This is a genomic window from Cupriavidus sp. 01T418, from assembly GCF_056398885.1.
Genome location: NZ_JBFTQG010000001.1, coordinates 1 through 55867, shown reverse-complemented (window position 1 = coordinate 55867; position 55867 = coordinate 1). Strand labels below are relative to the sequence as shown.

Here is a 55867-nt window from a genome sequence, read left to right as displayed (position 1 = left end):
CGAGGTCCTCGAAGATGCCGATCTTGAGCGGCACCTTGGGCGCAGGATTCTTCGCAGAGGTCTGCAGGAAGCACTTTTGCAGCTTCGCGATGGCCTGCATTCGCCGACGGCAGTGCGAGGAAGCTCCGCGCCACCGGATCGCGACACGTTAGCCAGTCATACCTCTCCGGCCGCGGCACCCTCACAAATCATCCGTTTCCGTGCCCAGGGTATGGAATCGACTTATCGGTGGCGGCATGTTCTCCACTACCCTTTAGGGAGACCATTCAGTATTGACGGGGCTGCAACGCACTCCGATCATCCTTCTCGCCCACTGCTTCCCCACCCATCCAGACGTCCGCAACACTCAGGTAGCGGCCTTTCGCATCAATCTCTCCTGTGAACCGCATAGAAGTCGTCAGAAGCGAGAGACCTGAAACGCGTTCACCGGTCCACGGCGAATTGCGGACCGGGCGGTCTACGCCCTTCGCGTGGTACACGCGCCCCATGTTGCCGTTCGTCTGCCGCACGGCGGCGCCGAGCGTGACGGCGACTTCCAGCGTCGGGCAGGCGCTTTGGGCGACGTACTGCGTCATCGGATGCGCAGCGTCGTTCGGGGCCGTGGCGCGGCCGAATCACCACGACGCAATCAGTCGGCGGTCGCCCCGGCCACCTTTGCCACCTGGGTCCAACGCTCCGTCTCCTTGCGAATGAACTCGGCGAGTTGCGCAGGAGTCATGTCGCCAGCCGTCACGCCCTGCTCTTCGAAGCGCTTCAGCACGTCCGCTTGCTTCAGGGCCTTCGACAGCTCCGCGCCCAGCCGCTGCGCCACCGCGGCAGGCGTGCCCCGGGGCGCCATCAGTGCGTACCAGGTGGTCACCTCGTAGCCTTTGATGCCGCTTTCGTCCAGCGTTGGCACGCCGGGATAGGCGGAGGAACGCTTCGCCGTGGTGATCGCCAGCGCCTTGACCTTGCCCGAGCGGACGTGCGGGGCGGCCGACGGACTGGTCTCCACCGCCATCTGGATCTGCCCGGCGATCAGGTCGGTCATCATCGGCGCGCCGCCCTTGTACGGGACATGAACGATATCGGTGCCCGTCATCGACCGGAACAGTTCGCCCGAAAGATGCTCCGTGCTGCCGGGCCCGGCCGATCCGTAGTTCACCTTGCCCGGATGCGACTTGATATAGGCGATCAGTTCCGCCACCGACCTGACCGGCATCGACGGGCTCACCAGCAGCACGTTGGGTGTCAGCGCCACCAGACCGACGGGCACCAGGTCCCGCGTGAACTCGTACGGCAGCTTCTTGTAGATGCCGGGCGCCATGGTGTGCGCCACGGTGGCCAGCAGCAGCGTGTAGCCGTCCGGCGTGGCGCGCGCCACATTGCCCGCCCCGAGAGTACCGCCGGCGCCCGGGCGATTGTCCACCACCACCGGCTGGTGCAACGACTCGCCCATCTTCATGCCGATGGTGCGGGCGATGATGTCGGTGGTGCCGCCGGAAGCAAACGGTACCACGAGGGTGATGGGCTTCTCCGGCCAGTCTTGCGCGGCGGCTGGGGCGATGCCACCGAGTGCGAGGCTCGCGCCCACCAGGCAGGCAATGGCGGTGCGACGGGTGATGTCGGTCATGGAACGGTCTCCTTGGGGATCGATGATTTTTATCGACGTTGCGGGGCTGCGGGCCCGGTGCTTCGGTGCTTCAGTCGGAACCGAGCTGCAACGCGTTGGGCTGGCGCTTCTCGATGGCGGACTTCAACAGGGCCGCGCAACGGTAGATGCCGTGGGCGAACTTGCCGAACGGCAGCGTGGCGAACAGCGCCATCACCACGCCGAGGTGGACGGCCAGCAGGATGGCCATGGCTCCCGTATCGCGGCCGGCCAGCAAGCCAAGACCGGTCACCGCGGTGAGCAGCAGCAGCGCGATAAACCCACGATCCATGGGACGCTGCGCAGGATCGCCCCGCCTGGGATCGCGCCGAAGGTTCAGCCACAGCAGGCCGGCCGGACCGGCCAGAAGCGCGATGCCGCCGGCCGTGCCGAGGAGCACCGGCAGACTCGTCACCGGATATGGCGCGTGCAACCCCATCAGGTAGTGGTACAGCGTCGCCACGCCGGTGGAAGCGAAGCAGGCCATGAAGCCGTAGAACGTCAGATGATGGAAGCGGCGACGCGCCAGCGTGAAGCGGTCGTCCTGCTCGTTGCATCCCTGGCCGTGACCGCCGTCGAGGTAGGTGAGCGTGAGCGCGTCACGCGCGGCCTCTCTCAAGGCTGGCGGCGTGGCACGGCCGGGCGACACGTCGCGCCAGAACGTCCGTACGCCGATACCCAGCGACAGCACCGCGAAGCCGAACACTGCTCCGAACATGGCAGCCATCATGTTGTGCGGGAAAATCGCGTAGAAATTGCCTGCCAGTGGCGCATGCCACAAGGTGCCCTGCCGGGATATGGCCAGCAACAGGAACAGTGACAGGCCAAACGCAAGGGCCAGCGCTACGGTGAGTCCATTGCGGTGGTACAGCGCCCCCAGCGGTGCCGGCCACGCATACTCGGCATATGTCTCGCCGCGTACCCGGGCCATGGCCTGCGGTACATTCACCGCGAATTCGTGCGGCGGCGCGTACTGGCAGGCGTGGTAGCAGGCGCCGCAGTTGTGGCACAGGTTGGCCAGGTAGTTCACGTCTGCCTTGCCGAAGGACAGCCGCCGCGTCATTGCCGGGAACACCGCGCAGAAGCCCTCGCAGTAGCGGCAGGCATTGCAGATCTGCATCTGGCGGGCCACCTCGGCCTCGTTGCCGGTCAGCGGCAACACTCCAATGGGAATGGTTCTGCGACTGTCCGATGGCCGGACATCGCCCGCGGCCGTTTCACCGGCCTCGCGCACCAGGGCTTCAAGCTGCTTCACGTTGCGCTCCTTTCGATTGTGCGGCCGCGCGTGCGGCCCGGGTGCCGGCAATGCGGCCGAACGCTGTGCCGATCGACATGCCGACGCCCGCCGTATAGCCCTTGCCCAGCACGTTGCCGGCCATCATCTCGCCGGCAACGAACAGGTTGTCGCTGGGCTGTCCGCCGAAATGCACGGCGGAGTTCTCGTCGACCTTGAGGCCGAGGTAGGTAAAGGTGATGCCGGGACGCAGCGCGTAGCCGTAGAAAGGCGCGGTGTCGATAGGACGCGCCCAGTGCGTTTTTGGCGGCGTCAGCCCATCGGTGCGGCAGTCGTCAAGAGTCGTGTGATCGAACGTGCCCGTGCGGCAAGCGGCGTTGTAGTCGGTCACGCTCTTCACGAACGCCTGCTCGGCCAGGCCCAGTTTGCGCGCCAGTTCGGGCAACGTATCGGCCACCGTGCCGGGGAAGACGGGCGGCATGAAGCGCCCGATCGCCTTGGCGTCAATGATGGAGTAGGCGATCTGGCCAGGCTGCTGGGCGACCAGGCGACCCCAGATGGCGTAACGCTTCGGCCAGAAGTCCTCGCCCTCGTCGTAGAAGCGTTCCGCCTCGCGGTTGACCACGACGCCGAGCGACACGCAATCGATGCGCGTGCAGATGCCGCCGTCATAGACCGGCGCGCGTGCGTCGATGGCCACGCAGTGCGATTGCGAGGGATCGCCGATGGCGTCCGCCCCCGCCTCGATCATGTACTTTAGCAACACGCCCATGTTGAAGCGGGTGCCGCGGATCAGGAAGTTGTCGGCCGGCCATTCGCCGCGGTCGTTGCGGCCCCATGCTTCACGCAGCCATTCGCGGTTCGATTCGAAGCCGCCCGCAGCCAACACGCAGGCGCGGGCCTCGAAGCGCTGCGCGCCGCTGCGCGCGGCCACGAAGCGGCTGCCGTCCAGTTCGATCGAATCGACCGGCGTTTCGTAGCGGACCTCCACGCCGAGGGCTTCGGCGCTGCGGTAGTAGGCATTCACCAGCGCCTTGCCACCGCCCATGAAAAACGCATTGGTGCGTGCCACGTGCAGCGCCCCGGATAGTGGCGGCTGGAAATGCACGCCATGGCGGCGCATCCAGGGGCGGCACGTCGAAGACGCGCGGATCACCAGGCGCGCCAGCGCCTCATTGGTGATGCCACCGGTGACCTTGAGCAGGTCTTGCCAGTACTCCTCCTCCGGGTAGCTGTCGACCAGCACGTCCTGCGGCGCATCGTGCATGCAGCGGAGGTTCCGGGTGTGCTGGGAATTGCCGCCGCGCCAGGCCTTGGGGGCAGCTTCCAGCAACAGCACGCTGGCGCCCGCCTCGCGCGCCATGAGCGCGGCGCACAGCGCCGCGTTGCCGCCCCCGACTATGAGTACGTCCCACATGAGTACAGTCTCCCTTGTTGGGCGCGACTATACTGAGCGGGGCTGACGCCCGCCAGACGGGAACCGGCAACGGGTGTTTACGAATCCTGAAGGGTCGCCCCCGGCCATCGGCCGGCCCGCACCAGCTCACGCGTAACGGAAGCCAGCGTGCCGCGCGCAGCCAGGCCGGCCGGCGACAGCTCGTCGTCCGACAGGCTGGCCAGCAGGTTGGGGCGACGGGCCCCGGCGTCCGAGATGGCGATCATGGCCAGCGGCTCCCCGCCGATGCGCGCGACTGCCGCGCCCGGCTGCACCGTCGCCCCAAGGCCGGCGCGCACGGCATCCATCAGCATCGCCAGCCCGTCGATCTCGGCCACGACGTTCGGCTGGTAACGGCCTCTGGCAAACGCCACGTCGAGCACGGACCGCAGCCCGTGCGGGCTGCTCGGCAGGATCAATGGCAAGTCGCGCAACTGTGCCAGCCTCACGGTCTTGGCCATGGGCAATGCGGGCATGTCACGTCGGGCGATGAGGAAGAGGCGCTCCGTGAGCAGGGGCGCCAGGCTCCAGCGATGGTGGCCGTCCGCGTGGAACAGGACAGCCAGGTCGAGCTGGCGGGTATCGATCATGGTCGCCAAGTTGCCCGACAGGCTTTCCACCAGATGGAGCCGTATATCGGGATATCGCTCCCGCATGGCCCGCATGAACGGCAGGCCCAGCACCGAGATCGTACTGGGCGCCATGCCGACGCTCACGTGGCCGGACAATCTCGCAAGCTGGGCGGCACGGACGGCGTCGTCAGCATGACGGATCGCCAGTTGCGCCTGCCGCCAGAATGCCGCGCCAGCATCTGTGGGCACCACGCCGGCTGACGTGCGCTGCAACAGGCGCGTGGAAAGCTCTCCTTCCAGACGGCTGATTTGCTGGCTGAGCGCCGACGTGCCTACGCCCAGCTTCTGCGCTGCCTTTCCCATGCTGCCAAGTTCGACGACCTGCAGGAAATACCGCAACTGCCGGAGCTCCATTAGCTTCCCTCCCTAAGAACCAAGCGTAAGACTCCCCATTAGTGTAATGGGTGTCTGCCTGCCAGGGGATTCAAGGGGCCGCTCCGCTGAGTATTGCCGGACAACACAGCAGCGCGGATGACCGTTGGTCTTTCGAAAGCGGCCATTGAAGTCGCTGGGATCCAGTGGCAGGCTTCGGGTCGGAAGCAGTCATCGCACTTTTCCGAGCGCTCTTGAAGGCCAGGGTTGGCAGAAAAGGGGGGATAGCTGCTTCCTACACTAGCATGTTCAAGAAATCGGCGTATCTGCCCCGACCTCGTTGGTCCCATCAAACCCTTGACGCCTAGAACTTGTGACGGATGCCGACTGCTACGCCCAGCATTTGATTCTTGTCGTTGCCAAGGAAATAGCCGTTCGCAAAGCTGATCGCGGCGCTGTCCATGTTCAGCGCCGCATTCCGAGTGTACGCGGCGGTAAGATAGGCATCGGTCCGCTTCGAAAAGCTGTAGTCCGCAATCAACAAGACCTGCCACGGATTGGGAGCGTTCGCGCCCGCTACGCTTTTGGCGTCGTCGTAATAGTAGGCCACTGTTAGCGCAAGTGCAGGCGTGGCCTGATAGTTGAGGCCAAGCCAGTAATAGTCGTCGCGCAACAGCGTGGCGCTGTTCGGGCCCGTGCTTTTGCCCCAGCGATATCCGGCCATCACCTTGGCGGTGCCGATCGTGTAGCTGGCTGCCGCGGCAGCCTTCCTGACCGTTCCCGTATCGCCCGCCGCAGTGAGCGTCGGGGCGTACTGGTCGTACGCGGCCGTGACCCCAAAAGAACCTGTGCCGTAGACCAGACCGGCGCCATAGCCGGAGTCCCGCCGGAACTGTCCCGGCACTTCGCCGCCTCCTGCAACACCATTGCCGAAGGTCCAGTGAGTGATTGCAGTGAGACCGCCGAACTGGCCTGTGTACTTGGCCACATTGTCGGACCGGAAGTTCAGGCCCGTGGCCAATATCAGTGGTTCATACTGTAGCCCGAATCCTGTCGGCGAGAAGTTGGTGAGGGCATCGAAGAGGGACGTGTACTGCCGCCCGAACGTGAACTTTCCAGCGACCGCATGTTCGACCCCGACAAACGCTTGACGGCCGAAGAGACGTCCTCCCTGCTGCATCTTGCCGTCGTCGACCCCGAAGCCGCTTTCCATCACGAATAGCGCCTTGAGTCCATCGCCAAGCTCCTCCGATCCTCTCAGGCCCCAACGCGAGCCGGACAGCCCGCCCGAGTTCATGCGCACCACGTCCTTGCCTGGGCCAAGTGCGAAACCATTCGCCGCATTGGGCGTCACCGTCGACATGTTCGTCACGTACTCGACGTTGGTGTCCAGCACGCCATAGAGCGTCACGTTGGTCTGCGCCTGCGCTACGCAGGCGGCCATCGCCAGCGGCGTGGCCACGATCCAGGCGCTCCCCTTATTGCGCGGCTTGAACGGTTCACGCGATTCGGTCGACTGCATTCATCTCCTCCTTACGATGTAGAAATATCTCAACTGCAAACCAAGGATGGTTTGAGTGGACACCCGCAAATGGCTCTTATGGGGTGTCGCCAGATCGCTTCACTTACTCGACGACGATCTTGCGGTCCTTGATGAGCGTCGACAGCCGCTTGCTCTCGTCGGCCAGCAATTCCCGGAATGCTGTCTGGTCCATCGCCACCGATTCGGCGCCGAGTTGTCCGAACCGCTGCTTGAGCGTCGGTGATGCCAGGACCTTCTTCAGCGCGGCCGAGAACCGCTCTGTAATGTTGGCCGGGACCTTGTTCGGCGCCCAGGCGCCGAACCAGATGTCCAGGCTTGCATTTCGAATGCCCAGTTCCGCGTAGCTAGGCGCATCCGGGAAGAAGACCGACTTCCTTTCACTGGCAACAGCCAGCAGCTTGACCTTGCCGCTCTTGATATGCGGGAAGCCGATACCGGGATCGAAGACGACGTCGGCCTGGCCGGCCATCACGTCTTGCAGGGCGGGCGCGGAGCCTTTGTAAGGTACGTGCGTAATGGAGGTGCCGTTGCTCTGGTTGAACAACTCCGCGGCGAGATGCGGTGCCGTACCTGTGCCGGACGACGCGATGGTCAGCTTGCCGGGCTGAGCCTTGGCCGACGCGATGAACTGTTTTACGTCCTTGGCTTCCAGCGTGGGGCGGGCAACGAGATACATCTGGGCGCGTCCGACCGCCATCACCGGAGTGAGGTCGCGAGAGGGCAGCAGATTGGACTTGAACAGATAGGGGTTGGCAGTTTCAACCGAGGTTGGCGCGATGAGAAACGTGTAGCCGTCGGGCGACGCCCTGACCACCTCTCCAACCGCTATGTTGCCGCTGGCACCGGGCTTGTTGTCGACGATCACGGTCTGTCCCAGCGCTTCGGTGAGCAACTGTCCGATCGCGCGCGCCATAACGTCCGTCCCGCCACCCGGGGCGAAACCCACCACCAGGCGAATGGGCTTCGACGGCCACGGCGCGGTCTGGCTTGCCGCTGGAAAGGCTGCACCAGCCAGCATCACGGCCGCAAGAGCCATCGCCGAGCGGCGTGACAGGGAATGAACGATGGGATTGGACTTGGGATTCATGGGTGTGTCTCCTCGTGAGGGAATGGGTGGGCGCGTCATCGATGCACTGCTGGCGTCGCCCGTCCGAGTCTGAGTTGCGTTCAGCGCTTGTTCGTCTCCCCGCCGAAGCCAGGAAAGGACAAGTCACCGAAACATAGACTGCCGCGATGGTGTTGTAAATAGGGTATATCGGTTATCTGTAAGATAATTTCGCGCGGCACCCTCGAAGGGCCGGTCTGATCATTATGGCTAAAAATGCCTTATAATTATCATAATAGCTCCGGAAATTATCCTATGGATAATTATGTAACCCTATTTACAAAGTCGCGGCAATGTTCTACCTTTCGATCAACAGCAGTTTCCTGGCACCGTTCTGCGCTGCATCGCGCAGCAGCCGTCCCAAAGCCGCTTCTGTTCCGCAACCGAGGATTGAGAGACAACGTGCTTGATAAAAGACTTTTTTATATCGATGGGAAGTGGGTCACACCTGAGACGGCCCGCGAGCTGGTGGTGATCAATCCCTCGACCGAACAGCCCTGCGCTGTCATTTCCATCGGCGATGTGGCCGACACCGACCGCGCAGTGAACGCTGCGCGGCAGGCGTTCGGGATCTGGTCCCGGACCAGCCCCGCCGAACGCCTCCGGCTGGTCGAGCGACTTCTTGAAATCTACGAACGACGCGCCCCCGAGATGGCGCTGGCGATCAGTCTGGAGATGGGCGCGCCGATCGACATGGCGCTCTCCGATCACGTTGGCGCCGGCGCTTACCACACCCGGACCTTCATCACGGCGTTTCGCGAGTTTTCGTTCGAGCGGCCGCTCGGCCCACATGCGCCCGGAGATCGCATCCTCATGGAGCCGATCGGCGTGGCGGGCTTGATCACGCCGTGGAACTGGCCCATGAATCAGGTAGCGCTCAAGGTGGTGCCGGCATTGCTGGCGGGATGCACGACGGTGCTGAAGCCCTCGGAAATCGCGCCGCTTTCGTCGATGCTCTTTGCCGAGTACATCGATGAAGCGGGTTTCCCGAAGGGCGTCTTCAATCTCGTCAACGGTGACGGCGCCGGGGTCGGCACGCGTCTGTGTTCTCATCCCGATGTCGACATGATCAGCTTTACGGGCTCCACGCGCGCGGGCATCGCCATCTCCAAGTCAGCCGCCGATACGCTCAAGCGCGTGGTGCTTGAGCTTGGTGGCAAGGGGGCAAACCTCATATTCGCGGACGCGGATGCCAACGCGGTGAAGCGCGGCGTGCTTCATTGCTTCAAGAACACCGGGCAAAGCTGCAACGCACCCACGCGCATGCTGGTCGAGCGCGCCATCTATGAGCGGGTGGTCGAAGAGGTCCGGGTGATCGCGGAGGGCGTTGCAGTCGATGCGGCGCACGCGGCTGGCAAGCATATCGGTCCGCTCGCCTCGGATGCGCAGTTCCAGAGGGTCCAGGAAATGATCGAGAAAGGCATCGGCGAGGGGGCGCGTCTCATCGCCGGCGGCCTCGGCCGCCCGAGCGGACATGAGACCGGCTACTTCGTCCGGCCGACCGTATTCGCAGATGTAAACAACCAGATGGCCCTCGCTCGCGAGGAGATTTTCGGACCGGTGCTCTCGATCATGCCGTTCGACAGTGAGGAAGAGGCGATCGCCATCGCAAACGACACGCCTTATGGGCTTGCAAACTACGTGCAGTCGACCGATGGCGAGAAGCGCAACCGTGTGGCTGGCCGGCTGCGATCCGGCATGGTCGAGATGAACGGCAAGCCTCGCGCTCCGGGATCGCCTTTTGGCGGCATCAAGGCATCCGGCCGGGCCCGCGAAGGCGGTGTTTGGGGCATCGAAGAGTTTCTCGAGGTCAAAGCGGTGTCGGGTTGGGCCGATCGGCCGGACGCACCGCAGTAGAGCAGGCCCCCGAGGCCACGGCGGCCCCCACAATTGAATGACATGGATCTGACGTGAGGGATATGCCCCAAAGCGATACCCGGAGTTGTTCCGTGTACTCGCCTTGTCGCCACCCGATCCGCAGATTGTTGAACCGGAGAAGTACAGAATGAACGGCGCTGAAAGTCTAGTCACTACCCTGCTGGAGTCGGGCATCGATACCTGCTTCGCCAATCCTGGAACCAGTGAGATGCACTTTGTCGCGGCCCTGGACCAGATTCCCGGCATGCGCTGCGTGCTGGGTCTTCAGGAAAACGTCGTCACCGGCATGGCCGATGGCTACTATCGCATGGCCCGCAAACCCGCCAGCACGCTGTTGCATTGCGCGCCGGGACTCGCGAATGGCTGGGCCAACCTGCATAACGCGCGGCGGGCGAACAGCGGGATCGTGAATATCGTGGGCGACCAGGCAACCTATCACCAACCCTACGACGCACCGCTCACTGCCGACACGGCTGGTCTCGCCGGCGCCGTTTCCGCGTGGGTACGCACCACCCGGCAAGCGGCTGATGTCGGGCGCGACGCCGCCGCCGCAGTGTCCGCAGCCCGTACCGCTCCTGGCCAGATTGCCACGCTGATCCTGCCCTCAGACACTTCCTGGGACGCGGGTGGCGCGGCCGCCCACGCGCTGCCAGTGCCCGCGGCGCCGCCAATCGATCCGTTCGCCGTCGACAACGCAGCGCGCATACTGCGTCAGAACAAGAACGTACTGATTCTTCTCGGCGGAGGCGCCGCGCTTCCCAAAGCCCAGGTCCTCGCCTGGCGCATTGCCAGCGCAACCGGCGCGACCTTGAGGTACGAATACGTCATCGGACGGGTCGCGCGTGGACGCGGTCGTCTTCCAATTGAACGGGTGCCGTACAGCACCGATCAAGCGATCAAGGTGCTGGCGTCGTTTCAGCACATCATCCTGGTCAATGCGAAGCCGCCAGTCGGGTTTTTCGCTTATCCCGGGAAGCCCTCCATCCAGCATTCGGCCAGCGCGCAGTTGCACTATCTGTCGCGGGTCGATCAAGACCCCGAAGCCGCGCTGCTGGCCCTGGCCGAAGCCCTGAATGCCCCGGTCGTCGATATGCCGGGTTGCGGGCCATGCCCCGAGGCAGGTAGCGGCGTGCCGACGCCCGAAGGCCTGGCTCAGACACTGGCGGCCTTGATGCCGGAGAACGCCATCATCTCGGATGAAAGCATCTCTTTTGGCCGTGGCTTCTACCGGTTCACGCATGGCGCGGCACCGCATGACTGGCTGCCACTGACCGGCGGCGCCATTGGCGACGGCCTTCCCGTAGCAACCGGCGCCGCTGTGGCCTGTGGCCGGTCCAGGCGCGTGATCAGTCTGCAAGCAGACGGCTCGGCCATGTACTCGCTGCAATCCTTGTGGACCCAAGGTCGCGAGAAGCTTCCTTGCACGACGATCCTGCTCAGTAACCGCAAGTACAACATTCTGATTGGTGAATACGAGAACGTTGGCGCCGTCCCCGGGCCAACGGCCATGGGCATGCTCGATTTGTCGAATCCGGATCTCGACTGGGTCAAGCTTGCAAATGGCATGGGCGTGGAGGCGGCGCGCGCCACGACGCTGGAGGGATGCGCCGACCTGATGAAGCAGAGCTTTCGTCAGGATGGCCCGTTCCTGATCGAATTGCTGATCTGACAGGGGTTGTCGTGGCGTGCCCGTGCAGGCCCGTCAAATGACAGACAACATGAGTACCGGGCTGGGATCGCTGTCATGCCCTCAGTCCGAGCAAAACATTGGAGACATACGAATGCGCGACATAGAACACGTTGGATTTCTTGGCCTTGGGAACATGGGCGCCGCAATGGCCACGCGCCTTGTTCATCCGGAGTCGAAACTGCATGTCTTCGACCCGGATCCGGAGGCCGTTTCGCAACTCGTTGAGCTGGGCGCGGTTGCCCATGCGAGCCCTCGCTCGGTTGCGGATGCCGCTTCTGTCGTCTTCGCTTGCCTGCCGAGCAGTGCAGTTTGCGAGACGGCGATCTTCGGGCCGGAGGGCGTTGCGGGTGGCAAGACCGTGCGCACCTACGTCGAGATGTCGACGATAGGACCGACTGCCGTCTCATCGATTGCGCAGAGGCTCTCCCACAACAATATCGCCACGGTCGATGCGCCCGTCAGTGGCGGCCCCTCGGCCGCGCGCACCGGCAAGCTTTCGATCATGTTGTCCGGGGACAGCAACGACATTGCACATGCCATGCCGTGGATCAGGCAGATCGCCGGGACGATTCACAAGCTGGGCGATCAAGCGGGTCAGGCGCAGGCAATGAAGCTGGTCAACAACATCATGCTGGCCGCCAACATGGCGGTTGCATCGGAAGCGCTGACGATGGGCGCCAAGGCCGGGTTGAATGCAGACGCCATGATCGAAGTGATCAAATCCAGTACAGGGCAGAGCGCAGCGGCGGACATCCTGGCCCGGTTTGCCATTCCCGGAACATTCGATTTCGGCGCGCATATTGCCATCGTCGCGAAGGACGTGGAACTTGCCATTGCCGAGGCGCGCGCCCTGGAGGTGTCCGTTCCCGTGCTTGACCAGGCCAGAGGCGTCTGGAAGTCGGCAATGGAACAAGGCCGCGGCAGCGACGATTTCACTTCGATTCTCATGAGCGTGGAAGAACGCGTCAACGTGCTGGTACGTGGCGCGCCGCGACGGTGATCTGCCCATCGGCATTCATCCACGCCAGGCAATTTCAGACCCTTACGGAGAAGACCATGGATTCATCCAACGAGAACAGCCATTCGACCACCAACCCTGATGACGTCGCCGTGCTTGCCGGAAAGCTCGCATATGCCACGCTTGAGACTGCGCCACTTGTGCCGGGACGCCGAACGTTCTTCAAGTACCGCGACCTCGGCGTCACGGACGCTACCGCTGGGCGCATGCGAGCCCAGATCACGATAGCAACGGGAGAAATGCAGCAGACTGGCTGGCACTATCATCTCTGCGAATCACAGTTCATCTTTACGCTGCGCGGCTGGGTCGATCTGGTGTTCGAAGACGGCAGCCAGATTCGGGTGAATGCAGGAGAGTCGCTCCATATTCCGGGCGGACTCAAGCATAACGAACTTGCGATCTCTGAAGACCTCGAGCTTCTCGAGGTGTCGGTTCCGGCGAAGATGGGTACGGTAGCTTGCGACGCGCCGCCGAACCTTGTCGCGCAGGGCTGATGGCACTCCCCAATCCAATGAGAAACAAAATGACTAAAGGTTATATCTTCGCCGAAGTGGACATTCATTCGCCCGGAGCGGAATGGGACGAATACAGCAGCAAGGTCCAGCCTACGCTGGACGCTTATGGTGGCGTGTTCGTGATTCGGGGCGGTACCCCAAACGTGCTGGAAGGCAAGGGCGAAGCCGGCACGATCGTGGTGCTCGAGTTTGAGAGCCCGCAGAAGGCCGAGGCGTGGTATGCATCGGAGGACTATCAGAAAATCCTGCCGCTTCGGCTGCGCAATGCCGAGGCGAGAGTGATTTGTCTGCCGGGCGCAGAGTAAGTTATTGAGAAGCCACGGCGTCACTGGATTCTTGCGTTCCAATGACGTCCCGCGCGTTGTCCTTTCAGGCTGGCCTCAGAAGTCATTCGCTCCGCCGTTGAAACAGCCCCGTGCTAAACTCGACCGCCGTTTAGGTGCCCTGCGAGTCGAGGCTTCCGCTTAAGTGGCGCATGCTCGGGAAGAACACGCAAACTGGTTTGCGGCCCGAGCCCTTTTGAGGAGGATCGACGGTTTTGACAGAAGCAAAGAAAACAGTCGCAAAACGATCCGCGGTGACGGAGGACGACGCACCTTCGGCTCCTGCAGGCAATGCTGGAGGGCGGCGCCGCATACAGTCGGCTGACAAGGCAACGGAAGTCCTCCTCGCGCTTGTCGAGGCAGGAAAGGCGACGCCCCTGCGTGACCTGGCGCGCGCCATCGGCATGCCAAATAGTCTCGCGCACCGCTATCTGGCGAGTCTGATGGCGAGTGGCCTGGCGGTTCAGAACGAAACCACCGGTCTTTATGACTTGGGACCTACCGCGGTTCGCATAGGAGCTTCGGCGCTGGCGCGTGTCGATCATCTGCGCCTTGCAGGCGAAGCCATGCCGCAACTGGTAGCCAGTACGGGACTTCCTGCACTGCTCAACGTCCTGGGGGATCGCGGCCCGACCATCGTTCGATGGGAGCGCAGTTTTGTTCCGTTTATCACCACGCTGTCGGTAGGCTCGACATTTCAGCTGACTAATTCAGCGACCGGACGCGTATTGCTGGCATTCACACCCGAGAAGGTCAGGGATGATCTGATCAAGTTGGCTGTCTCCCGTAATCTCGAACAGCCCCCGGCGAATCTGCTCGAGCGTCTTGAGCAGATCCGGAAGCGAGGATACGACGAAGCCGAATCGGTCCTGATTCCAGGCCTGTCAGCGATCAGTGCTCCGATACTCGATGTTCAAAACGAGGCGGCTGCCTGTCTGACGTTGATCGGCGCCATTCCTGATGTGCAGCGTATCAAGGCCAAGGCTATCTCGTGTCTGGTAGAGACAAGTACACGTATCTCGCAAATTTGTGGGAGCAACTTGTCGTTCGCTTGATAGTTTGACCCGTGGCAGCCTAAACTCGAATATCGCACGGACCCATACCTCGGGATCGCGCAACAGGCGATGCCGCTTCCGGCTTGCATTCAACCTTCGGCAACGGCGGTCTTCGTCCACCTCGCCGCGCCGTGGCTCGTTGGCGGACAACGTTTCGATCAAGGGGCGAGAAGCCTCGTTGCCATTGGCCTGTGCCAGTTTCCCGATTTTCGGTATTAGGTAACTGCCGGCGCATAGCCTGCGCGCTCGAAGATAGGTTGCATTGTCGGTGGCACGATCACTTCGTGGTCTGTCATGCGATATTTCCATTGGTGCGTGGAAGCGGTCATTGGCCATCTCCCGCATTCTGGCAATCGCTCCGTGCCCTCATTCCAGTTGAATGTTGGCGTGCCTGATCACCTCGGTCCAACGCTTGCTGTCCGCGGCGATCACCTTGTTAAGGTCTTCCCCGGCGCCATAGTACGGCTGTGCACCCTGGGCCGTGAGCTGCCCGACGATTGCGGGTTCCGTTGCGACGGATCTTACGGTGTCTTGCAGCTTCCTGATGATCTCCGGGCTGGTTCCGGCGGGCGCCATCAGGGCCGACCATGATTCCGTTTCCGCGTCCTTGATGCCAAGCTCCGCGAACGTCGGCACATCGGGGATCGCCGCATTCCTTTGCCGGCTGGCCACGCCGAGCAGCCGGACCTTGCCCGACTTCACATACGGTTGCAGGCCGGGCAGATTCGCAAAGAGAACCTGGATCTGGCCGCCAAGGAGATCGGCCGTTGCAGGCCCCGCACCCTTGTATGGCACGTGCGTGAACCTGACGCCGGTGCGCAGCATGAACAGCTCGCCGATCATGTGGTTGACGGACCCTTGGCCCGCAGACCCCATGTTGAGCTTTCCGGGATTCGCCTTGGCGTACCGGATCAGTTCGGCCATGTTCTTCGCTGGCGTGTTTGCCGAGACGGCCAGCACGTTCGGTACCGTAGCGAAGAGCGCGATCGGCGTAAAGTCCTTCGATGGGGAAGGCGGCAGGCTCTTCGCTAACAGCGGCTGGATGACCTGACTGCCCATCGTCGCGTACAGAAGCGTGTACCCATCGGCCCGCGCCCTGGCGACGAACGCCGCGCCGATGGCACCGCCAGCGCCGGGCTTGTTATCGACGAGGACGGGTTGCCCCAGCACCTGGGACATGCGCGTCGCCAGCAGCCGCGCGGTAAGGTTCACGGTTCCGCCCGGTGCAAAGGGCACGACGAGGTCGACCGGCTTGTCGGGATACCCTTGCGCCCCGGCGACGGAGCAGCACCCGATGGCGGCAACCAGCACTGCGGTGAACTTGAACATGGTTGTCTCCTCTCAAACGTCAGATTGCCTGCGCCGGGACGCGCGGCGCGTGGTCGGGCGTGACAAGTGCCCGGGTACGCTGCTCCAGCAATGCGGAGGCCTCGCGAATCCGGCTGTCGGTGGCCTCCAGCGCGTCGACGCGCAGGCCGAGTGCGAGCCGCTGTGCATCAAGCCGCTCGAGCACGCCTTGCGGAGCGGGCGCGCCGTATGACTGGCGGCCATTCACATTGCAGATCGGGTCCAGGCATTTTGCAACGTCTTCGGCCAAAAGGGCTGCCGGTCGTCCGACTTGCTGTTCTGCCGCTGCATCGATCATTGCCACCGTGATGGCGGTGGCTGGCAGGCCATCGTCGAGCGCACGCCGCACCACGGCGCCGATGATGTGATGGGCATCGCGGAACGAAAGGTCGGCTTTCCGGACAAGCAGGTCGGCCAGATCGGTCACTGTGGAGAAATCGCCCGCCGCATGAGCGGCCATGCGCTCGCGATCGGGCTGCACGTCCTGCACAAGCAGCTTCATCAATGCGAGACATTTCAGCGCTTCTTCGCAGCTCTCCCAGCAGGTTCGCGTGCTTTCGCGGCTGCTGTCGCCGGAATGCGTGAAGTGTGTGGACTTCACCGTTGTCAGCGCAGCCGACGTGAGCCCGATCAGGTGTGCGGTCTTGCCGCGCAGGTATTCGAGCACGACCGGATTCTTCTTTTGCGGCATGATGCTCGACGTCCCAGCGATGCTGTCCGGAAATACCAGGAAGCCGAATTCGGGCGTCGACCAGATATAGAAATCCTGCACCATCCGGCTGCACGTGATCATCATGATCGAGAGCGTTGCGCTCAACTCCAATGCAAAGTCTCGTGACGCTACGCTGTCCAGTGCGTTGCCGAGCGGCCGGCTGAAGCCGAGCAGGGTGCTGGTCAGGGTGCGGTCGATCGGGAACGACGTTCCGGCGAGTGCACACGCCCCCATTGGGCAGCCGTCGAGGGTTTCCAGTACATGCAACAACCGGTCGATATCCCGGGACCACGCCTCGACCAGCGCCGAGAGGTAATAGCCATACGTCATCGGCTGGGCGGCCTGCATGTGGGTATAGCCAGGCATGACATGGCTGGTGTACCGGGCCGCCTGGTTCAGCGCGGCGTCGCATAACTCCACCAGCGCCGCACAGATCCGGATCACAAAGCCGCGAGCGCGAATCCGGTCGTTGGTCGCGCCAATATCGTTGCGGCTGCGTGCCGTGTGCAGGCGGCCACCGAGATTCTGGCCGACAAGCCGGATCAGGTGGGCTTCGTAATTGAAATAGGCATCTTCTCTTGCCGCATCGAGTTCAACTACCTCGGGGCCCTCGTGCCGCATTTTCAATAACGCATCGGCAAGGACCGCCGTGGTGGTCTTGTCGAGAATATCCTGCTGATCCAGCATGACCAGGTGGGCGAGATTGATCTGGGTAAGTACCTCGAAATTCTTTGCGAAAAATTCCCGCGTGGTGCGGGACTGGAAAATGTATTCGATAACCTCCTTCGCAGGAGGTTGCTTGAGTCGGCGGCTGACTTTGGATTCCATTGGTCACACTCTGTTGAAAACAAACCTGAATCGAGTTTGGTGTCCAGCCGTCCATACGTCAAATCAGCTAATCGCATCTTTCTATACAATTTTGATATAGGATGACAAGCCTCCGGCGCGCGTGCATGGCGTGTCACAATCCACCCCCTCCCGGAGCCCGAACCATGAACTTCAAGCAGATAGAAGCGTTTCGTGCGGTGATGATGTCGCGGTCCATGACCACGGCGGCAGGGCTGCTGCATACGTCGCAACCCAATATCAGTCGCTGGATCGCGTTGCTGGAGCGCAAGGTGGGCTTTGAGCTATTCCAGCGCGTCGGGACCAAGCTCATTCCCACTGCCGAAGCGGAAGCGTTTTACGCGGACGTCGAACGTGCCTTTATCGGCTTGGAGTCACTCGACGAAAGCGCGAATTCCATCCGGCACAGAGGTACCGGATTACTCCGCGTCGGTGCAGTGGGCTCCATTGCAGAAAGCGTATTGCCGGACGCCATCGCGATTTTCCGGCAGGATTTTCCCGATATTCCGGTTCTCCTGAACATGGGCCGCTCGGACGTAGTGGCAAAATGGACGGCGACCGGGTTCTGCGATATTGGATTCTGTTCGGTGCCTACCGAGTTGCCCAGTCTGCAGTATGAAGAGATCCATGCCGCGCACGGGATATGCATTGTTCCCCGTTCCCATCGGCTTGCGACAAGATCCGTTCTGGAACCAGCCGATTTCGAAGGCGAGCATTTCATATCGCTGCCGACAGAAAGCGCGAACCGGCGCGAGATCGACCGGCACTTCCCGACAGGATCGAGGGTACTTGCGATCGAAACGCCCTATGCCACGACCATCTGCAAAATGGTCGGCAAAGGACTGGGTGTGTCGATCGTGAGTCCGATCGTGAGCCGTGCGGAGGGTCTCGCTGACGTGTGCGAGATTCCGTTTTCGGGCGAGGTGATGTTCCGCAGCTTCGCCGTTACGTCGAATCACTTCCCGCTCAATTTCCTGGCAAGCCGGATCGCGGAACGCGTACGCAATACTTTTGATGCGTTCAGTTCACGAGCCAGTGGGTAGATGAGCGTGCCGGACGGCCTGGCCTTCGTGAAGGACTGCTTTGCCGCCTTCGACCCGGAGCAGATCACGTTTGCAAGATGAGGCGGGAGCACCAGCGGCGGGCTCGCACCTCCGTCGTGCTACGATCCGCGCCTATTACGGAGAATGAAGATGTTTTTTACTTGCCAGAACCAGTCGTGCCAGACGCGTTGGGACCCCAAGGACGTGACGGTCAAGGACGAAGGCCAGGGCCCGCTGTTCCGCTGCCCGGTGTGCAATTCCCGCAACCCGGTCGTGCCCCAGCGCAAGGCCGACGGCAGCATCGTTTACAAGCAGCGCACCAGGTAAGCGTCCTCTTCGGCACCTCCGGCCTCTTCGGCCTCCTGGCCACTCCGGGCCCGTGCGCAAGCCGGCCAGCGGCGCACGCTCCCCGCTCAGCCGCCGCTCCGTTTCACGGTCATGCCGCGCTGGCGGAGTTTTTCCATCACCGTGTCGCAGTGGTCACCCTGGATCTCGATCACGCCGTCCTTGACGGTGCCGCCCGAGCCGCAGGCGGTCTTCAGTTCCCTGCCCAGTTGCGCCAGCGCCAGTGCATCCAGCGCCACACCACGCACCAGCGTGACCCCTTTGCCCTTGCGCCCCTTGGTTTCCCGCGAAACCCGTGCGATGCCGTCGCCCTGCGCGACCGGGCGGGCCTTGCCGCAAGTGCATGCCGCCAGCGCATTGCCGCAGCCGGGGCATATCCTGCCGTGTTCGGTGGAGTAGACCAGCGAGCTGGCGGGTTTGTGCTGTGACATGAGTAGCTTCCGCGTTCCGGGTTGCGGGCTGGCGCAGCCCGGGGCCGGCAGCGTACGGCAAGCGCGACCGCCCTGCAAGGGGGCGAAGCCGCCGGATCTGCCGGCATTTCCGATGTGCTGGCTCATGCACCGGCAGGCAACGCGCATGCCGTCCCCGGTTCACTTATTCACCGGGAAGCACTCGGGCAGGCACACGGCCCACAGGATCGGGATGGCTGAAGTCCGGGCGGTGGCGGATGGCAACCGCCCGTGGCTTCGCGTCCGGGCCGGCTAGCGGCCGGCAGGACTGCCGTAAAACGCGCCGGTACGGGGGTTGGACACGATATAGGTATGGCGCCTGGCCCAGGTCTGGGCAGCCATGAAGACTTCCGGTTCGCGCTGGCTCCAGTCACTCGCCATCAGTGGCGCGGCTTCCTGCTCCGTGGTCGCGTACACAAGCGCTTTGTGCAGGGCGGCCCGGCCTTTGCCTCCCGGAATCGTAATGGTGCGAATCGTCACGCGCATCGTCAGCGGCCTCAACGTGTTTGGAATGCAAATTATCGCTGCGTTCAAACGACACTATTGTGACAAGTAGTGTCCGGGCGGCAGCGTCAATGTGGTGCTACGCGAAGCCGCGGCAATGGGGTTTGCGGCGTCGCAGTTGACCTGGAGCAACTATTCACGATCATACGCCGCAAGTCCTTGCCGAGCCAATGGCCTCTGTTGCGGCGTTTCTACAGGTACCGGGACAGGTACCGGGAGGCTATCGCAGCCGGTGCTTTTACAGTCCGGGCTTGTCCAGCGGTATCCCCAATTCGCCAGCCATGCGCTCGACCAATGCCTCGAGCCGCGCCACCTTCCCGGCCAGTTCCTTCTGCTCGACCTTGAGTGCCTCGAACTCCGAAGGCGGGATCGACTCGTCGGCGGTGCCGCGATCGGGCATCTCTTCCAGGCTGACTGCGCCGCACAGCAGATGCATCCAGCGATGCTCGCGTCCCCCGGGCGCCCGCGGCAGCTTCACCGCAAACGGTGGCTCGGCAGAGGCGAGCTCTTCCAGGAACACATCGACCGACGAGATATCGGCAAAGGCGTGCAGGCGCGCGGAGTTCAGCCGCAACTCCGCCGCCGTCTGCGGGCCTCGCAGGAGCAGCGTGGTGAGCAGCGCGACCGACTGGCTTGGAATAGCCAGCACGCGCTTCATGTTCTGCTCGAAGCGCGGCACGCGGCTGCTGCTGCCTTCCATCACCAGGCTCAGGCGTTTCAAGCCATCGATGGCGGTAAGGATCTCGGCTTCGGTGGCATTCATCACCGGGGCGCGCGCGGTTTTCTGGTTGCAGCCCGAAGCCAGTGCATTGAGCGACAGCGGGTAGGTGTCCGGCACCGTCTGCTGCTTTTCGACCAGCACGGCCAGCACGCGACCCTCAAGCTGGGTCAGGGAACGAATGGCTGGGCGCGCGGGGGTGTCGGATTCGGAGGTCATGTGTGGCATCGCTAGGTGAAGCTACTTGCCCGGGCCCGATCGTGAATCGGCCAGGAGCGCTTTGTTTGGTGGCCATATGATATCCGGCCCGAGGCGAGCGCCTGGATCCGTGGAAACGGAGAGGCTGCCGGCTGTGCCCCTATCCTGCGCATATTCCACAATGCAAGATCGTCGGCTATGCCGCTGGCATCGCATTGACCTGTTTACCTACACTCCGCTAACCAACTATCCAAGTCACTTAGAGTCACTTAGAGCCACTTAGAACCACCAAGAGCCACCAAAAGTCACCAAGTCAGAAGACGGGCTCAGACCAACGACACTGGGGGGATCCAAGATGCGTTTGAGGATGCAGAGGGCGGGCTTTGCGGCCCTGGCGTGTTTCGGGTTGAGCGCGGCGGGCGTATTCGCGCAATCGGCGGCTTTTTGCGGCGGGGGCGGTTGCAGCGGCGGCAATAGTAGCGGCTACAGTAGCCGCGGCCAACTACTGGATCAAAAGACCACGCTACGCCTGAGCGCAGCCGCGCTCACCGGGCTCCTGAACACAAGCGACTCAGGCCGCCAGCTACTGCAAATCGCCGGCGCCCCGATCTGCGACCTCGAGATTGTCTACTTCCGCTACCGCACCATCGGCGGCGCCCGTGAAGCCACCAACGCCAGCGGCGCCCTGATGATCCCCGGCGGCCGCGCATGCAGCGGACCCCGCCCGACCTTGATGTACGCGCACGGCACCACCACCTATCGCAAATACAATCTCGCCGACCTCACCCAAAAAGACCAGGGCAACGGCGACGGTGCGTCGGAAGGCATCAGCGTTGCCGCCATGTACGCCGCCCAGGGCTACATCGTGGTGGCGAGCAATTACGCGGGATATGCAGGTTCCGATCTTCCCTATCACCCCTACCTGAATGCGGACCAGCAGTCAGCGGACATGATCGACTCGCTGCGGGCCGCGCGGCTTGCGCTGAACCATGCGGATACGGGAAGGCCGGTCCGGGAAAACGGCAAGCTCTTCATTACCGGTTATTCGCAAGGCGGCTACGTAGCCATGGCCACACACCGTGCGCTGCAGGCGGCGGGCATCAACGTGACGGCAGCCTCGACGGGTTCGGGGCCTTACGCGCTGGCTGCCATGGGTGACGCGCTGATGGCGGGCGAGGTGGATCTTGGCGCTACCGTGTTCACGACCCTGGTGGCGACGAGCTACCAGAATGCCTACGGGAACCTCTACCACAGGCCGGGCGACCTGTATGAGCCAGCCTACGCGCGTGGCATCGAGGATCTCCTGCCAAGCGTGACGCCAATCGATACCCTGATCGAAAACGGAGCGCTGCCCGCCACGGCGCTCTTCAGCCTTAACCCTCCCGCACCGCAGTTCGCTTCGCTGACCCCGCCGACTTCGCCGCCGCTGGCGCCGCCCGAACTGACGCCGCTGTTTGCCCTTGGATTCGGCAAGGCCAACCTGGTGCGCAATACCTACCGCCTGGGCCTGCTCGAAGATCAACTGGTGCATCCGGATGGCGCGTTCCCGACCACCACGGTGGCAATGGCGCCCGCCGCCAACCCGGCAGCTCCGCTGCGCCAGGCATTCAAGCGAAACGATCTGCGCAACTGGGCGCCGCGTGTCCCGGTCCAGCTTTGCGGTGGGCGATTCGACCCGACGGTGTTCTTCTTCAACGCGACCGTTCAGCAGGCGTATTGGCTGAGCGCCAAGGTGCCGGAGAAGCTGATCACCGTGCTGGATGTCGACGCACCGATAGCTGGGCCTGGCGATCCCTATGCCGCGATCAAGCAGGGCTTCGCGCTCGCGAAGGCAACGTTCGCCGCGCAGGCGGTTGCGGGAGGCGCCACGAATGGTGGCGCGTCAGCGGTGCTGCAGGCTTACCATGGCGAACTGGTGGCGCCGTTCTGCATGGTTGCCGCGCGGGGGTTCTTCCAGAATTTCTAAGGTGGGCCGGGGCGGGGCAGCTGCCGCCCGCCGTCGCCCAGGCCAGCCGGCTAGTCGCGAGCTTCCATCTTCCGATTGATCCAAAGCGCCAGCAACGTACACGCGGCCCCGGAAAGCAGATACCCGCTGACAGCAACCAGCCCGAACTCCACCGACAACCCAAGCGCAACCAGCGGCGCGAACGCGGCCCCGAACAGCCACGCGAGATCGGAAGTCAATGCCGCACCGGTATAACGGAACCTGGCGTCGAAGTTGGCTGTGACGGCGCCCGCGGCCTGGCCGTACGACAGGCCGAGCAAGCCGAAGCCGATCAGGATGAACAGGTCTTGCCTGGCCGGGCCGCCATCCATCAGGTAGGTTGCGAACAGGCTGAAGATGGCGATCAGGATCGCCATCAGGGCCAGCGTCGTGCGTCTGCCGATGCGATCCGCGATCAGGCCGGAGGCGATGGTGGCCGCCATGGCGATCCCGGCGCCCGCGATCTGGACAGTGAGCACGGCGCTGATGTCCTGCGTCTCGTGCAACTGGACCCACGACAGCGGAAACACGGTGACCAGATGGAACAGCGCATAGCTCGCCAGCGCTGCAAACGCACCGATGAAGAGGTTATAGCCCTGCGCGCGAACCATCTTGACCGGGTTGATCGGTTCCAGTTCACCCTCGTCCAGCAACTGGGTGTACTCGCGCGTCACCACCAGCCTCAGGCGCGCGAACAGGGCAACCACGTTGATGGCAAACGCTACATAGAACGGATAGCGCCAGCCCCAATCCAGGAACTCGTCGAATTCCAGCGTAACGCGCAGGAAGAGAAACAACGAGGCGGCGATCAGAAAGCCGATCGGCGCGCCGAGTTGTCCCAGCATCGAATACCAGCCGCGGCGGTGCGGCGGAGCATTCAGCGCCAGCAGCGAGGGCAACCCGTCCCACGACCCGCCCAGGGCAATGCCCTGCAGGATGCGAAGGAGGGCCAGCAGCACGATGGACGCGCGCCCGAGCGTGTCGAAGCCAGGCAGGAACGCCATGCCCGCGGTGGCCGTGCCCAGCACGAACAACGCCGCAGTCAGCTTGATGCTGCGCCCCCAGCGGTGCTGGATTGCCATGAACAGCGCTGTCCCGAACGGGCGGGCGATAAACGCGAAGGAGAAGATCGTGAAGGAGAGCAGCAGACCGTCCAGCTGCCTGACGAAGGGAAAGAAGACCGTGGGGAAGACCAGCACCGAGGCGATGCCGTACACGAAGAAGTCGAAATACTCGGAGGCCCGGCCGATGACCACGCCGGCTGCAATCTCGCCCGGAGCGACCGCGCGGTGCATGGCTTCCCGCTCTGCCGGGGACGAGGATGGTGATGGTTCGTGCGGCTGCGTAACGCTTGACATCATCAGGCCCTCTCGCGGTTCGGGGTGGCGTTTTGTGTCACTCCTTTAAGAATGGCACTTCTTTGACTACAGTGCCATAGGAAATGTTGAGTTTCCGCAGCCAGCCCATCGGCGTAGTTTCAACGATCACTTCCTCGGCTATGCAATTTCGCATTCGGACAGTGCTATCCCGCTACGCCATGCGCGGCTTCTTGTTGCTTCCCGCCATCCTTCTGTTGGCCGGCTGCAACGCTGTGCTGCTAGCCCCGGCCGGTGACCTGGCAGTCAGGCAGCGTGATTTAATCATCATTTCAACCGGCTTGATGCTGCTGATCATCCTGCCTGTGATCGCGTTGACTTTGCTGTTTGCCTGGCGCTACCGCGCAAGCAACCGGGAGGCGGTCTACGAGCCGGACTGGGACCATTCCACCTTGCTGGAACTGGTGATATGGGCCGCACCGCTGCTCATCATCATTGCCCTGGGCGCGCTGACCTGGGTCAGCACCCACAAGCTGGACCCCTACCAGTCGCTGAGCCGCATCGACGCGCAGCGCGATGTGCCCATGGGCATGCAGCCCATGACGATCGAGGTGGTGGCGCTGGACTGGAAGTGGCTTTTCTTCTATCCCGAGCAGGGCATCGCCACGGTCAACGAACTGGCGGCGCCCGTGGACCAGCCGATCCGGTTCAAGATCACGGCCTCCACGGTGATGAACTCCTTCTTCATTCCCGCGCTGGCGGGCCAGGTCTATGCCATGCCCGGCATGGAGACCAAGCTCCATGCCGTGATCAACCAGCCTGGGGTCTACCAGGGCTTTTCCGCCAACTACAGCGGCGAGGGCTTCTCCGGCATGTATTTCAAGTTCCATGGCATGAGCACCGACGAGTTCGCGGGCTGGGTCCGGCAAGCCAAGGCGGGAGGCGGCGTATTGACGCGCGACGCCTACCTGCAACTGGAGAAGCCCAGCGAGCTTGAGCCGGTACGCCGTTACGCCAGCGTGGCATCGGGCTTGTACGATGCGATCCTGAACCGGTGCGTGGAAGCCAACCGCCCTTGCATCAAGGACATGATGGCCATGAGCGCGAGCCGCGGCCAGGGCAAGCCGGCGGCCTTGGCGCTGGCCTCGCTCGAGGGCAGGGCTGCCGGCGCCCGCCTCGGTGCGATCTGCACCGCGGGCGACCCCGCCGGCATTGGCAACGATCGCGGCGCCGCGTCCGCGAGGGTGTCGCCGCGATGACCCGCCGCTCCCCGATTCCCGCAACCACGCCCCCGCGGCCCTGGTGACCACAATGCCCGAGCACCTCGATCTTGCCAAGCTGATATTCGGCCGCCTGACCTGGGAACAGATTCCCCTGAACGAGCCCATCCTGCTGGTGACCTTCCTGGTCGTCGCGACCGGCGCCGTGGCGCTGCTTGGCACGCTGACGTACTTCCGGGTGTGGGGCTATCTGTGGCATGAATGGTTCACCAGCATCGACCACAAGAAAATCGGCGTCATGTACATCGTGCTCGGCATCGTCATGCTGCTACGGGGCTTCTCCGACGCGATCATGATGCGCCTGCAGCAGTCGATGTCCTTTGGCGATTCACTGGGCTACCTGCCGCCGCACCACTATGACCAGATCTTCACCGCGCACGGCATGATCATGATCTTCTTCGTGGCCATGCCGCTGGTCACCGGGCTCATGAACTTCGTGGTGCCATTGCAGATCGGCGCGCGCGACGTTGCCTTTCCCTTCCTCAACAACTTCAGTTTCTGGATGACGGTCGGCGGCGCCGTGCTGGTGATGACGTCGTTGTTCGTGGGCGAATTCGCGCGCACCGGCTGGCTGGCCTATCCGCCGCTGTCCGGCATCCTGCAGAGCCCGGACGTGGGCGTGGATTACTACATATGGTCGCTGCAGGTCGCGGGGCTGGGCACCTTGCTATCGGGCATCAACCTGCTTGTGACCATCGTCAAGATGCGCGCGCCGGGCATGACCATGATGAAGATGCCGATCTTCACGTGGACGGCACTGTGCACCAACGTGCTGATCATCGCCGCCTTCCCGGTGCTGACCGCTGTGCTGGCGCTGCTGGCGCTGGACCGCTACGCGGGCTTCAACTTCTTCACCAACGATCTCGGCGGCAACCCCATGATGTACGTCAACCTGATCTGGGTCTGGGGCCACCCGGAGGTGTACATCCTGATCCTGCCCGCCTTCGGCATCTTCTCGGAAGTGGTGTCGACCTTCTGCGGCAAGCGCCTGTTCGGCTATGCGTCGATGGTGTACGCCACGGTGGTGATCACGCTGCTCTCCTACCTCGTCTGGCTGCATCACTTCTTCACCATGGGCTCGGGGGCCAGCGTCAATTCCTTCTTCGGCATCACCACCATGATCATCTCGATCCCGACCGGGGCGAAGATGTTCAACTGGCTGTTCACCATGTACCACGGGCGCATCCGTTTCGAGGTGCCGATGCTCTGGACCATGGGCTTCATGGTGACCTTCGTCATCGGCGGCATGACCGGCGTGCTGCTGGCCGTGCCGCCGGCCGATTTCTTGCTGCATAACAGCCTCTTCCTGATCGCGCACTTCCATAACGTGATCATCGGCGGCGTGCTGTTCGGGATGATGGCCGGCATTACCTATTGGTTCCCCAAGGCCTTCGGCTACCGGCTCGATCCCTTCTGGGGCAAGTGCTCGTTCTGGTTCTGGCTGGTCGGCTTCTACTTCGCCTTCATGCCGCTCTACGTGCTCGGCTTGATGGGCGTCACGCGTCGCGTGAGCCATTTCGCGGATACCTCCCTGCAGATCTGGTTCCTGCTCGCGGCCTTCGGCGCCTTGCTGATTGCGCTCGGCATCGGCAGCTTCCTGATCCAGCTTGTGGTCAGCTACCGCCGGCGCGAGGCCCTGCGCGACACCACCGGCGACCCGTGGGACGGCCGCACGCTGGAGTGGTCGACGTCCTCGCCGCCGCCGGTCTACAACTTCGCCTTCACGCCGCTGATCCACGACAACGATGCCTGGTGGCAGATGAAGCAGAACCACTATCAGCGCCCGCAAGGCGACTTCATCCCGATCCACATGCCGAAGAACACCAGTGCCGGCATCATTCTCGCGGGGCTCAGCACGCTGATGGGCTTCGCGCTGATCTGGCATATGTGGCTGATCGCCGCCGTGTCTTTCGCCGCCCTCCTGGTGGTGGCGATCGGTCACACGTTCAACTACAAGCGCGACTACTACATCCCGGCCGACGACGTCGTGCGCACCGAGGCAGAGCGCACGCGCCTGCTTGCCGCCCATGGTTGATACCACTGCTCCCTATGGCGCCGGCGAAGTGAGCCTGCCGGACAGCTCGCGCACCCACGAGCTGCGCTTCCATGTGCCCGCCGAGGTGCATGCGCCGAACGGCACCTTGCTAGGCTTCTGGCTGTACCTGATGAGCGACTGCCTCATCTTTGCCAGCCTGTTCGCCGCGTATGGCGTGCTGGGCCGCCGCTACGGCGGAGGTCCCACCGGCGCCGAACTGTTCGAGCTGCCACTGGTGGCCGTCAACACCACCATGCTGCTGCTGTCGTCCATCACCTATGGCTTTGCCGTGCTGGAGATGCAGAAGGACAAGGTGCGCACGACGCTGATCTGGCTCGGCATCACCGGCCTGCTGGGCGCCACCTTCATCGGCATCGAACTCCACGAGTTCGCGCACCTGGTCCATGAGGGCGCGGGGCCGCAGCGCAGTGCCTTCCTGTCCTCGTTCTTCACGCTGGTGGGCACGCACGGCACACACGTGACCGTGGGCATCGTCTGGCTGGTCACGCTGATGGCGCAGGTCGGGCGGCATGGGCTGATTCCAGAGAACAAGCGCCGCCTGATGTGCCTGTCGATGTTCTGGCACTTCCTGGACGTGGTCTGGATCGGCGTATTCACCTTCGTCTACCTGATGGGAGTGCTGCCATGAGCGCGCATGACAATGCCCTGGCCGGCGCCGGCGATGCCCACGGGCATGACCACCATAGCCACGATGACCATCCCCCCAGCACCTTCAAGGGCTACATGACGGGCTTCGTGCTCGCGGTGGTCCTGACGGCCATCCCGTTCTGGCTGGTGATGGCCAAGGTGTTCGATAAATCCAGCACCACGCTGCTGCTGGTGCTCGGCTGCGCCGCGGTGCAGATCGTCGTGCACATGATATATTTCCTGCATATGAACCCCAGGTCGGAGAGCGGTTGGACCATGCTGGCGCTGATTTTCACCATCGTGCTGGTGGTCATCGCGCTGACCGGCTCGCTCTGGGTGATGTTCCACCTCGACCAGAACATGATGCCGATGCACGATATGAAGAATCTGCCTTGACCCTCCCGCAACAAGACCCAGCGCGCCCTACCCCTCCCACTCCCAGACGAAGCGCCCTTGCCCTCGTGATACTGGCCCTGCTTGCCGCCATCGCGGTTGCCGGGCTGTTGGCGCTCGGCACCTGGCAAGTCCATCGGCTCGCGTGGAAGCTCGACCTGATCGCACGCGTGAACCAGCGCGTGCATGCACCCGCCACGGCGGCCCCAGGCCCCGACCAGTGGTCGCGCCTGAACAAGGCGGACGACGAATACCGGCGCGTGCGTGTGACCGGCACCTTCCTGCACGATCGCGAAACACTGGTCCAGGCCGTGACGGAACTGGGCGGCGGCTTCTGGGTGCTGACGCCGCTGCGCACAGCCGACGGCAGCGTGGTGCTGGTCAACCGCGGCTTTGTGCCGCCGGAGCAGCGCGCTCGCGCCACCCGCAGCGCGAGCGCTCCGGCCGGCGAGACCACGGTCACCGGCTTGCTGCGCTTCAGCGAGGCCGGCAACGGCTTCCTGCGCAACAACGATCCGGCGGCCGGCCGCTGGTACGCGCGCGATGTGCCGGCCATTGCGGCCGCACGGGGGCTCTCGGACGTGGCGCCGTATTTCATCGACGCGGAGGCGGGCGCGCCGGTCGGGGAGGGCGGCAAGCATGTCTGGCCGGAAGGCGGCCTGACGGTGGTCACCTTCAGCAACAACCACCTGGGCTATGCCATCACCTGGTATGCGCTGGCGCTGATGGTGACCGGCGCCGCGTGCTACGTTGGCCGCGAGGAGTACCGGCGGCTGCGCGGTGGCGGAGGGCAGGGCAAGGGCGAAGACGGCCAGACGATGCGGCAATAGCACGCCGCCGTCCGGCGCGTGCGGCGCCTGGCCGGCCGAGGCTTCGAATACCCGACGATAGTTGCCTCTCGCGACCCGTCTCCGCGCCATTCGCATAGCAAGTACAATGCTGGGCTTCGGCCCGGACTGCCCGGGTCCGCCCCGCTTTCTTCGGTATTCTCGCCATCCCCGCCATCCCCGCTATTCCAGATCCCATGTCCAATCTCATCGTGCACGGCGGCAAGCCACTCCGTGGCCGCATCACTCCCTCGGCCAACAAGAATGCAGTGCTGCCCGTGCTGTGCGCCACGCTGCTCACCGATGAGCCGTTGCGCCTGCATGGCGTGCCTGATATCACCGACGTGCGCAAGATCCTCGACATCTTCCGCGCCCTGGGCAGCAAGGTGCATATGGACCACGCAACCGGCACGCTGGAACTGCACCATTGCGAAACCGTCTTCGACGCCGCTCGCCACCGCCTGCCCGAGGAGATGCGCTCGTCCATCATGCTCGTGCCGCCGCTGCTGGCCCGCTTCGGCGTCGCCCGGCTGGAGGACAACGTCAAGGGCTGTACGCTTGGCGTGCGCGAGATCGATCCGCACGTCGACGTCTTCCGCCGCTTCGGCGGCGAGGTGGAGCGCGTCGAGGGCTCCCTGCTCGTGCGCAGTGCCGCCCAGCTCAAGCCGACGGACCACTGGCTGGATTACGCATCGGTCACCACCACGGAGAATTTCGTGCTGTGCGCGGCTGCCGCGGGCGGTACCTCCACGCTCACCAATGCGGCATCGGAGCCGCATGTGCAGGAGTTCTGCCGCTTCATGGCGATGATCGGCGCGCGCATCGAAGGGATCGGCACCTCGCGCCTGACGGTGCACGGCGGCAACACCCTGCGTGGCGGGGAGTTCACCTTCGACGAGGATTTCCACGAGATCACGACCTTCCTGGCGCTGGGCGCCATCACCGGCGGGGATGTGGTCGTGCGCAACAGCGCGCCGGGGAATTTCCCGCTGATCGACCGCACCTTCGCCAAGTTCGGCGTGCAGATCACGCATGAGGATGGCTGGTCCCGCGCTACCTGCGCCGGCCCGCTGAAAGTGCAGACGCCTTTCACCAGCAACGTGCTCACCAAGGTCGAGGCGGCGCCGTGGCCGTACTTCCCGGTGGACCTGCTGCCGATCTTTATCGCGCTGGGCGTGCGCGCGCAGGGCAACGCCATGTTCTGGAACAAGGTGTACGACGGCGCGCTGGGCTGGACCGGCGAGCTCTCGAAGTTCGGTGCCCATGTGTTTTCGTCCGACCCGCACCGCCTGATCACCTTCGGCGGCAATCCGCTGACGCCGGCGGTGGTGGAAAGCCCGTACATCATCCGGGTCGCCATCGCCCTGTTCATGGTGGCCGCCAGCATCGACGGCCGCTCCGAGATCCGCAACGCGGCGCCGATTCGACGGGCCCATCCGCGCTTTGTCGAGAACCTGCGCAGCCTTGGCGTGCAGGTGGAGTGGACGAGCGAGGAGTAAAGGCCGGGACGCAAGCTCAGGCGGGAAGGCTCAGTCGACCGCGCACGCTAGCCGGCGTTCGCGAATGCCCGCAACTGCCCGATATCCAGGATCTCGATTGAGCCTCGCGTGCGGCGCAATACGCCCTGCTGTTCAAGATCCCTGAGAATCTGGTTCACCGTCTGCCGGGAGACGGAAAGCATCAACCCGAGCTGCTCCTGCTGCACGTTGATGACCCGTTTGCTGCGGCCATGCCGTTCGCCGTAGCCGCCGGCTATGGCCAGGAGCCGCTGGGCCAGCCGGACCGGCGCCGGCAGCAATGCCGATGCTTCGATGGCGGTGAGCGTCAGCCTCAGCTTCTGCGTCAGCAGGAGCCCGAATGCTCGCCAGTGCGACGGGTTCTGCTCAAGGAAGCGAAGCAGGTCAGGCTGATGCAGGTGCAACAGGAGCACATCGCTTTGCACCCATGCATCGTGGGTGCGCGGCAAGCCATCGAACAGGGAAATCTCCCCGAACCACTGCGGCGCCTCGGCAAAGGCGAGCAAGGCCTCCTTGCCCTGTTCGGAGGTACTTGTCATCCTGATCGCGCCATCGACTACGAAGTAGAGTCCGTCGGGCGCATCGCCACGGCGAAAGAGCGGCTCGCCGGCGGTCAGGGACTTGACCCGTGCATGCTCCGCGATCCATCCCTGAAGCTCGGTGTCGAGGCCCGCAAACCACGCGCTGGATTTCAGGGCCGTCAGGCGGTCTTCGGCGGTAAATGGCTTCGACACAGCGTCAATCTTGGCTTTATGTCAGGAAGACGACATTGTATTCGGCCATTGCCGGCAAAGATGTTGTCTTGACGTCAAGAATCACTAGATGAAAACCCCTGGACGCGAGGGGTTGGCACGTGGAACACAACGAAAACACAACGCCGGAAGCGGGCGGCATCGCCGCATTGCCGTACTGGCAGACACTTCACCAACAGGAACGAGGCAATGGCCATCCAGACCGCCCCCGATCTCTTCAAGCGTGATTTACCCGCGGCATTTCGCGCGATCCGCAAGCTGCTCGCGAACGGCGACGACACGACGCAGGTGTTTCTCATCATGCGGGCGCTCAACGGGCCGGCCGCGGCGAAGAATTTTGACCGGCTCATGAAGACGCCGCAGGGGCGCAAGCTAGCCTATCGGCGCGTCGAGCTTGCCGAGCGGTTCTCCGATCCGGCGTTCATTGAGCGCTTTGCGCCGGGTACCCTTGGCGCGGCCTACCGCGCGTTTCTCCAGGAAACGGGATACAGTGCCGCCGGCCTCGCCGAAGTTTCAAACATCAACCGCGAGCCGCTGATCGAGAGTCCCTATGCCTGGAGCGCCAGGCGAACCCGCGACGTGCACGACATCTGGCATGTACTGACCGGCTACAAGGCGGACGAGAACCTGGGCGAGGCAGCGCTGGTGGCGTTCAGCTACGCGCAGACCGGTGGTCTTGGCTGGGCGTTCATCGCGGCCGCCGCCGCGTTGAAGAGCCTGCGCCTGACTGGCAGCACCGCCTATGCGCGTGCCGTGATCGAGGGGTATCGCAACGGACGCAAGGCGAAATGGCTGCTGGGCGAGGATTACGAGGTGCTCTTGCACGAGCCGCTCGACGCGGCGCGCGCACGGCTCGGCATCGCCGAACCCGTTGCCTACCTGGGCTGTCCCGGGAAGCAATGGGCCTGATCCGCGCTGGCTTCGCAGGTCATCGGCGTCTCTATTGTTGTATGCAAAAGTAGAATACAATTTGCCGGGCGATGAAGATCGTGGCGCGGGCACCCGCCCAAGCTGATCATGGTTCGGAGGAGAATATGACTTTTTGTGAAGCAGGCCTGACGTCACCCCATGTAGCGGCACTCGAGCCAATCGAGAACTATCTGAAAGCCCATATCACCGGCAAGGCCGAATATATGCGCATGGCGTTTCATCCGGACGCCAGGATCGTTTCATTTCGCGACGGCGTGCTTCATTCCTTGAGCGTCGATGCATTTTCCGCGCGCTTCCAAGGCCAGCCCGCAGCCGATGAAGCCCAGCGCAAACGCTACATCACGCACTTCGACGTTACCGGCAATGCCGGCAGCGCCAAGGTCGTTCTGCAATATCCGGAAGTGACGTTCACGGATTACATGACGCTATTGGAAATCGATGGCGTATGGAAGATTTCCAACAAGACATTCAGCGCAGCGCCGCCAGTCGTTTCCAAATGACAGGCTGCATCCGGTGAGATCAATGGCATCCCCTTGATCGCAACGGATGGGCGCCGCGACATCCTCGAAACGTGCCGCTCGCGGGTGCGATTCGATAAGGCCAGGAGCGATGTCTCGCCTTACCGGTTACTGGTAGGCGAAGATGGAACTGAGTTTTTCCATCCGCTCCAGCGCAATGCCCGAGCCGCGGGCGACGCAGGTCAGCGGGTCCTCGGCCACCAGTACAGGCAGGCCGGTTTCTTCTGCCAGCAACCGGTCCATGTCGCCCAGCAGCGCGCCGCCTCCGGTCAGGACCATGCCGCGTTCCGCGATATCGGCACCCAGTTCGGGAGGAGTCTGCTCCAGCGCAATCTTCACGGCCGAGACGATCTGGTTGAGCGGATCGGTCAGTGCTTCGAGAATTTCGTTCGACGACACTGTGAAGGACCGCGGAATCCCTTCGGCGAGGTTTCGGCCTCTGATTTCCATCTCGCGCACCCCTGTGCCCGGAAAGGCAGAGCCGATTTCCTTCTTGACGGCCTCGGCGGTCTGTTCGCCGATCATCATGCCGTAGTTGCGGCGAATGTAGTTGACGATGGCTTCGTCGAACTTGTCGCCGCCCACGCGGACGGAACCCTTGTAGACCATGCCACCCAGCGAGATGACGCCCACCTCGGTGGTGCCGCCACCGATGTCCACCACCATTGAACCTGAAGGCTCTGACACGGGTAGGCCGGCGCCAAGAGCGGCTGCGATGGGCTCCTCGATCAAGAAGACCTGGCTGGCGCCAGCACCCAGCGCGGACTCCCGGATGGCGCGACGCTCAACCTGCGTCGATCCGCACGGCACGCAGATGATGATCCGCGGGCTCGGGCGCATGAACCTGCTTTCATGAACCATCTTGAGGAACTGCTTGAGCATCTGCTCGGTGACGGCGAAGTCGGCGATCACGCCATCCTTCAACGGGCGGGTTGCCTTGACATTGCTCGGCACCTTGCCGAGCATCTGCTTGGCGTCTCTCCCCACTGCAAGAATCCCCCTCTTTGCATTCGGGCCGCCTTCCTGGCGGATCGCCACCACCGATGGCTCATTCAGCACAATGCCCTTGTCGCGCATGTAAATCAGGGTGTTCGCGGTGCCAAGGTCGATGGCCAGATCGTTGGAAAAGTACTTACGCAGAGAGCCCAACATCAGTAATCCTAGTTTTCCGATAGGGCGCGATGATAGTCGAGAAATCTCGGTGCGCCGTCGGGAAACTTGACTAAATTTTGATGACACGTACGTGTTGCGCCGCCGATGGATGTGCGATCCGAGCAACGTATCGCAGACATTCGCGCCTGGCCGCAAAGGAGAACGAGCGCTGCCGTTCGACACGGTTCGCTGTGGTCCTCCGCATCAACGTTACGTCGGGGCTTGCTCACTTGACCGGCACGACAAGCGGCTTCCCTTTTCCGACGACATACGTCGCGAGCTCCGACGCCTTGCCGCTGCCGACGTTTTTCGCAGAGTGGGCCGTTCCGGCCGGGATGAACAAGGCCTCGCCGGATCCGAGCGTAATCGGCGCCTTGCCCTCGAGCTGATACTCCAGCGAGCCTTCGAGGACATAGGCGATCTCTTCACCCGGATGAGCGTGCCTGGCGGCGACCGCTCCCTGGTCGAAGTCGACGCGCACCTGGACGACCTCGCGTCCGGGCACGCCGAGATCGTGCTGCAGGAGATCGGTGCGCTGGATTCCCGGTTGTTGTGCCTGCGCCGCGTGCAGCGCCAATCCGCTTCCGGCGATAAGCAGTGCAGCGGCGATGATTCGAGTCGTTTTCATATGGAAATCCTTTCAGGCATTGATTCAGGCATTGACTATGTGAAAGTGAACCCAGCCCCATCCGGCAATGGCGCGCACGAGGCGGTTCTTGATCGTTCAGCGATGCGGGGCGTCAGACGTAGGCCCCGTCAAGATAGGGATCGACCTTGCGTGCCGGGTCTGCCGACACGCCAGTACGGTCCATGCCGGCCAAGGTGTGGGCGCCGTCGTAGTAAGGGCTAAGCGGTTCCTGCACCGAGCGCGCACCGTCGGTGAACGGATCGGGCGCAGCGGTTACCGAACGGGCACCGTCAGTGAACGGGTCGCGAGCGCCCACGTGCGACAGTCCGGCGGCCTGCGCACCGGCGGCGGCAATCAGAGCGACGGCGAATACAAAACGCTTGGCGAAGTTGGTAGTCATGATCGGTATCCTTGAAGTTTAAGTTAGGCTTTGCGTGGCCAGGGCTCGCATCGTTACTGCTCGCCGCCGGCCTACGGAAGTCATTAAAGGACACCGATGTATCCCGTCCGTAGTGCGTGAAGGCCCCTTCTGTCAGGGCATGTATTTCACTGGCAGGCGGATACAGACGGCTACAAAAACGCTGCGGGAACGCGCCAGGAGGTGGTGCGGGAGAGACTTCGGGAACAAGGCGCGGGGGATTTCTTTACAGGTTTGGGGGCAAACCGGCCACACCGGCAGCGGTGCACGCCGAAGCAGATCCCGTCCTGCCGGGCGGCGCTTAGATCATCTCCAGCGCACCGTCAGGTGGGGAGTTTCCATCGGGGCGCTACTTCGTAGGTCCCAAGCCATTCCCCTCGAGTACGAGCTTGTAGCGGTAGTCCTGTGCCATCTCGTTCCCCAGGAACATCGCTTCGTCCATCTTCTCTTTTCCTAATCGCAGATGGCGATGATCTGATTCAGTTGCTCGCACGCGGCGGAGAACACGTCGGTCGGCACTTGCTTCCACGGGTGCGCCTTCGCCCCGCGAGCACGCCAGTCAAACGACTTTGGCTGGTATGCGAGTACGAAGCTCGTGACGTTCTTCGGTCCGTGGAACTTGATCGCAAATGGGTTGGTGTCGTTGAATTCAGCGGTCGTCATCGGGAGACCGATCACAATGCTGGTCCTCTCGTTGAATGCCTTCGGCGACAAGACCAGCATGGGGTGCAGATCCTTCATCTCGCGGCCCACCTGGGGGTTGCAGTCGATCCAGATGATGTCGCGGCGATCAGGCACCCACAAAGTTCCCGCCATCAGAACACCTCTGCACCGATGCGGCCGGTGGCCATTGCCTCACCGCCGTACTTGGCCGGGTCAAACAGAGCCAGCTTCTCGGCCAGCGTCAGTTTGCGCGGGCCAACGGGTTTCACGGTCACGCCAACCTCATCGGAAGTGACCTGAACCTCCTGCCCTGCCTCGAAATGTGCAGCCCTGGCTACGGCCGCAGGGATGCGGACTGCCAGGCTATTGCCCCACTGTTGGATCGTGAGGGTCGCTGTTGCCATGATACAAACCTCCTGAAAGCGTTGAAACAAGTCTATACGACGCAATGCAGGGTTTCAACGTGTCTATACGTCGCAACGCGCATTCGGCGCCGCGCGAGGTGCGTTCCTGGCGTCTGGCGTCGTTCGGATGTCCGGTCCCGTGCAAGGTTAAAATGCACGCATGCAACAATGCGTCCCCGCGCAAGGCATGCACTCGGTTTTCCGATGGCGGAGCGGCAAAAGGAATGCCGCCGCGCACCGGCCGACTGCCTGTCATGCACACCAATCTGAAGTTGGATGATGAAGATCAGAACCTGGATCATAGCGTTCGTGCTGGCCGCCCTCAGCGCGCTGGCGCATGCGAGCCTGGCTACGGATGCCCATGCGTTCAAGAACGATGTCAAGACGGCAGGGAAGAAGACCGGACATGCTGTGCGCGATGCCGCACACGCAGTTGGCGGCGGTGCGAAGACGGCCGGCCATGCCGTTGCGGATGCCACAAAGCACGGCTATCACGCGACGAAAAAATTCGTGACCGGGCACGAATAGAGGTTCGCCCCGACTTCGTGAACGCGTATGCCGGAGGGTCGACTATGTCGATCATGCAACTGGCCTCGATCGGCGCCGTCGACTCTCCACATCCTCTTCGAGATGGAGGACGGTAGCCGCATCGCCTTCTTCGGATGCCCCAAACGACCCCGTCAATTCATGCGCCGTAAGCAGTCCTGGTCAAAACTGCGCCGAGTACTGCAGGAGGAGGAAGTTGATGCCGGGGTTGGGCCGCTTGATTCGGCCATTGGAGTAATGCTGCACGCGGAGCGCGACTTCGGAGCTGACGACATCTTCAAAGCGATAGCCGATGCCGAGGCGCTCGCCGAATTGGAATGCGGAAGAGAAGACGTCCGCATCCGAGATACGCGTGCGCGAAAGCAGGTGGGCGCCGATGCCAAAGTCCGCGAAGATTCCCGTGCGGCCGACACCCTGCAGGCGAAAGACGGGCGTCAAGCCGATGTCACCCATCGCGCCGCTGCTGCCGCCATGCGGATCCCAGACGCCGGCGGAGGCCTCCAGTCCCATGCGCAGTCTGACCGACCGAGTCGCGGAGGACCAGAGATCCTGCCTCAGGTCCCAGCGGGCCTCAATGCGGGCGAGGGAGGATTCAGGGGCCGCACCCAGGGAGACGCCAACGCGAGCGGGCTCGAACCAGCCTGCTTCGGAGATGGGCAGCTCCGCCTGGGCGACGGTGCCGACGCAGTAGATGAAGAGGACGCTGGCAAAACGAGAGACGCGCATGGCGAGGTCCTCTTGGAACATGAGCGGTTTCGGCCAACGATCCGCGCTGTGAGGGAGTTATCCTGCTCAGTCAGTTCGGCAGTTTCGTGGATGAAACAGCCTTGCCAATCGACGTTGATCAGGATCGTCGGCGGACCGGCAGGCACCTCTAGTGTATCTGCGGTTCAGGTCGAGCGTTCTTCTCAACGAAACAAAAGGTGGAAAGCGTTCACGATGGCGTCGAGGTGAGCAAGCGCAGAACGGAACAACCCGGCATGCGAGATCAGACGTCGCGCGTGCGCGGGATGGCCACGGCCTGGCCGTGCAGTTTGCCGTCTGCGCCGAGAAGTTGCCACAGTGTGGCTTCCTCAATCATGAAACGCTGGCCTGATCTGGTAATACGCACGCCCTTGTAGCCGGTTTCGTAGCCGAGCCCTTGCGCGCGCGCGAGGAACTGTTGCCGCTCCTCGCGATTCGGAGCCTCGGCCGAGAGCCGCGACGGCAACCGGATGATTTCATCCCAGCTATATTCGAAGCGGCGCTGCGCGGCCTTGTTGCCATAGATAAAGACCGGGTCGGGGTCGGTGTTGTGCGCGAGCACCGCGAACGGGGCGCACTCATAGAGCCACTCGGTGGCCTCGACCACGGACATGGGCTGCGGCACCAACGGTTGACCGAGCAACCGGGCGTAGCTGTCGGCGAGGAGCTGGTAGAAGATTGGATCGCTGTACAGTGGGATCGAGAGAGACATCGGAACGGAACTCGCGGGAGTCTGGGTAAGATCGAAGCGTGCAGGATAGCAAATCCGTTGCGGTCGCATCGAAAGCCCTGCTTGCGAAGTCCAGTACATTTTCTTTACGAGATAGAGCGCGCTTGTCCGCTCGCCGTGATGCAGCACATTAGATACTGCGCAAGCTGGAGCTGGTTGCTAACCCGTCAAATGCGCAGTCAGGTATATGAAGGTCGCGCCCAATGCCGTGAGACCAATCAGGCCGACAGCGGTCGCCGGGCGCGCACGTGAATGCGCCTCGGGAAGGACGTCCGAGACACCGATATAAAGAAGGAAACCCCCGAAGCATCCCAGGTAGAGGTTCAGCATGGACGAAGGCGCGCGAAAGAGGATCGTCGAGAGTGCCCCTGCGACCGGCGCCACGGCATCGCAGAGCAGCATCGCCATGGAACGGCTGTTCGTATTGCGATTGACCAGCATCAGGCTTACCGTGTTCAGGCCGTCGCAGAAGTCGTGCGTGACCACCGCAATGGCCACCGCCAGCCCGACCGATGCCGAGGCCTGGAATGCCAGGCCGATCCCGACGCCATCCATGAGGCTGTGGCCAATCAGGGCAAGGGACGAGAGCATGCCTAACCGAGGATGATGATGAGCGGCATAGTCGGCCTCGTGCACATGGTGGACGAGTACGAACTTCTCGATGCAGTGGAACAGCAGGAAGCCGACGACCAGTCCAATCATTGCGTCGCGCCCATCGGAGCCCTGCTGCTGCGCTTGCGCGAATATCTCCGGCAGGATGTCGAAGGCGACGACGCCCAGCAAGACACCCGCCGTGAAGCTGAGCACCAGGTGCAATCGATCCCGGAACCTGAACGCACACAAGCCGCCAGCGAATGTCGAGAGCAGCGCTACGCAGGCAGCGGCAATGGCGTTCATGGAGAGCATGACAATTTCCTGGGTTCCTTGCCGCTGCGCACTTCCCGCACTTCCCGCACTTCCCGCACTTCGCCGATGGCGGCGTTCTCCGGCGAAACAACCCGCGCCGAGGCGCCGCCGTCGATTCAGAACGGCTTGGTCAGCGCCACATAGTAGCTGCGGCGAGGCGCGTACTGCGGCGCGCCCACGCCGATACCGGTGCCATCGCGCAGCTGGTAGGAACGATCGAACAGGTTGATCACCGTAAATCGCACCTTGAACTTGCCGACGATCGGCGCATCGAACGTGTGCGCCACGCCAGTGTTGACCTGGAAATAGGCTGGCAGGTGGGTGGTATTGGCAAAGCCGTTGCGCAAGCCGCTGCCGAACAGGGCATCGGCGGTGAACAACGTGCCGCGCCACGTGTAGGACGTGCCGAACGAGCCGGCCACCGTCTGGTCGTGGTCGAGGTGTACCCAGTTGCTGGCGATAAAGGCCAGTTCATCCGGGCCGAAATGGAACTGGCCGGTCTCGACACCCTTGGCGATGGCGCGCGAGACGCCCAGATTAGCATAGGCGGCAAAACTCCCCTGCCGGTAGTTGGCCGTGCCTTCCAACCCGTAGATCTTGCCGTCGTCATAGTTGAACGAGGAGAAGATCAGCGCATTGCCGAACTGCCCTTCGTCCTGCAGATGGCGCACCTTGCGGTAGTAGGCATCCAGCCCCAGCGTCAGGTTGCGCGTGGCCTGGTGGGAGACACCGATGTCGAAATAGTCCGACCGTTCCGAACGCACCGCGGTATTGGCATCGGACGGCAAGGCGTTGGTGGTGCCCTGGAACAGGGCTACCGACGTGGTATCGATCTTCTCCGTCGCCGGGGGCGTGAAATAGCGCGCATAGCCGGCATGGAGGCGGGTGACGTTGGTGAGATCGTAGGTCAGGCCCAAGCGCGGGCTCAACTGCTGCTCGCTGACCACGGTATTGACGTGGTCGTAGCGTGCGCCGTAGTTGACCGTCAGCTTGTCGGTGGCCTTCCATTCGTCCTGCAGGTAAATGCCTAACGTCGTGCCCGTGTTACTGGTGTTGTCCACGATGGTGAATGGCACCCCGCTGGTCTGGTTGCCATCGGCATCGGCAGGCAGCACGCTGGAGGTATTGTTGACGGAGAACCGCTCGCGCTGCACGAAGAGGCCGGAGCGCAGTGTATGGCTCGCGTTGAGCACGTAACTGCCATCGGCCTGCACGCCATAGGCTTCGTTCTTGCGGGTGAGATTGGCGGCGACCCCGTTATAGGCCAGATCGCCGATCGGGTCCGGCATATAGTCGACGCGGCTGGTGCGGTGGAAGAGCGACACCTGGAAATCGAGCGCGGACGACACCTTGTTCTGGTAGGACAGGATCTGGAAGTCGGTCTTCTCGCGCTGGCTGGCATTGAGCTGGTCGGAGGGCGGCGTGACCACGCCGTCGATCGAGAAGGTCGGCGACAGCCCCGGCCGGTTCGGAATCTGGAAGCGGTTGTCCGCGCTGCCGAACATGAAGCTCACCCGGCTGTCCGGATTGATCAGGTAGGACAGCATGCCGAAGGCCTTGCCCTGGTCCGTGTGATCATGGATGGCGTTGCGGCTGGAGGTGGGGTTCTCGATCCCGAGATTGCTCTCGTTGAAGGAGCCGCTCAGGAAGTAGCTGAACGGGCCCTTGGCGCCCTGCAGATAACCATTGGCCTCGTGATCGGCATGGCTGCCGAACACCGTGCCGATCTCGCCGCCGATGGCCTTGGGCGTGCCTTCTTCATCGGTGGCCGCGCCCTTGGTCCGGATGTCGACGATGCCCGCCGTGCGATAGCCGTACTGCGCCGGCAGCGCGCCGGTCAGCAGCTTGATTTCGTCGGCGAATCGCGTGTCCAGCATCTGACCGAAGCCGCTGATCGGCTCCGGAATGATGACGCCGTTGATGCGGTACTGCAGGTTGGCGTGATCGCCGCGCACGTGCAACTGGCCAAAGGAATCCTGCACCACGCCAGGGGCCTGGAGCAGGACCTGGTTCAACGGGGTGTTCTCCCCCAGTGGCAGCGCGTTGATGTCCTCGCTGTCGAAGCGATAGACCGAACTGCCGGTTTCCGGCGACAGGGCATTGCGCGCCTCGTCGAGGCGCTTGGCGGTGACTACGACGGCATTCAGTGCCTTGTCGCTGGCTGGCGCCTGCTGGGCCCGGTCGGAAGGTGCGGGGGACGTTGCGCCGGCTGGCGACGACTGTGCGTGGACGGACACGGCGAGCGCCGACGCGGCGCCGGCCGCGATGGCGCGAAGCGGGAATCTGGACATGGCAATGCCTCTGACGGTGTGGGAGTGTCGCGCACGGCCTCATGGCCCTGCGCAAGCGAGCTAGGTGAACAATCCGCCGGACAGAGGGGGGCCACGGCTGCAAGGCCGTGGCGAGAATATGGGTGCGATGTGCCGCTCGGCGAGCAGCGGGTAATGCCAGCGCCTGGTACAGGCGACCAGCAGCCAGAAGGCCAGCGAAGGCATCGCCACCGCGGCAGCGGCAAAAGCCAGGCATTGCAGGCAGACATCGTGGCCCGGCCCGCACTGTTCAGTGTCGGCGGGTGCCGCGCACGGGTTGCCCTGCAGGTGCGCATGGATATGCGACAACGCGTGAACGGCGCTGCAGGCCTGCCCGAGGAGGAGGAACAGGCAGAGCAGGAGGGCTAGTGAGCGTCGCCACATTGGGATGGCCGCGGGGGTGAGGGCCGGCGCTCAAGAGGCGCCAAACAGTTTTTCGCAACAGGGTTGCAAGTTTGCCATCTAACACCGGGCTTCGCAATGTCCGGTACCGAACGGAGCACTTTTGTGCTTCCGGCGATACCTGCGGGGCATTCGCAGGCGCCGGTGAGGGCGAATGCCGGTCATTCGCGGATGGATGGTGGATGACAGGCCATCGGCGAACGCAATGCCGGGCAAGCGCAGAGCCACCACGCGGTTGCCTGCTTGCACACGGTAACGCCAACTTCTAGGATTCAATAAGCAGGTTGCCGGACGGACATCTTTCCTGTCCCGGCGTCCGCGCAACCGCATCCTCCGGGTTCCGGACTTGCTAACCCATCAAGGAGCTAGCGCCATGGCTGACTGCCCTCTGCAACACGCCACCAATCACACGCACCAGCACGGGCCGAATTGTGGACATGTCGCCGTGCGTCATGAGGGGCATGTCGACTATCTCCATGACGGGCACCTTCACAACCTGCACGGCGATCACATAGATGAACACGTGATTTCGATAAGCGACACCAATCCTGACCGGTGCACGCCCACACATCATTGCGGCGTCCATGATCCGGACCACAAGCACGGCCCCGGCTGTGGCCATGAGGCCGTACCGCACGGCGATCACGTTGATTATCTGGTTGGCAATCATCTGCATCACCCCCATGGGGATCATTGTGATGACCACGGTCCATTGATGTCCGCCTGACACCGCAGCACGCAAGCAAGCCGAGCACCATCATGACGATGAGACACGCCGGGCACCTGCTCCTGGCTCTGGCATTGACGGCACCAGCACTGGCTTTCTGTCCCGGCGGTGCCGGCGCCGCTGTCACCCATGCCTCCCCAGCAGGCGACGTCGATGCCATGCACATCATCCAGACCAATCTTCAGCGCATGACGCCTGCACCATGGACTGCCGACCGCGTCCAGCAGGAAATGCCGCGGAACCAGGCAATGTCGGTGGCGCGCACTGGCAGCAGGGCAAGGAACCGTTTTCGTTCACAGGACGAACGGGAGAGCCACGCCGGTATCACACCAGGGAATCGGAATGCGACGGATCGCACCGATGCTGCCGACAGGGCGTGATCTGCAAGCCTCGGCCTTCGCCATGGCGCGCCCTTGGGGACGACGCGGCAGCGCTTCAGGCGTGCCTGGCACGGGATCGCTGCATAGACCGCTTTGCCAGCGACGGCTGCCAAACCGAACACTTCATCGTGAACGCCTCGCGGCGTGCCGGGCAGCTTTCGGTTTCACTGATGGCGCACCATGTCCATGGCGGCTGTCCCACCGGCACCGTGCGTTATCACGAGGCATTCGACGCCACGGAATGATCGCGCGTCATTTCTGCTCATCGGAATGCCCGCCGCCGATTGCCTCGAGCAGCGGCCGGAGCGCGTCGAGTTCCGCGCCAAAGCCGCTCCAGTCGCCCGCCTTCAGGCGCTCGATGGCGCGGTTATAGTGGGCGAGTGCCTCGCGGGCACGGCTGTCCGCCGCGCCGCGAGGTGGCGCCGCCACCGGGGCCGTTTCCTTGAAGAGCGCCGCCAGGGCCGCGCCCAAGGTTTCCGCCATCACCACATGGTCGCCGTAGGCGGCGATCACCCGTTTCAATTCGGGCAATTGGCCGGTTTCCGCGCGCAGGTAGAGCGGGGAGACGTAGAGAATCGAGTTGTCGATCGGCACGACCTGGAGATGGCCGCGGATGACGCGCGAACCCATCTGGTTCCACAGTGAGATCTGCTGGGATATCTCGGTATTTTGCTGGATGCGCGCCTCGATCTGGAAAGGCCCATAGACCAGCTTCTCCTTGGGAAACGCATAGACGACGAGTTTGCCGTAGTTGGGCGGATCGCAACGCGCCGCCATCCACGCAATCATGTTCTCGCGCTGGCTGGGCACCATCGGCAGCATGAGCACGAATTCGGCGCGCGACTGCGCGGGGAGCCGCACGATCATATAGTAGGGCGTCATTGGCGTGCCGGCGGGCCGGGTACCCTCGTCAATGTCGGCCAGTTTGCGCGGGAACTGCCAGAGATCCTCGCGGTTGTAGAAGACCTCCGGCGTTTCCATATGGTATGCGCGGTAGACCTGCGCCTGGATCAGGAACAGGTCCTCGGGGTAGCGGATATGCTGCTGCAGGTCCTGCGGCATCGCGTCCAGCGGCTTGAACAGCCCCGGAAAAATGCGTTGGTAGGTCCGCACGATGGGATCGGCGGGATCGCTGATATAGAAGTCGGCAGTCCCGTTGTACGCATCGATCACGACCTTGACCGCGTTGCGAATGTAATTGTCGCCGTCGCTGGTACCCGGCTGGGAGTAGGGGAACCAACCGCTGGTGGTGTAGGCATCCTGAATCCAGAAAAGCCGCCCGCCGCTCACGACGATGTAGGGGTCGCGGTCGAGGCTGAGGAACGGTACGATCGCGCGCACCCGGTCCCGAATATTGCGATGGAGCAGGATCCGGCTTGCGGGCGTGATGTAGCTGGTCACCAGGATGTTGGGATCGTCGAATTGCCAGGCGAAGAGCGCCTGCAGCGCCAGGCTGCCGATGGCAATGCCGTCGCGCCCGCGGTAGGCCGAATAGACGTTCTCATCGCCTTTGGGGTAATCGAATTCGGCTGCGCTGCCGTTGACGATCGCATAGCCCCTGCCGCCTTCGCCAAAGTACAGGCGCGGCTCATGGATGGCCGGGCCACCGTCGGAGACGGGCGGAATATCCTTCAGGTAAAGGGAGGGCAGGCCTTCCGTCGACTTCTCCGTGACCGGCGACATCACGACGCCATTGCCGTGGGTGAACAGCAGATGCAGGTTCACCCAGGTCTGGGCATTGGCAGGAAGCAGCGACGGCTCCAGTTCCCGCGCCGAGAGCATCACCTGCTGGTAACGCCCGTCGAAGTGGTAGCGGTCGATATCCGTGGCGAGGAATTTGTAATAGGTCCTGATTTCCTGCAACTGTGCGTAGGTATCCCGCAACGGCTGCAGATCCCACAGGCGGATGTTGTCGATGGTCGGGCGGTTGGCCTGCAGCGCGGCGAGATCCAGGTTCTGCTCGGCCGGAAACGGCTTCACCGCTATCCGCGCCAGCCCATAGGCCTCCCGCGTCAGCGCAATATTGTGCGCGATATAGGGCGACTCCAGCTGCAGTTCGTTCGGCTTGACATAGAAGCGCTGGAACAGCGCCGGGTAGATCAGCACGAGCACGAATGCGCTGCCGAACACGATCAGCGCCGAGGCGGCGGGAATGCGATAGCCCCGCTGCCGCATATTGGCCCATGAAGCGGCCGCGGCAGCGGTCGCCAGGCCGATCAGTGGCCACAGGACCGGCAGCCCGACATGGACATCGGTATAGCTGGCGCCCACCACCACGCCGTTGTCCCCGTAGAGCAGCAGGAAGCGGTCGAGCCAGTAGGACCAGGCCTGCAGCAGGAAGAACACGCCCAGCAGCGCCGAACCATGGGTGGCGGCCGCACGCGAAAGCCCGCGTGGTGTGCGCATGCATGCGATGTCGCCGCGCATCCCGTACACCACGGCGGCGGCCGCCGCGCAGCAGCAGAGCAGCAGTAGCAGCCAGTTCCTGAGCGCGAGATAGGCGGGCAGCGAGAAGAGGTAGAAGCCGATGTCCTTGCCAAAGATGGGATCGGTATTGCCGAAGGGCACCTGGTTGAAGTAGCGCAGCGCGATTTCCCAGTCCGGGACTTCGCCGGCGGCGATGAGCACGCCCAGCAGGATGGCGGCACCGGCGATGGCAGCGCGCCACGGGATGTGCGGCGCGACTTCGCCGACCAGCTCGCTCAAGACTTCCGCCTTCCAGGAGCCAGGGCGGCTCGCATAGCGGTGCGCCAGCGATCCCGACAGCCCGATCGCGACCGCCGAGACAGTGAAGACGGTGACGAACAGAAGTACCTTGGCGAACAGGATCGTCCAGAAAACGTCGACGTAGCCGATGGAGGAAAACCACAGCCAGTCAACCAGCACGCCGGTGATGCGGCCGACGACGATCAGACCGAGAAGGCCGAGCGCAACCCTGGCGGCGATACGCCTCAGGCGCGTGCGCGAGATCGTTGGCGAGCGCATCGATCATGCTCCTTTGCCGGACCGCTATCCGTGGCCTGCAGATGCCTGCAGCAAAGCAATGATCCAATTCGAATCGGCCCGATAATCAATTGTAGGTGGGGAATCAGCAGGCGGCACGCTCACCGGCATGCCAGGGCGCGTCGGACACGGCATGCGGCCAGATACGGGAAGCGGCACGACGGCAGAGGCGAGATGCACGGCCTGCGATTCATGCGCCGAGTTTTATGACATGTTGATGCCTGGCCAATACCTTTCTACGCCATTTACACGGGCGAGTTCTTATTCTGGTGGCTTGGCAATTCGGTGATGCCGCTGATTCCGCCGATTCCCGCGTCTCGAATCGCTCCACAGGTCAATGGCCGAAAAACGCCATGCCCGTATTTCCCTTGTCCAATCTGGTGAGCAAAACGATGCCGCACAGCCGCAATGCATCACGCACAAGCCACCCGTATCACGGTGGTGGGTACTACCTGAAACTTGCCGGATGCCTGCTCGCAATCGGTTTGTTGTACGCCTTGCCATTGTGAAGCCGGCGTGAAACCTGTGCGGCGCCAAGCGCTCGGCGCGCAGCGCCAGAATCTGGTCGGGGGATCCTGCCTGTCGGATCGCGCCGCCGCATCCGTGGGTCAGTAGGTCTGATCGGCAACAACACGGGCCACCGTTTCCAGGGACCGCTTCAATGTGGACAGGCTGATGGAGCCGAGTGCCAACCGGATGGCATGAGGCACATGCGCTGACGTCGCGAACGGATGGGCCGTCGACACGGAAATGTGCTCGCGCATCAACGCCATCGCGATCGCGTCTGCCCGAACCTCCTGTTCCAGAGGAAGCCAGACGAAGTACGACGCGGGATGGCTGATCCGATTCAGCCCGCCCAGGACTTCCGTGGCAAGGCCCTGGCGCAGCGTGGCATCCCGCCGTTTGTCGGCTTCAAGCCTGGCCACGGTGCCGTCCTTGATCCAGCCGCAAGCGATAGCCGTCATGGTTGCCGGGGTGTTCCAGGTCGTTGTCCGGATGGCCCGTTCGAGCTTGGGAACCCATTCGCGCGGGGCACAGACGAAGCCGACCCGCAGCCCGGTGGCGACACTCTTCGACAAGCTCGACACATAGACCGTCGTCTCCGGAGCAAGCGATGCCAACGGAGGCGGAGCATCGTCAGCCAGGAACGCGTAGGCGGCGTCCTCGATGAGGATCAGTCCATGTTGCCGGGCAATGTTGACAAGCTCCCGACGTCGACTTGCGCTCATCACCCAGCCGAGCGGATTATGGAGCGTCGGCATCGCGTACACGGCGCGGACTCGCCGTCGCCTGCACAGCGCCGCCAATGCGTCCAGATCCGGGCCGTGTCCAGCGGCGGGAATTGGGGCGAGTTCCAGCCGATTGGCCTCCGCGGCGAGCTTGAATCCCGGGTACGTCAGCGCATCCACGGCCACCACGTCCCCGGGCTCGAGCAAGGCCATGGCAGTTGTCGTCAGCCCGTGCTGCGCACCGCTGACGAGCAATACGGTTTCAGCCGATGCAGCCAGTCCTCGGCCGGTCAGATGGCGCGCCACGGTCGCCCGCTCGTGCTCGCGCCCGCCGTGGGGCTGGTACCGAAGCAGGGCCTCCAGGTCGCCCGCGGCGGCGAGCTGGCGCAGCGCTGCCCGGAGAAGGTCTGCCTGATCCGGCATCGAGGGATAGTTGAAGTTCAGGTCCACCGTGTCAGCGCTCCATGCATGCAGATCGATGCCTTGACCGCGCGGGAGCGCCTCCTTGACGAACGTGCCGCGACCGGCTTCACCGCTCACCAACCCCATCGCTTGCAGCTCCGCGTAGACGCGCGTGGCCGTCACCAGCGCCAGTCCTTCGCGTGCCGCGAGATCGCGGTGCGTTGGCAGTTGCGTCCCGGGACGCAGCCGTCCCGCACGGATATCTGCCGCGAGACGGTCGACCAGTTGCTTGTAGCGGGGCTGAGGCATGCCTGAACGTATCCATGACAATTATTTGAATGTATTGATTATCGGGTCTACGATGGCGCAATACAACCTCTCCACTCGCACGAGGCCCCCCATGCACATCGCCATCCTGACCTTCGAAGGTTTCAACGAACTCGACTCGCTGATCGCATTCAACATCCTCAACCGGGTCAAGCGGCCCGGCTGGCGGGTGTCGATTGCCAGTCCGGCGGACAAGTTGCGTTCGATGAACGGTGTGGTGATTGAGGCGCAAGCGTCGCTAAAGGACGCATGCGACGCGGACGCTGTGCTGGTGGGTAGCGGGATACGGACGCGGGACGTCGTCGCCGATGCCGCGTTGATGTCGCAACTGAGGTTCGACCCTGAGCGCCAGTTGCTGGGCGCGCAGTGCTCGGGAACGCTCATACTTGCCAAGCTGGGCCTGCTGGCCGACGTTCCGGCCTGCACGGACCTGACCACCAAGCCGTGGGTCGAGGAGGCAGGAGTGGCTGTGCTCAATCAGCCGTTCGTGGCCAAGGGAAACGTCGCGACCGCCGGTGGGTGCCTGGCGTCGCAGTATCTGGCGGCCTGGTTCATCGCACGTCTGGAAGGCGTCGAGGCTGCGCGTAGCGCGATTCACCATGTGGCGCCAGTGGGGGAGAAGGACGCCTATGTGACGCGCGCGATGGCGAACATTGCGCCGTTCCTCTAAGGCGCACTGCGTCTCGCGCTGCAAAAACGGATCGCATGGTCCTCGAGCGATAGCAAGGTGCAGATTCCACGATATAGAGGAAATCAGATGAAACTGTCTGACAACTCGATTCCAAAGGCGTGAAGACTCACCCGGCGCGGTCTTCAACAAACGCTCTACGGCATCGAAAGACTCTCCTGTCGCCCTGTCCGTCTGGATGTCACCGGATATCCCGATGCGCACGACGCTCCCGACGCACTGACTCGGCCCGGCGGTTTACTTCGCATGCGAATTACCTGTATACTTCGCATGCGAACTAACCCGTGATGCCTGCACGGCATCACGCAACCCATCTGGAGACCCACCATGACCTCGGAAATTCGTGTTGACCTCACCGGCGGCATTCAGACCATTACGCTTGCCCGGACGGACAAGAAGAATGCGTTGACGAACGAGATGTATGGCACACTCGCCGACACTATCGAGCAGGCACAGCAGGACCGCAATATCCGGGTATTGCTGCTGCAGGGGGACGGGGACATTTATACGGCGGGCAATGACGTGGGCGAATTCGCAGCGATAGCGGCGGGAAACGGCCCCAGCGAACGCAACGTGCACCGCTTCTTGCGCGCCCTTGCCAACTCGACCGTACCGATTGTCGCCGCGGTCAACGGCAAGGCCGTGGGCGTCGGCACCACCATGCTGCTGCATTGCGATTACGTCGTGCTCGCGCAGGACGCGCAACTGATCACGCCGTTCGTGAACCTTGCCCTTGTTCCCGAGGCGGCTTCAAGTTACCTGCTGCCCCTGCGCATCGGGCACGTCAGGGCCTTCGAGATGTTCGCGCTGGGCGAGCCGCTTGACGCGCAAACCGCCGTTGCATGGGGCATCGCGAACAAAGTTTGCGCCAATGACCAACTGCGGGCGGAGGCGCGCCTGATGGCCGAAAAGATTGCCACCAAGCCCGCCGGCTCGCTTAGCGCAATGAAAAAGCTCATGCGCGACGCGGAGAAACTGATTTCGCAGATGGACAGCGAAAGCGCCAGGTTCGAGGAGCGGCTGGCCAGTGCCGAAGCCAAGGAAGCATTCTCGGCCTTCGCCGAAAAGCGCAAACCGGACTTCACCAAGGTCGCCCCGCAGTAAGTCGAGTGCCTCGCTGTCCGGCCGCTGCCCAGGTTACATCTCGTCCTCGTCGGCGGCCGGAAACTTCGTCTGCAGACTGGTCAGCCAGCGCGCTACTACGTCAATCTCCGCCGCGGTGAAACCTTCTGTCAGTCTGGCATTCGTTTCCTTCATGCCAGCCTTGGAGCGCTGGCGAGCCGAGCGTCCTGCTTCCGTCAGCCATAGGCGCGATGCACGGCGATCGGTCTCGTCCGGCCGGCGCTCGATAAGGCCCGCCCTTTCGGTCCGGTCAGCCAGACCGCTCATCCCGGGTGCGCCCAGATCCAGCGCTGCGGCAGCCTCGCTCATCAGCGCGCCATCGTTCCTGCCCAGAAAGAAAAGCAGCCCGGCCTGGGCCGCTGTCGCGCCACCGGTGGCCGTGCGCGCTTGTGACCACCGATGCAGTCGACGCTGGCCGACATTCAATAGATAGACGAGGCGATGCTCCATGTCTGTGCCGGATAAAGGATGCGATTTAGTTCACATGCGAATCTTATCACGTGCCCGGTGTCAGCATTAGCATTAGCCTGACTTTGGCCGGTCACCGCAATGAACCTCTGTCGACTCCGTCCACACACGCGGCCAGCAGCCGCCTTTCGCCCATCTCGCCAGTGCCGGTCACGCATCGCGTGTCGCGGCTACGGCTTTGATTTCGACAAGAAGCATTGGCCTGGCCCACGCCGCCACGCCGAGGATGGTCCAGGCCGGAGCATCCGCCTTGATGTAGCGATCCTTGATCTCGCGGAACGCCGCGAGCTGCTCGTTAACATCGACGTGATAGCTGACCAGCTCGACGAGATCCCCAAAGCCAAGCCCAGCCGCCTGCAGGATCGCGCCCAGCCGCTGAAATGCAAGATTGATCTGCTCCTCCACGCTGGCGGGCACGGTCCCGTCGGCGCGGATACCGATCTGGCCAGCGATGAACAGCAAGCCACCCGCCGCAACCGCCGGTGCATAGTTGAACCGCTTGAAAACCTCGGTGCTGCCGAGAACGGGATGGGGGTCCGAAAGGGCTACGGTCGTCTTGGAAGATTGCATGACGAGTACCTTGGAAAGGTGCGGATGCCGAGCGAGCTTGCCTACGAATTCCCTGGCGCGCAATGCTGTCGAGATTCTGCCCATGCCTAGAATCGGATGCCTACCCCCGCGTAGATTCCTTTCGTCTTCACGTTATAGAGAAAATCGGTTTTCTCATAATCCTGACTGAGTATTCGGTAGCCCAACTTCCCGACAAACTTCTTCGAGAATTCGTAGTTGACCCCTCCAAAGAGTTGCCACGAGTGTTTGGTCCCTCCTGCCCCGGCATCGGCATAGCCGACCAGCTTCCAGTTATCCGAAAGAACGTACGCTGCCCGTACACCCACGAAGCCGTCCGCCCAGCTCACGCTATCGCTACGGCTGGGACCGTTTGGCAACAACGGACTCTGCGAGAAAGCGAGATCGGCGTAGAGATTGGTATATCGGACGCCGACGAGCACGTCCACGGGCCAAACCGGATTGTCGAGCGCGCGGTATGCACCCGCGAGTTGAAGTATGGTCTGATCGCCGCTCAATTCCGCGGTGCCCAGTTCGCCCCCCAGAAGAGGACCGGATTTCTTGGAGAGCTTCACATAGATCGCATCGAACAGGATTCCCCAACGCTGCTTGCGGGCTTCAAAGGATCCCATCGCACCGAAGTTGAGGTTCTGCCAGACATCGGAAAAGTTCGCATCGAATTTCGCGGTTGGCGTACGGGCGCCGACACGTCCCCACCCGTCAAAGCCGGCCGCCCATAAGTACGGTGTCACCTCGAATTGCCAATCGTCCGGCGAGGGTGTTTGCGCCCACGCGAATAGCGGCGCGTCAGCCATGCACGCCGCAATCGCAAGCATTCGTCCCAAGTGTTTCATCTGAAGCGCTCCCCTCAAAACAAGTTCCGGACGCATTCACGCATTGCGTGTCGGCTTGAAAAAGCGGAAAGCCGCACACGGGGGCAGAACTATCCGCGCAATCGCGCCGCCATTTCCCTGATTCTGGGTCCGGCATGGTCGTGGAAACGTTTGATGCCGCTGCACAGGTAGTTGAGACCAGGTTCTCCCTGGGGTGTGCGCAGCAGGCGATTCTTTGGGCATTCACCCCAACAGACCGACAGGTGACGGCACTGGCGGCAGTAGGCCGGCAACGAATCGCGCTTGGCATAGCCGAACTTTTGCTGGCGAGGCGAGAACGCCATCGCGCCAAGATGTTCGCGCTGCAAATTGCCCAGCGCGTACTCCGGATAGACGTAGTGGTCGCAGGAGTACACCGTGCCGTCGTGCTCGACCGCCATTGCCTTTCCACAGAACTCGCCAGTGATGCAGATCTGCGCCGGCAGCCCCATCGATTGAGCAACCGCGGTCTCGAACAGGTTCACCAGTACAACGCCCAGATCCTTTCTGTACCACTCATCGAACGTACGGGAGAGAAAGTAGCCCCAGTCATCGGGATCAACCGACCAGTCCGTGACGACCGACTCCGCATTGCCGGGTCTTGCGCCGGCGGAACCGATCATGGGCATCGCATTTACTGGCCAGTGCTGTGGCGCGACGGTATGAAAATCCTTCGGCTCGACGCAAGGAATAAACTGCATGTAGGTCGAGCCGACCACGTCGCGCAAAAAGCGGTACACGTCGATCGGGCGCTTCGCGTTTTGCCGGTTCACGACGGTCAGCGTGTTGAACCTGACGCCGTGTTTCCTGAGCAGGCCGATGCCGCGCATCACGTCGTCGAACGTCGGGTGCCCCTTGCGATCTACCCGGTAGGCGTCGTGCAATTCCCGCGGGCCATCGATACTCACGCCCACCAGGAAGCCGTGCTGCTTGAGGAACAGACACCACGCATCGGTGAGCAGTGTCCCGTTGGTCTGGAGGTCATTCTCGATACGCCGGCCCTCAGGCTTGTACTTCTGCTGCAACGCGACGATGTCACGGAAGAAGTCGAGGCCGAGCATGGTCGGCTCGCCACCCTGCCATGAGAAGATCACGGCCTCGCCGTTCTGCGCCTCGATGTACTGCCGGATGTATCGCTCGAGCATCGAAGGCTCCATCCGGCTTCCGCGACGTTGATTGAGCAGTTGTTCCTTGTGCAGGTAATAGCAGTATGCGCAGTTGATGTTGCACGTCGATCCGATGGGCTTCGCCATCGCGTGAAAGCGGCCTTTCTTCTCCGGAGCCACTGGTTCGCTGCGCGCCGCGGGATTCCGCACGAACTGTATCGGGACGGCCTCAAATGTCTTCTGCATGTGGTCTCCACGACGCCGTAGATGGCGAAAGGCAGGCAGCCCACGTTGCGCCGCCCGCTGCCAGAATCGTCTCTGTTACTGGCCAGTGCCCTTGCTCGCCGCCTCCGCTTGCGCCATCCTTTTTCCCATCTCGGCCTTGACTGCATCAAGATTGAAGGTCGCGCCCCGCTGCATCGGCGGGTAGTCGAGGAACGTCTGGATTTCCTTGCCAATTACCTGCTGGACGAACACAAAACGCCAGAACTGGAACTTGAACCAATCGAAGTACTGCTGGCCTCCTTCCTTCGTCCCGTTGTTGGGCCAGCCCGTGCGCTCGAACGGATCGAGCCGCAGGTTGGTGATGTAAGGAACGTCCGGATGGGTCTTTTCACCCAGCCAGCCAGCAGGCTGGTCGATAAAGCGGAACTTGTAGTCGTCAATGCGCACCGCGCCGACCGTACTTTCCCCGAGGTAGAAGATTTCATGACGCACGGACGGCCCCTGGCCGGTGATGGCGGCCATTTGGTTGTAGCCATCCAGATGGTTCTTGTACGTGCGGTCACCGAATCTCTTTCCTTTCAGCAGTTCTTCGGTGACGTTCGGATTACCGGCCACCGCCGCGAAGGTCGGCAGCCAGTCCAGTCCCGAGAAAATGCCATTCTGCACCGAGTCCGCCGGCACATGGCCAGGCCAGCGCAGGAGTGCCGGCACGCGGAAGCCTCCTTCGAGGACGGTTCCCTTGGACTGTGCGAATGGTGTTTGACCACCGTCGGGCCAGGTAAAGACTTCGGTGCCGTTGTCGGTAGTGAAGAGGACAATGGTGTTGTCGTCCACGCCCATGTCCTTGAGCTTCTTCATCACCAGACCGATGTCGTCATCGAGCTGGGCCATGCCGGCCTCCTCTTCCGACCAGCCATTCTCCGAATTACGCATCGCATGATACTTCGGCGAGAGGTGCGTGACGATATGCATGCGCGTCGGATTGAGCCAGACAAAGAAGGGCTTGCCGTCCTTCTTGGCCTTGTCCATGAAGTCGATGGCTAAATCGCGAATCTCATCGTCCACCGTCTCCATGCGCTTGGGGTAGAGCGGGCCGGCATCCTCTATTTTCTGCTTGCCGATTTTGCCCCAGCGCGGTTGGTCCGTTGAATCGTTGGAGCCCGCCGCCCAGCAGTGCACCATGTTGCGCGGGCCAACCACGTTCAACAGGTTTTGCGGATAGTTGGGATGTGCCGGATCTTCCATCGCGTCCAGGTGATACAGATAACCAAAGAATTCGTCAAAGCCGTGGACACACGGCAGGAACTCATTCTTGTCCCCGAGATGGTTCTTGCCGAACTGGCCGGTTGCATAGCCCATCGACTTCAGCACAGTGGCCAGGGTCACCGCCTCGGCCGGCAGGCCGACCGAGGCGCCGGCCTGGCCGACCGTGGTCATGCCGGTACGTATCGGCAACTCGCCGGTAATGAAGTTCGCGCGACCTGCCGTGCAACTTGCCTCGGCATAGTAGTCCGTGAACAACATGCCCTCCTTGGCAATCTTGTCCAGGTTGGGGGTCCGGCCCGCCATCAAGCCGCGATGGTAGGCGCCAATGTTCCACATGCCGATGTCGTCGCCCATGATGACGACGATGTTGGGCTTGCTGCCAGTGGTTTGCGCCAGGGCTGGCACGGCAAGCGCGGGCAGCAGCGCTGTCGTGACGAGCAATGTGGAGAGGATTTTTTGTTTCACGTTTTCGCTCCTTGGTTATTTTTTCTGGACGAAGCCAAATCCCGAGGGTTCGCGAAACAGACGCAGAAGCCGTTGCCACGACAACAACATCTCAGGGCAGGTTCAACGTTCTCTGTACATTGAACTGGACGGTTTGAACCCCCCCGACAGGAGCCTGTCGCGCCTGATAAGGCACTAAGGAGCAGAGCTATATTGATGCCGGACCGCGTTTCACGGAACGGTCCGGGCAGAACACATTGCACTATTCTCGCCATCCCGAGCAACACGCGTGTCCCGTTGCATGGAGTGACGTCGCTCCGTAGATCGGCCGACAAGTGACTTTCGGTATCGAGACCTAACGCTTTCAACCCTACGGAATCAAGTGTTGTCACAGTATCCGAGGGGGTCAATTGGACTTTGGTCCTACACGGCGTGGGCAATCTCAATGACGCCTGTTGTCGCGGTTGTCAGCGGGTCTTCCTCTCCTGACGGTCGCCCCGGCCTGCTCGACGGGCGGAAGTGCTCCAGCCTTGGCAGTCGGATCGTGACGTACGCGGATGACCTTGTGATCCTGTGCAAACGCGGCAAGGCTGATGAAGCCCTGTCAGCGATGCGGGGGATCATGGGGAACTGAAGCTCACGGTCAACGAGGAGAAGACGCGAATCTGTCGGGTCCCGGAAGGCGAGTTCGACTTCCGGGGATACACGTATGGACGGATGTACCCGGCGAAGACCGGCCAGCCCCGCATGGGCATGCGGCCGTCGACATCCCGACGCTGTCCTCCACCATGCACGCAAAGATGCGCTGTGAGAGCCTCCACGAAGGGAGGCTCTCACGTTCCTCACAGGAAGGCAGCTTGCGTGCCGTTGCCGAAGTTTTGCAGGGTGGGGATCTTCAGGTTCAGATGCGAGCTGGCGTCGATCGTGTTCACGGTCGGGCCGACCTGAAATCCCGTGGTCGGGCTGGCGAAGCCGCCGCCGCCGACAACGTTCTGCGAGTTGCCGCCTACGACAGAGAAGGCGCTGCCGCCGCGCACGGCGGACATGGTCTTGCCGTCGAGTTCTTTGTCGAGGGCCAGGTCCTTGATCATGAGGGTCGATTGCATGGTGAGTCTCCTAAGGGGTTCGGTTGGGGAGCACCCTCCAGGAGGGCGCTCCGGTATCGCGTTACAGCGCGGCAACTTGCGTGCCGTTGCCGAAGTTCTGCAGGGTGGGGATCTTCAGGTTCAGATGCGAGCTGGCGTCGATCGTGTTCACGGTCGGGCCGACCTGAAAGCCCGTGGTCGGGCTGGCGAAGCCGCCGCCGCCGACAACGTTCTGCGAGTTGCCGCCGACGATGGAGAAGGCGCTGCCGCCGCGCACGGCGGACATGGTCTTGCCGTCGAGTTCTTTGTCGAGGGACAGGTC

Annotated in this window: 55 protein-coding genes and 1 pseudogene (1 of these 56 cut by a window edge); 21 read left to right on the top strand and 35 right to left on the bottom strand. The window is 62.7% G+C overall.

The window, feature by feature from the left end; genetic code table 11:
• From AC1DQ3_RS00280 to AC1DQ3_RS00245, 8 genes and pseudogenes are all read right to left on the bottom strand, one after another.
• Positions 1 to 91: pseudogene (locus tag AC1DQ3_RS00280) on the bottom strand (ProQ/FinO family protein) (its annotated part extends 176 nt beyond the left edge of the window); the annotation flags it as partial.
• Between the two features lie 175 nt (positions 92 to 266).
• Entirely contained in the window at positions 267 to 575 is a 309-nt protein-coding gene (locus tag AC1DQ3_RS00275; RefSeq protein ID WP_477118171.1) for a hypothetical protein, read from the bottom strand.
• Positions 576 to 628: 53 nt separating this feature from the next.
• A complete protein-coding gene (locus tag AC1DQ3_RS00270) occupies positions 629 to 1612 on the bottom strand; it encodes a Bug family tripartite tricarboxylate transporter substrate binding protein (RefSeq protein ID WP_477118170.1) in 984 nt (327 codons plus the stop codon).
• A gap of 70 nt (positions 1613 to 1682) precedes the next feature.
• Complete coding sequence (gene tcuB, locus AC1DQ3_RS00265) at positions 1683 to 2885, bottom strand: tricarballylate utilization 4Fe-4S protein TcuB (RefSeq protein WP_477118169.1); 1203 nt, start codon at positions 2883 to 2885, stop codon at positions 1683 to 1685.
• Positions 2872 to 4281, bottom strand: a complete 1410-nt coding sequence (gene tcuA, locus AC1DQ3_RS00260; RefSeq protein ID WP_477118168.1) for an FAD-dependent tricarballylate dehydrogenase TcuA — start codon at positions 4279 to 4281, stop codon at positions 2872 to 2874. Before tcuA ends, tcuB begins: the two co-directional genes overlap by 14 nt.
• A 77-nt stretch (positions 4282 to 4358) precedes the next feature.
• A complete protein-coding gene (locus AC1DQ3_RS00255) occupies positions 4359 to 5285 on the bottom strand; it encodes a LysR family transcriptional regulator (RefSeq protein WP_477118167.1) in 927 nt (308 codons plus the stop codon).
• A gap of 322 nt (positions 5286 to 5607) precedes the next feature.
• The gene (locus tag AC1DQ3_RS00250; RefSeq protein WP_477118483.1) at positions 5608 to 6687 is read right to left on the bottom strand and encodes a porin; all 1080 of its coding nucleotides are present in this window, start codon (positions 6685 to 6687) and stop codon (positions 5608 to 5610) included.
• A 181-nt stretch (positions 6688 to 6868) separates the two neighbouring features.
• The gene (locus AC1DQ3_RS00245; RefSeq protein WP_477118166.1) at positions 6869 to 7873 is read right to left on the bottom strand and encodes a tripartite tricarboxylate transporter substrate binding protein; all 1005 of its coding nucleotides are present in this window, start codon (positions 7871 to 7873) and stop codon (positions 6869 to 6871) included.
• A 420-nt stretch (positions 7874 to 8293) separates the two neighbouring features.
• On the opposite strand from AC1DQ3_RS00245, the gene AC1DQ3_RS00240 reads away from it, so the two are divergent.
• From AC1DQ3_RS00240 to AC1DQ3_RS00215, 6 genes are all read left to right on the top strand, one after another.
• The gene (locus tag AC1DQ3_RS00240; protein ID WP_477118165.1) at positions 8294 to 9748 is read left to right on the top strand and encodes an aldehyde dehydrogenase family protein; all 1455 of its coding nucleotides are present in this window, start codon (positions 8294 to 8296) and stop codon (positions 9746 to 9748) included.
• A gap of 148 nt (positions 9749 to 9896) precedes the next feature.
• Positions 9897 to 11438 (top strand): acetolactate synthase large subunit, encoded by a 1542-nt coding sequence (locus AC1DQ3_RS00235; protein ID WP_477118164.1) that lies wholly within the window; start codon positions 9897 to 9899, stop codon positions 11436 to 11438.
• A 22-nt stretch (positions 11439 to 11460) separates the two neighbouring features.
• A complete protein-coding gene (locus AC1DQ3_RS00230) occupies positions 11461 to 12459 on the top strand; it encodes an NAD(P)-dependent oxidoreductase (protein WP_477118163.1) in 999 nt (332 codons plus the stop codon).
• A 56-nt stretch (positions 12460 to 12515) separates the two neighbouring features.
• Positions 12516 to 12971 (top strand): cupin domain-containing protein, encoded by a 456-nt coding sequence (locus AC1DQ3_RS00225; protein ID WP_477118162.1) that lies wholly within the window; start codon positions 12516 to 12518, stop codon positions 12969 to 12971.
• Positions 12971 to 13297 (top strand): DUF1330 domain-containing protein, encoded by a 327-nt coding sequence (locus tag AC1DQ3_RS00220; protein ID WP_477118161.1) that lies wholly within the window; start codon positions 12971 to 12973, stop codon positions 13295 to 13297. Before AC1DQ3_RS00225 ends, AC1DQ3_RS00220 begins: the two co-directional genes overlap by 1 nt.
• A gap of 233 nt (positions 13298 to 13530) precedes the next feature.
• Entirely contained in the window at positions 13531 to 14370 is an 840-nt protein-coding gene (locus AC1DQ3_RS00215) for an IclR family transcriptional regulator (RefSeq protein WP_477118160.1), read from the top strand.
• Positions 14371 to 14736: 366 nt separating this feature from the next.
• Here the strand turns inward: AC1DQ3_RS00215 and AC1DQ3_RS00210 are convergent, their stop codons facing one another.
• On the bottom strand, positions 14737 to 15699 hold the full coding sequence (locus AC1DQ3_RS00210; RefSeq protein WP_477118159.1) for a Bug family tripartite tricarboxylate transporter substrate binding protein: 963 nt from the start codon (positions 15697 to 15699) through the stop codon (positions 14737 to 14739).
• A gap of 19 nt (positions 15700 to 15718) precedes the next feature.
• Positions 15719 to 17257 carry an argininosuccinate lyase gene (gene argH / locus AC1DQ3_RS00205; protein WP_477118158.1) on the bottom strand — a complete coding sequence of 513 codons (1539 nt, stop codon included), beginning with the start codon at positions 17255 to 17257 and terminating at the stop codon, positions 15719 to 15721.
• A 164-nt stretch (positions 17258 to 17421) separates the two neighbouring features.
• On the opposite strand from argH, the gene AC1DQ3_RS00200 reads away from it, so the two are divergent.
• Both AC1DQ3_RS00200 and AC1DQ3_RS00195 read left to right on the top strand, forming a co-directional pair.
• Complete coding sequence (locus AC1DQ3_RS00200; protein ID WP_477118157.1) at positions 17422 to 18318, top strand: LysR substrate-binding domain-containing protein; 897 nt, start codon at positions 17422 to 17424, stop codon at positions 18316 to 18318.
• Between the two features lie 150 nt (positions 18319 to 18468).
• Entirely contained in the window at positions 18469 to 18645 is a 177-nt protein-coding gene (locus AC1DQ3_RS00195; protein WP_200876849.1) for a hypothetical protein, read from the top strand.
• An 86-nt stretch (positions 18646 to 18731) separates the two neighbouring features.
• On the opposite strand, the gene AC1DQ3_RS00190 is transcribed toward AC1DQ3_RS00195, so the two are convergent.
• The 3 genes from AC1DQ3_RS00190 to AC1DQ3_RS00180 form a co-directional block, all read right to left on the bottom strand.
• Positions 18732 to 19094: a translation initiation factor Sui1 gene (locus AC1DQ3_RS00190; RefSeq protein WP_477118156.1), complete on the bottom strand. Its 363-nt coding sequence runs from the start codon at positions 19092 to 19094 to the stop codon at positions 18732 to 18734.
• 270 nt (positions 19095 to 19364) lie between these two features.
• Positions 19365 to 19598 carry a CDP-diacylglycerol pyrophosphatase gene (locus AC1DQ3_RS00185; protein WP_477118155.1) on the bottom strand — a complete coding sequence of 78 codons (234 nt, stop codon included), beginning with the start codon at positions 19596 to 19598 and terminating at the stop codon, positions 19365 to 19367.
• Between the two features lie 256 nt (positions 19599 to 19854).
• A complete protein-coding gene (locus tag AC1DQ3_RS00180; RefSeq protein WP_477118154.1) occupies positions 19855 to 20553 on the bottom strand; it encodes a YceH family protein in 699 nt (232 codons plus the stop codon).
• Positions 20554 to 20887: 334 nt separating this feature from the next.
• On the opposite strand from AC1DQ3_RS00180, the gene AC1DQ3_RS00175 reads away from it, so the two are divergent.
• Entirely contained in the window at positions 20888 to 22498 is a 1611-nt protein-coding gene (locus tag AC1DQ3_RS00175; protein ID WP_477118153.1) for an alpha/beta hydrolase family protein, read from the top strand.
• Between the two features lie 50 nt (positions 22499 to 22548).
• Here AC1DQ3_RS00175 and AC1DQ3_RS00170 read toward each other — a convergent pair whose 3' ends face one another.
• On the bottom strand, positions 22549 to 23874 hold the full coding sequence (locus AC1DQ3_RS00170; protein WP_477118482.1) for an MFS transporter: 1326 nt from the start codon (positions 23872 to 23874) through the stop codon (positions 22549 to 22551).
• 140 nt (positions 23875 to 24014) lie between these two features.
• Here AC1DQ3_RS00170 and cyoA point away from each other — a divergent pair, with 140 nt between their 5' ends.
• The 6 genes from cyoA (at position 24015) to AC1DQ3_RS00140 (ending at position 30514) form a co-directional block, all read left to right on the top strand.
• Positions 24015 to 25091 carry a ubiquinol oxidase subunit II gene (cyoA, locus tag AC1DQ3_RS00165; protein WP_477118152.1) on the top strand — a complete coding sequence of 359 codons (1077 nt, stop codon included), beginning with the start codon at positions 24015 to 24017 and terminating at the stop codon, positions 25089 to 25091.
• A 52-nt stretch (positions 25092 to 25143) separates the two neighbouring features.
• Complete coding sequence (gene cyoB, locus AC1DQ3_RS00160) at positions 25144 to 27147, top strand: cytochrome o ubiquinol oxidase subunit I (protein WP_477118151.1); 2004 nt, start codon at positions 25144 to 25146, stop codon at positions 27145 to 27147.
• A complete protein-coding gene (gene cyoC, locus AC1DQ3_RS00155; protein WP_477118150.1) occupies positions 27140 to 27796 on the top strand; it encodes a cytochrome o ubiquinol oxidase subunit III in 657 nt (218 codons plus the stop codon). Before cyoB ends, cyoC begins: the two co-directional genes overlap by 8 nt.
• Positions 27793 to 28191 (top strand): cytochrome o ubiquinol oxidase subunit IV, encoded by a 399-nt coding sequence (gene cyoD, locus AC1DQ3_RS00150; RefSeq protein ID WP_477118149.1) that lies wholly within the window; start codon positions 27793 to 27795, stop codon positions 28189 to 28191. Before cyoC ends, cyoD begins: the two co-directional genes overlap by 4 nt.
• Positions 28188 to 29018 carry an SURF1 family protein gene (locus AC1DQ3_RS00145; protein WP_477118148.1) on the top strand — a complete coding sequence of 277 codons (831 nt, stop codon included), beginning with the start codon at positions 28188 to 28190 and terminating at the stop codon, positions 29016 to 29018. Before cyoD ends, AC1DQ3_RS00145 begins: the two co-directional genes overlap by 4 nt.
• Positions 29019 to 29212: 194 nt before the next feature.
• Positions 29213 to 30514, top strand: coding sequence for a UDP-N-acetylglucosamine 1-carboxyvinyltransferase (locus tag AC1DQ3_RS00140; RefSeq protein WP_477118147.1), 1302 nt, complete (start codon positions 29213 to 29215; stop codon positions 30512 to 30514).
• 47 nt (positions 30515 to 30561) lie between these two features.
• Here the strand turns inward: AC1DQ3_RS00140 and AC1DQ3_RS00135 are convergent, their stop codons facing one another.
• Positions 30562 to 31266 carry a Crp/Fnr family transcriptional regulator gene (locus tag AC1DQ3_RS00135; protein ID WP_477118146.1) on the bottom strand — a complete coding sequence of 235 codons (705 nt, stop codon included), beginning with the start codon at positions 31264 to 31266 and terminating at the stop codon, positions 30562 to 30564.
• A 207-nt stretch (positions 31267 to 31473) separates the two neighbouring features.
• On the opposite strand from AC1DQ3_RS00135, the gene AC1DQ3_RS00130 reads away from it, so the two are divergent.
• A complete protein-coding gene (locus tag AC1DQ3_RS00130; RefSeq protein WP_477118145.1) occupies positions 31474 to 32193 on the top strand; it encodes a Coq4 family protein in 720 nt (239 codons plus the stop codon).
• Between the two features lie 125 nt (positions 32194 to 32318).
• Positions 32319 to 32714, top strand: a complete 396-nt coding sequence (locus AC1DQ3_RS00125) for a nuclear transport factor 2 family protein (RefSeq protein ID WP_477118481.1) — start codon at positions 32319 to 32321, stop codon at positions 32712 to 32714.
• Between the two features lie 126 nt (positions 32715 to 32840).
• On the opposite strand, the gene AC1DQ3_RS00120 is transcribed toward AC1DQ3_RS00125, so the two are convergent.
• From AC1DQ3_RS00120 to AC1DQ3_RS00100, 5 genes are all read right to left on the bottom strand, one after another.
• Positions 32841 to 33884, bottom strand: coding sequence for a rod shape-determining protein (locus tag AC1DQ3_RS00120; protein ID WP_477118144.1), 1044 nt, complete (start codon positions 33882 to 33884; stop codon positions 32841 to 32843).
• A 226-nt stretch (positions 33885 to 34110) separates the two neighbouring features.
• On the bottom strand, positions 34111 to 34512 hold the full coding sequence (locus tag AC1DQ3_RS00115) for a cupin domain-containing protein (protein ID WP_477118143.1): 402 nt from the start codon (positions 34510 to 34512) through the stop codon (positions 34111 to 34113).
• A 112-nt stretch (positions 34513 to 34624) separates the two neighbouring features.
• A complete protein-coding gene (locus AC1DQ3_RS00110) occupies positions 34625 to 34912 on the bottom strand; it encodes a hydroxyquinol 1,2-dioxygenase (RefSeq protein WP_477118142.1) in 288 nt (95 codons plus the stop codon).
• A 471-nt stretch (positions 34913 to 35383) separates the two neighbouring features.
• A complete protein-coding gene (locus AC1DQ3_RS00105; protein ID WP_477118141.1) occupies positions 35384 to 35746 on the bottom strand; it encodes a type II toxin-antitoxin system PemK/MazF family toxin in 363 nt (120 codons plus the stop codon).
• The gene (locus AC1DQ3_RS00100; RefSeq protein WP_477118140.1) at positions 35746 to 35997 is read right to left on the bottom strand and encodes an AbrB/MazE/SpoVT family DNA-binding domain-containing protein; all 252 of its coding nucleotides are present in this window, start codon (positions 35995 to 35997) and stop codon (positions 35746 to 35748) included. The genes AC1DQ3_RS00105 and AC1DQ3_RS00100 overlap by 1 nt, the downstream gene beginning before the upstream one ends.
• Before the next feature lie 279 nt (positions 35998 to 36276).
• On the opposite strand from AC1DQ3_RS00100, the gene AC1DQ3_RS00095 reads away from it, so the two are divergent.
• Complete coding sequence (locus AC1DQ3_RS00095; protein ID WP_477118480.1) at positions 36277 to 36525, top strand: hypothetical protein; 249 nt, start codon at positions 36277 to 36279, stop codon at positions 36523 to 36525.
• Between the two features lie 180 nt (positions 36526 to 36705).
• Here AC1DQ3_RS00095 and AC1DQ3_RS00090 read toward each other — a convergent pair whose 3' ends face one another.
• The 6 genes from AC1DQ3_RS00090 to AC1DQ3_RS00065 form a co-directional block, all read right to left on the bottom strand.
• Positions 36706 to 37290 (bottom strand): acyloxyacyl hydrolase, encoded by a 585-nt coding sequence (locus tag AC1DQ3_RS00090; protein WP_477118139.1) that lies wholly within the window; start codon positions 37288 to 37290, stop codon positions 36706 to 36708.
• 241 nt (positions 37291 to 37531) lie between these two features.
• Positions 37532 to 37999, bottom strand: a complete 468-nt coding sequence (locus tag AC1DQ3_RS00085) for an MEKHLA domain-containing protein (protein ID WP_477118138.1) — start codon at positions 37997 to 37999, stop codon at positions 37532 to 37534.
• 177 nt (positions 38000 to 38176) lie between these two features.
• A complete protein-coding gene (locus AC1DQ3_RS00080) occupies positions 38177 to 38923 on the bottom strand; it encodes a ZIP family metal transporter (RefSeq protein WP_477118137.1) in 747 nt (248 codons plus the stop codon).
• Between the two features lie 116 nt (positions 38924 to 39039).
• Positions 39040 to 41214 carry a TonB-dependent receptor gene (locus AC1DQ3_RS00075; protein ID WP_477118136.1) on the bottom strand — a complete coding sequence of 725 codons (2175 nt, stop codon included), beginning with the start codon at positions 41212 to 41214 and terminating at the stop codon, positions 39040 to 39042.
• A 60-nt stretch (positions 41215 to 41274) separates the two neighbouring features.
• Entirely contained in the window at positions 41275 to 41616 is a 342-nt protein-coding gene (locus tag AC1DQ3_RS00070; protein ID WP_477118135.1) for a hypothetical protein, read from the bottom strand.
• A gap of 367 nt (positions 41617 to 41983) precedes the next feature.
• Positions 41984 to 42304, bottom strand: a complete 321-nt coding sequence (locus tag AC1DQ3_RS00065; RefSeq protein ID WP_477118134.1) for a hypothetical protein — start codon at positions 42302 to 42304, stop codon at positions 41984 to 41986.
• 89 nt (positions 42305 to 42393) lie between these two features.
• Between AC1DQ3_RS00065 and AC1DQ3_RS00060 the strand changes: the two genes are divergently transcribed.
• Positions 42394 to 42741, top strand: a complete 348-nt coding sequence (locus AC1DQ3_RS00060; protein ID WP_477118133.1) for a hypothetical protein — start codon at positions 42394 to 42396, stop codon at positions 42739 to 42741.
• A 252-nt stretch (positions 42742 to 42993) separates the two neighbouring features.
• Here AC1DQ3_RS00060 and AC1DQ3_RS00055 read toward each other — a convergent pair whose 3' ends face one another.
• Positions 42994 to 45726: a UPF0182 family membrane protein gene (locus AC1DQ3_RS00055; RefSeq protein ID WP_477118132.1), complete on the bottom strand. Its 2733-nt coding sequence runs from the start codon at positions 45724 to 45726 to the stop codon at positions 42994 to 42996.
• A gap of 626 nt (positions 45727 to 46352) precedes the next feature.
• A complete protein-coding gene (locus AC1DQ3_RS00050) occupies positions 46353 to 47684 on the bottom strand; it encodes an aminotransferase-like domain-containing protein (RefSeq protein WP_477118131.1) in 1332 nt (443 codons plus the stop codon).
• Positions 47685 to 47775: 91 nt separating this feature from the next.
• Between AC1DQ3_RS00050 and AC1DQ3_RS00045 the strand changes: the two genes are divergently transcribed.
• Positions 47776 to 48372 carry a DJ-1/PfpI family protein gene (locus AC1DQ3_RS00045; RefSeq protein WP_477118130.1) on the top strand — a complete coding sequence of 199 codons (597 nt, stop codon included), beginning with the start codon at positions 47776 to 47778 and terminating at the stop codon, positions 48370 to 48372.
• A 345-nt stretch (positions 48373 to 48717) separates the two neighbouring features.
• Positions 48718 to 49494 carry an enoyl-CoA hydratase gene (locus AC1DQ3_RS00040; RefSeq protein ID WP_477118129.1) on the top strand — a complete coding sequence of 259 codons (777 nt, stop codon included), beginning with the start codon at positions 48718 to 48720 and terminating at the stop codon, positions 49492 to 49494.
• Between the two features lie 33 nt (positions 49495 to 49527).
• Here AC1DQ3_RS00040 and AC1DQ3_RS00035 read toward each other — a convergent pair whose 3' ends face one another.
• From AC1DQ3_RS00035 to AC1DQ3_RS00005, 7 genes are all read right to left on the bottom strand, one after another.
• Positions 49528 to 49962 (bottom strand): MarR family winged helix-turn-helix transcriptional regulator, encoded by a 435-nt coding sequence (locus AC1DQ3_RS00035; RefSeq protein ID WP_477118128.1) that lies wholly within the window; start codon positions 49960 to 49962, stop codon positions 49528 to 49530.
• A gap of 168 nt (positions 49963 to 50130) precedes the next feature.
• The gene (locus AC1DQ3_RS00030; protein ID WP_477118127.1) at positions 50131 to 50550 is read right to left on the bottom strand and encodes a RidA family protein; all 420 of its coding nucleotides are present in this window, start codon (positions 50548 to 50550) and stop codon (positions 50131 to 50133) included.
• Between the two features lie 86 nt (positions 50551 to 50636).
• Positions 50637 to 51401 (bottom strand): hypothetical protein, encoded by a 765-nt coding sequence (locus AC1DQ3_RS00025; protein ID WP_477118126.1) that lies wholly within the window; start codon positions 51399 to 51401, stop codon positions 50637 to 50639.
• Positions 51402 to 51490: 89 nt separating this feature from the next.
• On the bottom strand, positions 51491 to 52771 hold the full coding sequence (locus AC1DQ3_RS00020) for an anaerobic sulfatase maturase (RefSeq protein ID WP_477118125.1): 1281 nt from the start codon (positions 52769 to 52771) through the stop codon (positions 51491 to 51493).
• A gap of 75 nt (positions 52772 to 52846) precedes the next feature.
• On the bottom strand, positions 52847 to 54481 hold the full coding sequence (locus AC1DQ3_RS00015; RefSeq protein ID WP_477118124.1) for an arylsulfatase: 1635 nt from the start codon (positions 54479 to 54481) through the stop codon (positions 52847 to 52849).
• A gap of 821 nt (positions 54482 to 55302) precedes the next feature.
• Positions 55303 to 55566, bottom strand: coding sequence for a hypothetical protein (locus AC1DQ3_RS00010; RefSeq protein ID WP_477118123.1), 264 nt, complete (start codon positions 55564 to 55566; stop codon positions 55303 to 55305).
• A 61-nt stretch (positions 55567 to 55627) separates the two neighbouring features.
• A partial coding sequence (locus tag AC1DQ3_RS00005; RefSeq protein ID WP_477118122.1) for a hypothetical protein occupies positions 55628 to 55867 on the bottom strand: 240 nt, incomplete at its 5' end.

Bases quoted from the DNA above. Each gene is read 5' to 3' on its own strand.
- AC1DQ3_RS00185 (WP_477118155.1), bottom strand. From the start codon at position 19,598: ATGCGCGTGACGATTCGCACCATTACGATTCCGGGAGGCAAAGGCCGG.
- AC1DQ3_RS00090 (WP_477118139.1), bottom strand. From the start codon at position 37,290: ATGTTCCAAGAGGACCTCGCCATGCGCGTCTCTCGTTTTGCCAGCGTC.
- AC1DQ3_RS00225 (WP_477118162.1), top strand. From the start codon at position 12,516: ATGGATTCATCCAACGAGAACAGCCATTCGACCACCAACCCTGATGAC.
- AC1DQ3_RS00065 (WP_477118134.1), bottom strand. From the start codon at position 42,304: ATGATTGCCAACCAGATAATCAACGTGATCGCCGTGCGGTACGGCCTC.
- AC1DQ3_RS00220 (WP_477118161.1), top strand. From the start codon at position 12,971: ATGGCACTCCCCAATCCAATGAGAAACAAAATGACTAAAGGTTATATC.
- cyoD (WP_477118149.1), top strand. From the start codon at position 27,793: ATGAGCGCGCATGACAATGCCCTGGCCGGCGCCGGCGATGCCCACGGG.
- AC1DQ3_RS00275 (WP_477118171.1), bottom strand. From the start codon at position 575: ATGACGCAGTACGTCGCCCAAAGCGCCTGCCCGACGCTGGAAGTCGCC.
- AC1DQ3_RS00040 (WP_477118129.1), top strand. From the start codon at position 48,718: ATGACCTCGGAAATTCGTGTTGACCTCACCGGCGGCATTCAGACCATT.
- AC1DQ3_RS00270 (WP_477118170.1), bottom strand. From the start codon at position 1,612: ATGACCGACATCACCCGTCGCACCGCCATTGCCTGCCTGGTGGGCGCG.
- cyoC (WP_477118150.1), top strand. From the start codon at position 27,140: ATGGTTGATACCACTGCTCCCTATGGCGCCGGCGAAGTGAGCCTGCCG.
- AC1DQ3_RS00035 (WP_477118128.1), bottom strand. From the start codon at position 49,962: ATGGAGCATCGCCTCGTCTATCTATTGAATGTCGGCCAGCGTCGACTG.
- AC1DQ3_RS00125 (WP_477118481.1), top strand. From the start codon at position 32,319: ATGACTTTTTGTGAAGCAGGCCTGACGTCACCCCATGTAGCGGCACTC.
- AC1DQ3_RS00055 (WP_477118132.1), bottom strand. From the start codon at position 45,726: ATGCGCTCGCCAACGATCTCGCGCACGCGCCTGAGGCGTATCGCCGCC.
- AC1DQ3_RS00180 (WP_477118154.1), bottom strand. From the start codon at position 20,553: ATGACCTCCGAATCCGACACCCCCGCGCGCCCAGCCATTCGTTCCCTG.
- AC1DQ3_RS00095 (WP_477118480.1), top strand. From the start codon at position 36,277: ATGAAGATCAGAACCTGGATCATAGCGTTCGTGCTGGCCGCCCTCAGC.
- AC1DQ3_RS00085 (WP_477118138.1), bottom strand. From the start codon at position 37,999: ATGTCTCTCTCGATCCCACTGTACAGCGATCCAATCTTCTACCAGCTC.
- cyoA (WP_477118152.1), top strand. From the start codon at position 24,015: ATGCAATTTCGCATTCGGACAGTGCTATCCCGCTACGCCATGCGCGGC.
- AC1DQ3_RS00195 (WP_200876849.1), top strand. From the start codon at position 18,469: ATGTTTTTTACTTGCCAGAACCAGTCGTGCCAGACGCGTTGGGACCCC.
- AC1DQ3_RS00110 (WP_477118142.1), bottom strand. From the start codon at position 34,912: ATGACTACCAACTTCGCCAAGCGTTTTGTATTCGCCGTCGCTCTGATT.
- AC1DQ3_RS00045 (WP_477118130.1), top strand. From the start codon at position 47,776: ATGCACATCGCCATCCTGACCTTCGAAGGTTTCAACGAACTCGACTCG.
- AC1DQ3_RS00190 (WP_477118156.1), bottom strand. From the start codon at position 19,094: ATGTCACAGCACAAACCCGCCAGCTCGCTGGTCTACTCCACCGAACAC.
- AC1DQ3_RS00020 (WP_477118125.1), bottom strand. From the start codon at position 52,771: ATGCAGAAGACATTTGAGGCCGTCCCGATACAGTTCGTGCGGAATCCC.
- AC1DQ3_RS00075 (WP_477118136.1), bottom strand. From the start codon at position 41,214: ATGTCCAGATTCCCGCTTCGCGCCATCGCGGCCGGCGCCGCGTCGGCG.
- AC1DQ3_RS00100 (WP_477118140.1), bottom strand. From the start codon at position 35,997: ATGGCAACAGCGACCCTCACGATCCAACAGTGGGGCAATAGCCTGGCA.
- AC1DQ3_RS00120 (WP_477118144.1), bottom strand. From the start codon at position 33,884: ATGTTGGGCTCTCTGCGTAAGTACTTTTCCAACGATCTGGCCATCGAC.
- AC1DQ3_RS00200 (WP_477118157.1), top strand. From the start codon at position 17,422: ATGAACTTCAAGCAGATAGAAGCGTTTCGTGCGGTGATGATGTCGCGG.
- AC1DQ3_RS00210 (WP_477118159.1), bottom strand. From the start codon at position 15,699: ATGTTCAAGTTCACCGCAGTGCTGGTTGCCGCCATCGGGTGCTGCTCC.
- AC1DQ3_RS00245 (WP_477118166.1), bottom strand. From the start codon at position 7,873: ATGAATCCCAAGTCCAATCCCATCGTTCATTCCCTGTCACGCCGCTCG.
- tcuA (WP_477118168.1), bottom strand. From the start codon at position 4,281: ATGTGGGACGTACTCATAGTCGGGGGCGGCAACGCGGCGCTGTGCGCC.
- AC1DQ3_RS00030 (WP_477118127.1), bottom strand. From the start codon at position 50,550: ATGCAATCTTCCAAGACGACCGTAGCCCTTTCGGACCCCCATCCCGTT.
- AC1DQ3_RS00140 (WP_477118147.1), top strand. From the start codon at position 29,213: ATGTCCAATCTCATCGTGCACGGCGGCAAGCCACTCCGTGGCCGCATC.
- cyoB (WP_477118151.1), top strand. From the start codon at position 25,144: ATGCCCGAGCACCTCGATCTTGCCAAGCTGATATTCGGCCGCCTGACC.
- AC1DQ3_RS00130 (WP_477118145.1), top strand. From the start codon at position 31,474: ATGGCCATCCAGACCGCCCCCGATCTCTTCAAGCGTGATTTACCCGCG.
- AC1DQ3_RS00070 (WP_477118135.1), bottom strand. From the start codon at position 41,616: ATGTGGCGACGCTCACTAGCCCTCCTGCTCTGCCTGTTCCTCCTCCTC.
- AC1DQ3_RS00255 (WP_477118167.1), bottom strand. From the start codon at position 5,285: ATGGAGCTCCGGCAGTTGCGGTATTTCCTGCAGGTCGTCGAACTTGGC.
- AC1DQ3_RS00235 (WP_477118164.1), top strand. From the start codon at position 9,897: ATGAACGGCGCTGAAAGTCTAGTCACTACCCTGCTGGAGTCGGGCATC.
- AC1DQ3_RS00170 (WP_477118482.1), bottom strand. From the start codon at position 23,874: ATGTCAAGCGTTACGCAGCCGCACGAACCATCACCATCCTCGTCCCCG.
- AC1DQ3_RS00025 (WP_477118126.1), bottom strand. From the start codon at position 51,401: ATGAAACACTTGGGACGAATGCTTGCGATTGCGGCGTGCATGGCTGAC.
- AC1DQ3_RS00250 (WP_477118483.1), bottom strand. From the start codon at position 6,687: ATGGCCGCCTGCGTAGCGCAGGCGCAGACCAACGTGACGCTCTATGGC.
- AC1DQ3_RS00010 (WP_477118123.1), bottom strand. From the start codon at position 55,566: ATGCAATCGACCCTCATGATCAAGGACCTGGCCCTCGACAAAGAACTC.
- argH (WP_477118158.1), bottom strand. From the start codon at position 17,257: ATGGAATCCAAAGTCAGCCGCCGACTCAAGCAACCTCCTGCGAAGGAG.
- AC1DQ3_RS00050 (WP_477118131.1), bottom strand. From the start codon at position 47,684: ATGCCTCAGCCCCGCTACAAGCAACTGGTCGACCGTCTCGCGGCAGAT.
- AC1DQ3_RS00115 (WP_477118143.1), bottom strand. From the start codon at position 34,512: ATGAAAACGACTCGAATCATCGCCGCTGCACTGCTTATCGCCGGAAGC.
- AC1DQ3_RS00105 (WP_477118141.1), bottom strand. From the start codon at position 35,746: ATGGCGGGAACTTTGTGGGTGCCTGATCGCCGCGACATCATCTGGATC.
- AC1DQ3_RS00175 (WP_477118153.1), top strand. From the start codon at position 20,888: ATGCGTTTGAGGATGCAGAGGGCGGGCTTTGCGGCCCTGGCGTGTTTC.
- AC1DQ3_RS00080 (WP_477118137.1), bottom strand. From the start codon at position 38,923: ATGCTCTCCATGAACGCCATTGCCGCTGCCTGCGTAGCGCTGCTCTCG.
- AC1DQ3_RS00060 (WP_477118133.1), top strand. From the start codon at position 42,394: ATGACGATGAGACACGCCGGGCACCTGCTCCTGGCTCTGGCATTGACG.